The 56,823-nt window shown below is 51.1% G+C and carries 60 protein-coding genes and 1 tRNA gene (2 of these 61 cut by a window edge); 38 read left to right on the forward strand and 23 right to left on the reverse strand.

Annotated features, from left to right (window positions below; translation table 11 throughout):
- The 8 genes from NR177_RS01030 to NR177_RS01065 all read left to right on the forward strand — a co-directional run.
- Positions 1–113, forward strand: the end of a protein-coding gene (locus tag NR177_RS01030; RefSeq protein WP_256852109.1) for a TIGR03752 family integrating conjugative element protein. The gene continues 1,411 nt to the left of window position 1, outside the view; only the last 113 of its 1,524 coding nucleotides appear in the window; the start codon falls outside the window, past its left edge; its stop codon occupies positions 111–113.
- Entirely contained in the window at positions 113–340 is a 228-nt protein-coding gene (locus tag NR177_RS01035) for a hypothetical protein (protein WP_256852110.1), read from the forward strand. The genes NR177_RS01030 and NR177_RS01035 overlap by 1 nt, the downstream gene beginning before the upstream one ends.
- A complete protein-coding gene (locus NR177_RS01040) occupies positions 327–743 on the forward strand; it encodes a TIGR03751 family conjugal transfer lipoprotein (RefSeq protein WP_022622207.1) in 417 nt (138 codons plus the stop codon). Before NR177_RS01035 ends, NR177_RS01040 begins: the two co-directional genes overlap by 14 nt.
- Complete coding sequence (locus NR177_RS01045) at positions 744–3,548, forward strand: conjugative transfer ATPase (protein WP_256852111.1); 2,805 nt, start codon at positions 744–746, stop codon at positions 3,546–3,548.
- A gap of 11 nt (positions 3,549–3,559) precedes the next feature.
- A complete protein-coding gene (locus NR177_RS01050) occupies positions 3,560–3,964 on the forward strand; it encodes a hypothetical protein (RefSeq protein ID WP_256852112.1) in 405 nt (134 codons plus the stop codon).
- A 411-nt stretch (positions 3,965–4,375) separates the two neighbouring features.
- Positions 4,376–5,449, forward strand: coding sequence for a PIN domain-containing protein (locus NR177_RS01055; RefSeq protein ID WP_256852113.1), 1,074 nt, complete (start codon positions 4,376–4,378; stop codon positions 5,447–5,449).
- 38 nt (positions 5,450–5,487) lie between these two features.
- Entirely contained in the window at positions 5,488–6,621 is a 1,134-nt protein-coding gene (locus tag NR177_RS01060) for a DUF3800 domain-containing protein (RefSeq protein ID WP_256852114.1), read from the forward strand.
- 262 nt (positions 6,622–6,883) lie between these two features.
- Entirely contained in the window at positions 6,884–9,319 is a 2,436-nt protein-coding gene (locus NR177_RS01065) for an ATP-binding protein (RefSeq protein ID WP_256852115.1), read from the forward strand.
- A gap of 84 nt (positions 9,320–9,403) precedes the next feature.
- Here the strand turns inward: NR177_RS01065 and NR177_RS01070 are convergent, their stop codons facing one another.
- Together NR177_RS01070 and NR177_RS01075 are read right to left on the reverse strand one after the other, a co-directional pair.
- Positions 9,404–10,963, reverse strand: coding sequence for a P-loop ATPase, Sll1717 family (locus NR177_RS01070; RefSeq protein WP_105080687.1), 1,560 nt, complete (start codon positions 10,961–10,963; stop codon positions 9,404–9,406).
- A gap of 828 nt (positions 10,964–11,791) precedes the next feature.
- On the reverse strand, positions 11,792–12,382 hold the full coding sequence (locus NR177_RS01075; protein WP_256852116.1) for a mobilome CxxCx(11)CxxC protein: 591 nt from the start codon (positions 12,380–12,382) through the stop codon (positions 11,792–11,794).
- A 511-nt stretch (positions 12,383–12,893) separates the two neighbouring features.
- On the opposite strand from NR177_RS01075, the gene NR177_RS01080 reads away from it, so the two are divergent.
- The 5 genes from NR177_RS01080 (at position 12,894) to NR177_RS01100 (ending at position 17,570) form a co-directional block, all read left to right on the forward strand.
- Positions 12,894–13,301 carry a TIGR03757 family integrating conjugative element protein gene (locus tag NR177_RS01080; RefSeq protein WP_105080685.1) on the forward strand — a complete coding sequence of 136 codons (408 nt, stop codon included), beginning with the start codon at positions 12,894–12,896 and terminating at the stop codon, positions 13,299–13,301.
- Between the two features lie 29 nt (positions 13,302–13,330).
- A complete protein-coding gene (locus NR177_RS01085) occupies positions 13,331–14,266 on the forward strand; it encodes a TIGR03756 family integrating conjugative element protein (RefSeq protein WP_306277969.1) in 936 nt (311 codons plus the stop codon).
- 77 nt (positions 14,267–14,343) lie between these two features.
- On the forward strand, positions 14,344–15,696 hold the full coding sequence (locus NR177_RS01090; protein ID WP_372340325.1) for an integrating conjugative element protein: 1,353 nt from the start codon (positions 14,344–14,346) through the stop codon (positions 15,694–15,696).
- Position 15,697: 1 nt separating this feature from the next.
- A complete protein-coding gene (locus tag NR177_RS01095; RefSeq protein WP_145394293.1) occupies positions 15,698–16,045 on the forward strand; it encodes a hypothetical protein in 348 nt (115 codons plus the stop codon).
- Between the two features lies 1 nt (position 16,046).
- The gene (locus NR177_RS01100; RefSeq protein ID WP_256852118.1) at positions 16,047–17,570 is read left to right on the forward strand and encodes a conjugal transfer protein TraG N-terminal domain-containing protein; all 1,524 of its coding nucleotides are present in this window, start codon (positions 16,047–16,049) and stop codon (positions 17,568–17,570) included.
- Between the two features lie 44 nt (positions 17,571–17,614).
- On the opposite strand, the gene NR177_RS01105 is transcribed toward NR177_RS01100, so the two are convergent.
- On the reverse strand, positions 17,615–17,827 hold the full coding sequence (locus NR177_RS01105; RefSeq protein ID WP_105080680.1) for a hypothetical protein: 213 nt from the start codon (positions 17,825–17,827) through the stop codon (positions 17,615–17,617).
- Between the two features lie 236 nt (positions 17,828–18,063).
- Here NR177_RS01105 and NR177_RS01110 point away from each other — a divergent pair, with 236 nt between their 5' ends.
- The 14 genes from NR177_RS01110 (at position 18,064) to NR177_RS01175 (ending at position 30,440) form a co-directional block, all read left to right on the forward strand.
- Positions 18,064–18,930 (forward strand): hypothetical protein, encoded by an 867-nt coding sequence (locus NR177_RS01110; RefSeq protein WP_105080678.1) that lies wholly within the window; start codon positions 18,064–18,066, stop codon positions 18,928–18,930.
- 952 nt (positions 18,931–19,882) lie between these two features.
- Positions 19,883–20,782, forward strand: coding sequence for an integrase domain-containing protein (locus tag NR177_RS01115; RefSeq protein ID WP_015701143.1), 900 nt, complete (start codon positions 19,883–19,885; stop codon positions 20,780–20,782).
- 21 nt (positions 20,783–20,803) lie between these two features.
- The gene (locus NR177_RS01120) at positions 20,804–21,220 is read left to right on the forward strand and encodes a hypothetical protein (protein WP_256852119.1); all 417 of its coding nucleotides are present in this window, start codon (positions 20,804–20,806) and stop codon (positions 21,218–21,220) included.
- 339 nt (positions 21,221–21,559) lie between these two features.
- Positions 21,560–21,976, forward strand: coding sequence for a hypothetical protein (locus tag NR177_RS01125; protein ID WP_256852120.1), 417 nt, complete (start codon positions 21,560–21,562; stop codon positions 21,974–21,976).
- A gap of 88 nt (positions 21,977–22,064) precedes the next feature.
- Positions 22,065–22,439 (forward strand): hypothetical protein, encoded by a 375-nt coding sequence (locus NR177_RS01130; protein ID WP_256852121.1) that lies wholly within the window; start codon positions 22,065–22,067, stop codon positions 22,437–22,439.
- Positions 22,440–22,521: 82 nt separating this feature from the next.
- The gene (locus NR177_RS01135; RefSeq protein WP_256852122.1) at positions 22,522–22,836 is read left to right on the forward strand and encodes a hypothetical protein; all 315 of its coding nucleotides are present in this window, start codon (positions 22,522–22,524) and stop codon (positions 22,834–22,836) included.
- A 110-nt stretch (positions 22,837–22,946) separates the two neighbouring features.
- Positions 22,947–23,255, forward strand: a complete 309-nt coding sequence (locus tag NR177_RS01140; RefSeq protein ID WP_256852123.1) for a hypothetical protein — start codon at positions 22,947–22,949, stop codon at positions 23,253–23,255.
- A 72-nt stretch (positions 23,256–23,327) separates the two neighbouring features.
- A complete protein-coding gene (locus tag NR177_RS01145; RefSeq protein ID WP_256852124.1) occupies positions 23,328–23,939 on the forward strand; it encodes a hypothetical protein in 612 nt (203 codons plus the stop codon).
- A gap of 73 nt (positions 23,940–24,012) precedes the next feature.
- Positions 24,013–24,993, forward strand: a complete 981-nt coding sequence (locus NR177_RS01150; RefSeq protein WP_256852125.1) for an ArdC family protein — start codon at positions 24,013–24,015, stop codon at positions 24,991–24,993.
- A gap of 93 nt (positions 24,994–25,086) precedes the next feature.
- Positions 25,087–26,031, forward strand: a complete 945-nt coding sequence (locus tag NR177_RS01155) for a DUF1281 domain-containing protein (RefSeq protein WP_256852126.1) — start codon at positions 25,087–25,089, stop codon at positions 26,029–26,031.
- A 137-nt stretch (positions 26,032–26,168) separates the two neighbouring features.
- Positions 26,169–26,885, forward strand: coding sequence for an SAM-dependent DNA methyltransferase (locus NR177_RS01160; protein WP_256852127.1), 717 nt, complete (start codon positions 26,169–26,171; stop codon positions 26,883–26,885).
- A 771-nt stretch (positions 26,886–27,656) separates the two neighbouring features.
- Positions 27,657–28,082: a translesion error-prone DNA polymerase V autoproteolytic subunit gene (gene umuD, locus NR177_RS01165; protein ID WP_015701133.1), complete on the forward strand. Its 426-nt coding sequence runs from the start codon at positions 27,657–27,659 to the stop codon at positions 28,080–28,082.
- Complete coding sequence (umuC, locus tag NR177_RS01170) at positions 28,082–29,344, forward strand: translesion error-prone DNA polymerase V subunit UmuC (protein WP_256852128.1); 1,263 nt, start codon at positions 28,082–28,084, stop codon at positions 29,342–29,344. The genes umuD and umuC overlap by 1 nt, the downstream gene beginning before the upstream one ends.
- Before the next feature lie 88 nt (positions 29,345–29,432).
- A complete protein-coding gene (locus NR177_RS01175) occupies positions 29,433–30,440 on the forward strand; it encodes an FRG domain-containing protein (protein ID WP_256852129.1) in 1,008 nt (335 codons plus the stop codon).
- Positions 30,441–30,659: 219 nt separating this feature from the next.
- Here the strand turns inward: NR177_RS01175 and NR177_RS01180 are convergent, their stop codons facing one another.
- The 9 genes from NR177_RS01180 to NR177_RS01220 form a co-directional block, all read right to left on the reverse strand.
- Positions 30,660–30,902, reverse strand: a complete 243-nt coding sequence (locus NR177_RS01180) for a DNA polymerase III subunit theta (RefSeq protein ID WP_022622234.1) — start codon at positions 30,900–30,902, stop codon at positions 30,660–30,662.
- A 55-nt stretch (positions 30,903–30,957) separates the two neighbouring features.
- Complete coding sequence (locus tag NR177_RS01185) at positions 30,958–31,314, reverse strand: hypothetical protein (protein ID WP_256852130.1); 357 nt, start codon at positions 31,312–31,314, stop codon at positions 30,958–30,960.
- 60 nt (positions 31,315–31,374) lie between these two features.
- Positions 31,375–31,716 carry a hypothetical protein gene (locus tag NR177_RS01190; protein WP_256852131.1) on the reverse strand — a complete coding sequence of 114 codons (342 nt, stop codon included), beginning with the start codon at positions 31,714–31,716 and terminating at the stop codon, positions 31,375–31,377.
- Positions 31,716–32,150 (reverse strand): hypothetical protein, encoded by a 435-nt coding sequence (locus NR177_RS01195; RefSeq protein WP_256852132.1) that lies wholly within the window; start codon positions 32,148–32,150, stop codon positions 31,716–31,718. The genes NR177_RS01190 and NR177_RS01195 overlap by 1 nt, the downstream gene beginning before the upstream one ends.
- Positions 32,151–32,263: 113 nt before the next feature.
- Positions 32,264–32,908 (reverse strand): hypothetical protein, encoded by a 645-nt coding sequence (locus tag NR177_RS01200; RefSeq protein ID WP_256852133.1) that lies wholly within the window; start codon positions 32,906–32,908, stop codon positions 32,264–32,266.
- Positions 32,909–33,068: 160 nt separating this feature from the next.
- The gene (locus NR177_RS01205; protein ID WP_256852134.1) at positions 33,069–33,623 is read right to left on the reverse strand and encodes a hypothetical protein; all 555 of its coding nucleotides are present in this window, start codon (positions 33,621–33,623) and stop codon (positions 33,069–33,071) included.
- Between the two features lie 53 nt (positions 33,624–33,676).
- Positions 33,677–34,882, reverse strand: coding sequence for a conjugal transfer protein TraF (locus tag NR177_RS01210; RefSeq protein ID WP_372340326.1), 1,206 nt, complete (start codon positions 34,880–34,882; stop codon positions 33,677–33,679).
- Positions 34,883–34,977: 95 nt separating this feature from the next.
- Positions 34,978–35,967 carry a conjugal transfer protein TraE gene (locus tag NR177_RS01215; protein WP_256852136.1) on the reverse strand — a complete coding sequence of 330 codons (990 nt, stop codon included), beginning with the start codon at positions 35,965–35,967 and terminating at the stop codon, positions 34,978–34,980.
- 173 nt (positions 35,968–36,140) lie between these two features.
- On the reverse strand, positions 36,141–36,689 hold the full coding sequence (locus NR177_RS01220; protein ID WP_256852137.1) for a pili assembly chaperone: 549 nt from the start codon (positions 36,687–36,689) through the stop codon (positions 36,141–36,143).
- Positions 36,690–36,884: 195 nt separating this feature from the next.
- On the opposite strand from NR177_RS01220, the gene NR177_RS01225 reads away from it, so the two are divergent.
- Together NR177_RS01225 and NR177_RS01230 are read left to right on the forward strand one after the other, a co-directional pair.
- Entirely contained in the window at positions 36,885–38,438 is a 1,554-nt protein-coding gene (locus NR177_RS01225; RefSeq protein ID WP_256852224.1) for a conjugal transfer nickase/helicase domain-containing protein, read from the forward strand.
- A gap of 29 nt (positions 38,439–38,467) precedes the next feature.
- Positions 38,468–39,433 (forward strand): site-specific integrase, encoded by a 966-nt coding sequence (locus tag NR177_RS01230; RefSeq protein ID WP_256852138.1) that lies wholly within the window; start codon positions 38,468–38,470, stop codon positions 39,431–39,433.
- Positions 39,434–39,716: 283 nt separating this feature from the next.
- Here the strand turns inward: NR177_RS01230 and NR177_RS01235 are convergent.
- From NR177_RS01235 to aspA, 6 genes are all read right to left on the reverse strand, one after another.
- Positions 39,717–39,792 (reverse strand) — tRNA-Phe (locus tag NR177_RS01235).
- A 106-nt stretch (positions 39,793–39,898) separates the two neighbouring features.
- Entirely contained in the window at positions 39,899–40,477 is a 579-nt protein-coding gene (locus tag NR177_RS01240) for a transcriptional regulator (protein ID WP_063878111.1), read from the reverse strand.
- A gap of 64 nt (positions 40,478–40,541) precedes the next feature.
- Positions 40,542–42,239 carry a protein-disulfide reductase DsbD gene (locus NR177_RS01245; RefSeq protein WP_256852139.1) on the reverse strand — a complete coding sequence of 566 codons (1,698 nt, stop codon included), beginning with the start codon at positions 42,237–42,239 and terminating at the stop codon, positions 40,542–40,544.
- Positions 42,215–42,529: a divalent cation tolerance protein CutA gene (cutA, locus tag NR177_RS01250; RefSeq protein ID WP_172897589.1), complete on the reverse strand. Its 315-nt coding sequence runs from the start codon at positions 42,527–42,529 to the stop codon at positions 42,215–42,217. Before cutA ends, NR177_RS01245 begins: the two co-directional genes overlap by 25 nt.
- A gap of 57 nt (positions 42,530–42,586) precedes the next feature.
- On the reverse strand, positions 42,587–43,888 hold the full coding sequence (locus NR177_RS01255) for an anaerobic C4-dicarboxylate transporter (protein WP_145393446.1): 1,302 nt from the start codon (positions 43,886–43,888) through the stop codon (positions 42,587–42,589).
- Positions 43,889–44,002: 114 nt separating this feature from the next.
- Entirely contained in the window at positions 44,003–45,439 is a 1,437-nt protein-coding gene (gene aspA, locus NR177_RS01260) for an aspartate ammonia-lyase (protein WP_063881083.1), read from the reverse strand.
- Between the two features lie 322 nt (positions 45,440–45,761).
- On the opposite strand from aspA, the gene NR177_RS01265 reads away from it, so the two are divergent.
- The 4 genes from NR177_RS01265 to NR177_RS01280 all read left to right on the forward strand — a co-directional run bounded on the left by NR177_RS01265 (position 45,762) and on the right by NR177_RS01280 (position 48,990).
- Positions 45,762–46,223: an FxsA family protein gene (locus tag NR177_RS01265; RefSeq protein WP_096011453.1), complete on the forward strand. Its 462-nt coding sequence runs from the start codon at positions 45,762–45,764 to the stop codon at positions 46,221–46,223.
- A gap of 233 nt (positions 46,224–46,456) precedes the next feature.
- On the forward strand, positions 46,457–46,750 hold the full coding sequence (locus NR177_RS01270) for a co-chaperone GroES (RefSeq protein ID WP_014606761.1): 294 nt from the start codon (positions 46,457–46,459) through the stop codon (positions 46,748–46,750).
- Between the two features lie 48 nt (positions 46,751–46,798).
- The gene (groL, locus tag NR177_RS01275; protein WP_063878115.1) at positions 46,799–48,448 is read left to right on the forward strand and encodes a chaperonin GroEL; all 1,650 of its coding nucleotides are present in this window, start codon (positions 46,799–46,801) and stop codon (positions 48,446–48,448) included.
- Between the two features lie 191 nt (positions 48,449–48,639).
- Entirely contained in the window at positions 48,640–48,990 is a 351-nt protein-coding gene (locus NR177_RS01280) for a DUF4156 domain-containing protein (RefSeq protein WP_063878116.1), read from the forward strand.
- A 189-nt stretch (positions 48,991–49,179) separates the two neighbouring features.
- On the opposite strand, the gene epmB is transcribed toward NR177_RS01280, so the two are convergent.
- Positions 49,180–50,208: an EF-P beta-lysylation protein EpmB gene (gene epmB, locus NR177_RS01285; RefSeq protein WP_256852140.1), complete on the reverse strand. Its 1,029-nt coding sequence runs from the start codon at positions 50,206–50,208 to the stop codon at positions 49,180–49,182.
- A gap of 40 nt (positions 50,209–50,248) precedes the next feature.
- Between epmB and efp the strand changes: the two genes are divergently transcribed.
- The 3 genes from efp (at position 50,249) to NR177_RS01300 (ending at position 51,234) form a co-directional block, all read left to right on the forward strand.
- A complete protein-coding gene (gene efp / locus NR177_RS01290) occupies positions 50,249–50,815 on the forward strand; it encodes an elongation factor P (RefSeq protein WP_013024304.1) in 567 nt (188 codons plus the stop codon).
- A gap of 50 nt (positions 50,816–50,865) precedes the next feature.
- The gene (locus tag NR177_RS01295) at positions 50,866–50,997 is read left to right on the forward strand and encodes an entericidin A/B family lipoprotein (RefSeq protein ID WP_074180990.1); all 132 of its coding nucleotides are present in this window, start codon (positions 50,866–50,868) and stop codon (positions 50,995–50,997) included.
- 102 nt (positions 50,998–51,099) lie between these two features.
- On the forward strand, positions 51,100–51,234 hold the full coding sequence (locus NR177_RS01300; protein ID WP_014606758.1) for an entericidin A/B family lipoprotein: 135 nt from the start codon (positions 51,100–51,102) through the stop codon (positions 51,232–51,234).
- A gap of 40 nt (positions 51,235–51,274) precedes the next feature.
- Here NR177_RS01300 and NR177_RS01305 read toward each other — a convergent pair whose 3' ends face one another.
- Positions 51,275–51,799 (reverse strand): lipocalin family protein, encoded by a 525-nt coding sequence (locus tag NR177_RS01305; RefSeq protein WP_096011454.1) that lies wholly within the window; start codon positions 51,797–51,799, stop codon positions 51,275–51,277.
- A 134-nt stretch (positions 51,800–51,933) separates the two neighbouring features.
- Here NR177_RS01305 and epmA point away from each other — a divergent pair, with 134 nt between their 5' ends.
- Positions 51,934–52,911, forward strand: coding sequence for an elongation factor P--(R)-beta-lysine ligase (epmA, locus tag NR177_RS01310; protein ID WP_256852141.1), 978 nt, complete (start codon positions 51,934–51,936; stop codon positions 52,909–52,911).
- 119 nt (positions 52,912–53,030) lie between these two features.
- Here the strand turns inward: epmA and degS are convergent, their stop codons facing one another.
- The 3 genes from degS to zapG all read right to left on the reverse strand — a co-directional run bounded on the left by degS (position 53,031) and on the right by zapG (position 56,069).
- Entirely contained in the window at positions 53,031–54,092 is a 1,062-nt protein-coding gene (gene degS, locus NR177_RS01315) for an outer membrane-stress sensor serine endopeptidase DegS (RefSeq protein ID WP_145393450.1), read from the reverse strand.
- A gap of 89 nt (positions 54,093–54,181) precedes the next feature.
- The gene (gene degQ / locus NR177_RS01320) at positions 54,182–55,558 is read right to left on the reverse strand and encodes a serine endoprotease DegQ (RefSeq protein ID WP_109716706.1); all 1,377 of its coding nucleotides are present in this window, start codon (positions 55,556–55,558) and stop codon (positions 54,182–54,184) included.
- A 109-nt stretch (positions 55,559–55,667) separates the two neighbouring features.
- Positions 55,668–56,069 carry a Z-ring associated protein ZapG gene (gene zapG, locus NR177_RS01325; protein ID WP_063878122.1) on the reverse strand — a complete coding sequence of 134 codons (402 nt, stop codon included), beginning with the start codon at positions 56,067–56,069 and terminating at the stop codon, positions 55,668–55,670.
- Positions 56,070–56,246: 177 nt separating this feature from the next.
- Here zapG and zapE point away from each other — a divergent pair, with 177 nt between their 5' ends.
- Positions 56,247–56,823: the 5' portion of a cell division protein ZapE gene (gene zapE / locus NR177_RS01330; RefSeq protein WP_063878123.1), read on the forward strand. 551 nt of this gene lie beyond the right edge of the window; the window shows 577 of its 1,128 coding nt (coding positions 1–577); its start codon is at positions 56,247–56,249; its stop codon lies off the right edge, out of view.

The raw sequence follows: 56,823 nt of genomic DNA on the forward strand, positions 1-56,823 counted from the left end.
GTCAGACCGTGGCGCTGCACATTACCCGCCAGCTGGCGATCGACTATGAAGAAAAAGGCCGCAGGGTGAAGTATGACTTCAGCCTTGCAGGCTCAGGCACGGGGATGGATTGATGAAAAATGAATTAACAACCAGTAATTTAAGTGATTATGTGCGGGCCTGTGAGGTCGGGCATCTGGCTGAAAGTGCTGGTCCCGTGGGCAATCCGGCGGCGGTGATGCAAAGGCTGATGAGGCTTGAGTGTGAAACAGTCGTGCGAACTGCAGACGGTAAATTCCGGCGTCTCGCCTCCCTTTATCATGAACAGTCAGCCCCGGAGGTGCCGGATGCGTCAGTGTAAACATCTGGCGGCGCTGGCACTGGCTGGTTTGACCGCGCTGATGCTCAGCGGCTGCAGCACTTCCAAAGATGAAATGCTGCCCCCCGGTGACAGCACCATGCTGGAGCTCTGGAACAACGGCGCATCCACCACACACGCCACCGCTGAAAGCCGCACCACGCTGCGCCGGCCCGTCTCCGACAGTGAGCGCACGATCGGCCAGCAGACCCGGGACAGCTACAGTCGCACCCAGGAAAATGAAATTCAGCAGACGTTTCCGCGCCTGCCCAATCCCGACATGGTGATGTATGTGTTCCCGCATCTGGCCGACGGCAATACGCCGGTGCCGGGCTACAGCACTGTGTTCCCGTTTTACAGCCAGGTACAGTACGCGCTGCCCGGCGAACGCACGGAGGCGCTGTAAATGGTCTTTCGTCTTTTTCGCCGCAGCGGTGAAGCGCAGACTGAACATCAGCACGGTCACGGGCCGTTCTCGGTTGAGGGCCATGAGCCGATCACCCGTGACGGCCGGCTGACGCATGCCGATGAATCAGGTCTGTATGCCACCGGTCCCTCCATTATCGACCACGTTCCCTGGGGGGAATACCTTCCCGAACACCAGTGCATCCTGCTCGATGATGGCGTTTCCGTCGGAGCAGTTTATGAGATCAATCCGGTCGGCACCGAAGGCCGTCCCGAATCGCGCCTGGAAGAAATCCGTGACGTGGTTGAAAATGCGTTGCAGGACAGCATTCCTGAACTGGACTCACACCAGTGGGTGGTACAGTTCTTCTGTCAGGACGATTCGGATCTGTCGGCGTATATGGATTCCATCCGGGGCTACGTCAGACCCCGGGCACAGGGAACGGCTTTCACCGAGGCCTGGCTGAACGAACAGGAGCGGCATCTGAAGAACGTGGCCGCTGAAAAAGGCCTGTTTGTGGATGAAACCGTGACCGGTGCACCCTGGCGCGGGCAGATCCGTCGCACGCGTATGGTGGTTTACCGCTGGGTGGAAAAGCCTTACCGCGACCCGATGGCGCCGGAAGTTTTACTGAATCAGGTCTGCGACCGTCTGACCTCGGCAATGAGCGGTGCCGGCATTCGTTCCGTGCGCCAGAACGGTGAGCAGATACACAGCTGGCTGCTGCGATGGTTCAATCCGGCCCCCCAGTGGACAGACAAGGCCACGCTTTACCGCTGTGCCCGACACCGCGATGACGCGCCCGGGGACCTTCCTCTGCTCAATGACTTCAGCGAAAGCCTGTGGTTCACCCGCCCCCGCAGCGATGCGGACAAGGGCATATGGTGGTTTGATAACGTCGCGCACAAAGCGGTGCCGGTCGCCCGACTTCGTAACCGCCCGCAGACAGGACACCTCACCGGCGAGGTAAAGCGCGGTGACAACATCAACGCCATTATGGATCTGCTGCCGGAAGGCACCGTGCTGGCCATGACGCTGGTTGTGCAGCCTCAGGACAAACTGGAGGCGAATTTTGCCAGCCTGAGCCGCAACTCGATGGGAGAGAACGTCGATTCGCTGCGTGCGCGTGAAGATGCCGCCACAGCCCGCACGTTCCTGGGTAACAAGCACAAGCTTTACCGGGCGGCCATTACCCTGCTCATAAAGGGTCAGGACGAGGAAGCCCTGAGCAAACGCTACCTTGACCTCAGCAGTAAGCTGCTGAACTGCGGGCTGGAGCCGGTTAATCCGGAACACGATATCGGCCCGCTCAGCACCTACATGCGGGCGCTGCCGATGTGCTTTAACCCGCAGCTTGACCGCCACAACTGGTACACGCGCCTGATGTTTGTTCAGCACTTTGCCTGCCTGTCGCCGGTTTACGGGCGTGACACCGGCACCGGCCATCACGGTCTCACCTTTTTTAACCGGGGCGGCGGTCCGCTGTCTGTCGACCCGCTGAATAAAGAGGATCGCACCCAGAACGCGCACCTGTTGCTGTTTGGCCCGACCGGTGCCGGCAAGTCAGCCACGGCGGTCGACAAGCTGTCTCAGATGGTGGCCATCTATCGATCACGTATTTTCCTGATTGAGGCGGGGAACAGCTTTGGCCTCTACGGTGACTACTGTGCGTCGCTGGGCCTCAGCGTACATCGCGTCAGCATCAAGCCCGGCAAGGTCGTGTCGCTGGCACCCTTTGGTGACTCGCACCTGTTACTGGATGTGAAGCCCGAAGCGTTGATCATCAGTGAGGAAGATCTGCCGGATACTGATGCAGACGATGAGGATGATGAAGACGGTGAGCGTGACGTTCTGGGGGAGATGGAGATTGCTGCCCGCCTGATGATTACCGGCGGTGAAGCCTCGGAAGAGTCCAGAATGACGCGTGCCGACCGTGGCATGATCCGCGAAGCCATCATGAATGCCGCCCGTAAGGCTTATGCTGAGTCCCGCCAGATGCTGCCCGAGGACCTGATGTTCTCGCTGCAGGACATTGCTCATGACATCAGCCTGGGCGAGGACGGCCGCGAGAAACGCACGCCGGCCCGTCGCGCACGCGCCGAGGAAATGTCAGAGGCGCTGCGCATGTTTACGGAAGGCTTTGAGGGCGAACTGTTCAACCGCCCGGGCACCCCCTGGCCGGAGGCCGACGTCACGATCGTGGACCTGGGGCAGCTGGCCCGCGAAGGTTACGAGGCTCAGATGGCCGTGGCGGTTATTTCCTTGCTGAACACCATCAACAATATCGCCGAGCGCGATCAGTATCTTGACCGTGACATCATCGTGCCCATTGATGAGGGGCATATTGTCACCACCAACCCACTGCTGGGACCCTATGCCACCAAAATCGCCAAAATGTGGCGAAAGCTGGGCACCTGGCTGTGGATTTTTACCCAGAACCTCGCCGACTTCCCCGACACGTCGAAAAAGATGCTGAACATGGCCGAATGGTGGATTTGTCTGGTTATGCCGCCTGAAGAGGTTGAGCAGATTGCCCGCTTCAAGACGCTTAATGATGAGCAAAAGGCGATGCTGCTCTCCGCCACTAAACTGCCGCGCAAATACACCGAGGGGGTCATTCTCTCGCGTAAGGTGCAGGCGCTGTTTCGGGCTGTACCGCCGAGCCTCTTCCTGGCGCTGGGCATGACGGAAAAAGAAGAAAAAGCAGAGCGCCGGGCCATTATGAATGAATTTAAATGCTCGGAACTTGAGGCCGTTTACCATGTTGCACGTCGCCTTGACGAGAGCCGTGGTCTTATTCACTGACAGGGGATTGTATGAAAAAACTGACCATGGCGCCGCCACAGGTTGTCCAGGACAAGGCTTTGCTCGCCACTGTCATTTTTACCGTCCCGCCGCAGGGGCAGGCATCGGTCGGTGAGACGGATAACCGTGCCATCGTGCAGCTCCGGGAGGAGATAGGTCAGCGCCTTGAGCATCCCCTGCTGGTATCGGTCTATCCGCATCGCGTCGGGCGCCGCAGCTGCACGGCCGTGCATCTTTCCGGTGCCAATAACAGGGCGCTGGACATTCTCATCACCGTCACGGGTAATACGTTATGGCCAACCGAGGGGGATTACAGAACCGGCATCCGCTGGAATATCTGTGTGCCAGATGCGACCGATATGCTGTGGGTGCTGAAGGAGATAGACCGGGCGACAGAAGCTGAGATGTGTCATTAAACCGGCCCTCCGTTATCGCCCGGCACCGGTGTGTGGTGTCGGGCGGGAACGGAGGCTGCGGGTGCGGGCGGCATAGAGCCCGCGTGTATTACTATTCTGAAAAGTACTCACGGGCTTTGAGTATTTTAATTTGAGCTAAAGCACGTCTGCGTTATGCCAGAAACGGAAATTCAGAACGGACTACTTTAAACTGTCTTCCCGTCCTGTTAACAATGACGCATGGTAAGAATCCTTTAATACAACTACATACGTTTGTTGAATTGAGGTTGTATCCACTTTAGTGGATAAGTCCACCTGCTGAAAATTAATGTATGCGGTCAGTAAGAGGTATCATGGACTTTCCTTACTTTTTATGAGAAAAATACATTTTTCACAACGGCACGTACATTGAAACTACCTGGAGTATGAAAAATGCCATTAGTTACACGGAACGTATTTATCGATACGGAGTTTTTTGTAAAAGCCAACCTGAATTTTCACTCAAGGACTATTAAATCTTTTGAAGACTTGTGCGGCGATAATGAGTTAAAGCATGTGACAAGTACAATTGTTGTCAGAGAGGTTAGAAGAAAGATAGTTGAACATATTAAAGAAGCGTTGAAAGGCGTTAATAATTTTAGGAGAAAAGCTGCTGTCCTTAAAGAATACAACGACGAATCTATCAAGGGGCTCTTCGTAGAAATTAACGAAACTGATTTACAAGCAAAAGCACTAGCTGCTTTTGATGATTTTATTAATGCTTCGAATACCTCGATTATTGATATGGGATCTGTAGATGGCAACGAAATCATCGACATGTTTTTCAATCAGCAAACACCTTTCAGTGCAAAAAAGCCGAATGAATTTCGTGATGCTTTTTCACTTCTTGCTATTCGTTCTACTTTAAGGGCGCAAGAAAAAATTTATGTGGTATCTGCCGACCCAGACCATAAAGCTTTTTGTGAGAAAAATGAGAGTTTTGTTAGTGTTGACACTCTGAGTGCTTTTTTGGATATCTACAACAAACATAACGATCAAAGGTCACAATTTGTAGAAGAGTTCCTGCTCAGCAAGAGAGATGATATAAAAAAAGAAATTAAAGAGCAATTAGAGCAGCTTAGTGCGTACAATTCTTCTACTTGGGAAGATGCAGAGCTTGATTCTTTTAAAGTGATTGAGATCGGTGATTTTGAGCCAGAAATAATCCATCTGGATGACGAAAGTTGCCAGATAAGATTCGACATCAATGTAAAATTTTTAGCAGATGTAATTGGTCCTGATTATGTTAATGGCCATTATGACAAAGAAGACGGTGTCATTTACACATTTGATACTACTGCGCGTCAGGAGGAAGAAGAGCAAATTTTTTCAGTTGAATTGGATCTTTCTTTTGAAGCTGACGCTCAGGGATTTATAAACGACGAATTCGAACTAAACATTCAAGGTGTTGCGGGTGGTATAGAGTTTTCCGTGGAAGAGATGCCTTGGGAAGACCCACGTATGTAACTTTTTATGCAATACTATTTTAATAGGAGTTAAGGTTTATGGCGTTAGACATATCTGTGGCAGATCTAGCAATTTTTGATCCATTAGTACACGGTACTGATAAGAAACTGAAAATGTATTATGATGAAACCAATAACGTCAGAAAACTAATATTGACTGAAAATGGATTTAACGTTTCTCGGTATGATAATTTTGTGTTGGGCGGGGTTGCAGTTGACCTCGATGCAGATGTGACTTGCTTAACCGAACTCCGCAACATACTGAAAATTCAACCATCTGCTACTGAAATAAAGTTCGAACTTATCGCAAAAGGAGATTTTGAGAAAATACTGGGGTCGAGGAAGTTAACTAATTTTCTGAGCTGGCTTTTACTCAATAACATTAAAATTCATTACACAAACATGAATATTCTCAATTGGGTGTTACTTGATATTATTGACTCCATTATTTCAAATAAAGAGTTTGCAATGTATTTTCAGGTTCACCGGGAATTAAAAAACGAACTTTATAGAGTGGTTTCAAATGATGTACCCGGTTTTCTTACACTGCTGAATTCATATGGTTATCCAAATATTGAACGTGTTGCAACCTCTGGGTTTATAAAAGATGTAAGGTATTTTGTGATAAAACACGCCCCAATAAACAATTACCATGCAACTTTAATACTAAAGAATCTTCTCTTAGAGGCTCAGTCTCTCCCTGAACTTGCATTTCTCGTAGATGAAACACCAAATCAGGTAATAAAAGGATTTCAAAGTATATTCTTAAATCGTATCGCAAGATATAAAAACTCCATTCACGTATTTGATGAAGAACCTACGATCCAAAAAGCAATTGAAGGGATTAGAATCATGGATGGTGCTAATCAAGTTGCTTTTAGTTTTGCAGATTCCAAATGCTCTCCGGGTATTCAATTGTCAGATGTTGTCACTGGTTTTCTCGGGAAATATTTCACGTTCATTGAACGAACTCCGCCCAAATTATTGATGCAGATAAAGAATCATTTGACATCAGTTCAAATTGAGAATTTGAAGCTGTTCCGACACCTGACTATTGAGTCGGATAAGTTCAGTAATGGCTTGCTATTTAAGATAACAACCCAGGATAGTGAGTGGAAAGCAGACTACTTTTTATTTGGAAGTGAATTACCTGCCCACATCAAGCCAAACTAATTGATTATAAGTCTCCGCAATATAGGGGTTGTAATCAGTTACTCATGTCCGCTTTGAGCTCAGAGTTCATTGTGTCGATGTCCCGCTATTCTGAATCAAAAATGATTCTGCCATGCTGTCTAAAAGTTTCATTATGCCTGTCAGCCTTTTAAATATTGTTTGACCGCAACAGTTATTTTTTCAGACTCCCATTATGACTTCTTCATTTAACCCTAACTCTGCATCAGGAAAATGGCACTGAAACTACTACAGGAGCAGTCTGATGCGACATCCCTTCGAACTCGACCCCGAAATCATTCACCACATCATCTACAGCCAGGCCGGCTCTGTGGCCAAAGCAATTATCGAACTCATCATGAACAGCGTCGATGCCGGCGCGGGTGCGGTCATTCTGGAGATTACCCCGGAGGGCTTCACCTGCCGTGACGACGGTCATGGTTTTGCTTCACATGATGATGTGAGGCGCTATTTTGGCCGGTTCGGTACGCCACACCGTGAAGGCGATGCCACTTATGGCCGTTTTCGTCTGGGCCGTGGCCAGATTATGGCGCATGCAAGGACCGTCTGGCGCTCGCAGCGCTGGCAGATGGAGGTCGACACGCGGGTAATGGGTTATGAATATGAACTGACAGAGCCCGGAGAAATTCAGGAGGGGTGTGCCATCAGCGGTGACTGGTATGAGCCGATGTCCACTCAGGAGCGTATGTCATGCATGCAGGAAATTCGGGACCTGGTGCGTTACACGCCTGTCACGGTAAGCCTCAACGGCAACGTGATTACTCGCAAACCGGAGCTGGAAAAATGGGATGCTGAGGATGACACAGCCTGGTATCGGTTGCGGGAAGACGGCGCCGTATCCATTTATAACCAGGGCGTACTTGTCAGGCATGACCCGGGGCATAACTGGGGCGTTGGCGGCCTTATCGTGAGTAAAAAAGCCATAGCGCTAAACGTGTCGCGCACTGAGATTCTGCGCAAGAGCTGCATGGTCTGGAAGCAGATAGCAGCAAAATTCAGCGGGCTGGCGCAGGCCTTTTCTGACAACACCGGCAGCCACCGCAAAACAGAGGCCCGGCGTGAAAAAACCGCCCGCGCGCTGCTTGCCGGCGAGGGAGACCTGCAGACGCTGGTTAACGGCGAAGAGGTGATTACGCTGCTCCCGGGCAAACAGCACGTCACCCTGGAGCACTTCCTGCGTAAATGCCGCTACTATCCCTCTGCCGTCGATAAAAACTGTTTTACTGTGGCTGAGTATGCACGGGACGTCCCGCGCGGGGAGCTCATTGCGCGTGCCGGCATCGCGCCGGTCATTCACCCGGTGACGCTGACGCGTTTTAACTGCGACGGCACGGATGATTTTATGGACTGCATGCGTCGCGTGCGCGACAACCTCATTGCGTTCCGCGAACAGCTTTCGTCTTCCGGCCGCTGGGGAATGCCGTTCAGCTCAGAGCTGCAGCTTATTGATTTTGACACGCTCAGCGCGAACTTTGTCGACCGCACGCAGATGGTGAGTGAAAAGACGCTGGATAAGGAAACCCGCAGGGCCTGGACCGCGCTGCGCTACTGCCTGGCCCAGTATGCACGGGTGTGCTCAGGCGGCGAACGCCATAGCACCTCCCGGGCTCACGGCGGTGTGCGATTCCAGATTCTGCTGGGCGAGTCGACGTCGGCCGACGCCTGGACGGACGGTGAGACGTACATCGCCTACAACACTGATATCGTGCGCCAGCTTAAAACCGACGCGCTCAGAACGGCCAGTCGCCTCTTCAGCCTGACGGAGCACGAGGTGGCACATGAAGGTGACAGCATGGACTGCGGCCACGATGAGGGATTTTATCAGCGGTTTCACGATATCAGCACAGGGTGTGCGGCTGATCGTCAGCATTTTATGCACGTCTGGCTGATGAAATACACGACCAGCCTTGAAGGTGCCGGTAAACGCGCGAAAGGCCAGGCGTGGAGTGAGCGTTACCTGGCTGAACGCGCCAGCACCGGTCGGGAAAGGAACGGCCTGCCCGGGATTATCATTGCTGACAGCCTGGCTGATGACGTCGGGGCGGCTGTCGAGCCGGAGGACGGTAACCTTCTGACCTTTCTTAATCAGCAGCTCGGAGTAGCGGGTACGCAGTCACCTGAATCCGGCGACTGGGCTGACGTCGTGGCTGCGGGGATCGAGGAGGCCGGCGTCGCCCGCGAACGCAGAGCTGAGGAGAGAAGAATTCACCAGGAGGAGATGGAAGCTTACAAAGCATCGCCCGAATACCTGCAGCTTATAAAAGACCAGGCCGAGTATTTTGCTGCCTCTGAGCAGGAAGAGCGAGAGTTCATGGCGTCCAGCCGTCTTCGTTTACTTGAGTCCCTTCCCGGCGCAACCCCTGAAAACCTCACGCAGGAAATTTTAGAATACCTTGTCTACTGTACAGATACAGATGAAGAGGAGCTGGATGCCTGGCAGCGAAAAACATGGGAACAGCCCGGTGGATACCGGCCTCTGCCCACAGCAGACGACAGCGCTTCAGCTGTTCAGAAGACTGATCCCCGACCAAAAGACAGCATCCCGGAATCCTGGCTGCCGTACGTTTATGAGGGTGAGACGCGTGCGATGATAGAGCGCAATGCGGACGCTGCGGGATTTTACTGGGAACTTGATTATCTTGAATGGCGGCATTCAAATCAGAATGACGGCTTGAAATAATAAAAAAAGGGGCCAAAAAGGCCCTTGAACGAGTATGTCTAAGTCATCTGATTTTATATTTATGGGTAATGCTTAAGGTTTATGTCATCTGTTAAATAAAGGATGAACGATGAAATTTCTCTTCATATCTGTTATGTCTAAGTCTGGCTTGTCATATGAAGAGTAAATAGTTATGGAAGTACTCCGTTTGATGCCTATTACACCTATAGTAAACCAAATCTTAATCAATTCATCGAAATTCAACACCGCGTTCGAATGGATAGGATCATCTTCAGCTGAACCGGCCCCTCTGTCTAAGACATAGGTTGAGATTTCATTTTTTTTGTTATCTCCGATGGACTCGATAGAAAACTCCTTCTCATCTAATAAAGAAATAGCATCTAAATAGCATGATATATTCTTATAAATGCTGCCCCACTCCGTGACAAGAGCTCTTTTTCTGGATGAGAAATACTTTTCTTCAGCAACAAGAACAATATCTTTGTTAATTTGAACGCTTCCATTGCACTCTTTTAAACAGTAATTAACAAAGCTTATTGCATCACGCGGCCTTAACATCGTTCTGTCTAAAATGTAATCATCGGCTCTAATCCCATCAACGTCAAAATGGAATATATCTTTCATAGTGACACTTTTTGAACCTTGGTATTTATTTTTTACTAAGTGATTTATCCTTGTGTCAATAATCTCTCTTATTTCTTCTTTGTTCCATGATACAGCATATATCAAAGACTGGTCTTTTTCATCTTGCCGAAGAGTTTTATTGTATATTCCCATTAAAATATCAGTTCTAATAGAAATTAGTATTTTGACGGATTTTATATCTAACAACTCTCTAAAAGCTTCCAGTAAAGCGTTGATGAAATCGTAACGAATATCGCTTGAACTCAACCAAGATTTGTCTAAATCATCTATGCTTATTACAATTCTAAACTGGGCAGCTTCGGAAAATTCATCATTTAAAATCTTAATTAACTCTTTTTGTTTTCTTATCAGCTCTCTGCTTACATAGCTGGAAGTTTCTGACTGAATTCTTTGTGCATCTTCCTTGCGGAATTTCCCCCCAAGTTCCAGGCCCTTCAGCGCAAGTTTAGGCGATAATTCGCGCTCCATTTTGTTGCTTATTTCTACTAAAGCCTTATCATTAAAGAAGACATCTTTGAATTGTTCTAAGTATTCATTTGCAAGCTCGGGGTTATAAGATTTCTTTTTGCCACCAACAAGATCTTGCACTCTCTCAAAAAAGCTTTGCAGGCTCGATTTATGAAGTGCAGGAATTACCTTTATCAAAAGAGCGTGAAGCCATAAAGACTTAAAAAAAACCCTCAGATCGATACCTTTATCATTGAGACTGGATATGAAAACATTGTTTTTTATATGTTCAAATATTGTATTTTCAGCCTCAATCTTATCATGCGTCTTTATGGATTCTGCTGCCATAATTTTTCTTAAAAGAGCAGACTTACCACTTCCTGTTCTACCGACAATTATTCTTCGAGTAAAGTCAGGATTGTTTACTGAATGGTCGAAATTCAATAAACCATTAAATATATTACTTTCATAAAAACATGAATCAAGAAAGGAATCTGTTTCCGCTTCCAACTTTCCTATCTCATCATTATTTCTAAAAATATGGACGGTCATGATTTTTATTCCCAGAGTTAAATGTTATTAAAACACTAAAAGCATCTTTTTTGACTTTGATTAATCTATACATAAATTTTACTCATGTAAAGATCATGAGTTGAGGTAATTACATTGAAAATTCAGCAAATTTGATTTGTACGTTAAATTTAGCCTCCCTTGCGAGAGGTAATATGTGACCTGCTCCACGGTAATCATAAAAGAGTGTTTCTAGCTACTTCCGCTAATGGCACAGAGCAGACATGCTCGAGTGGCAAGGTCCGCTATGAGCGAAGAGCAGAAGTTAGCGTTAGAGCAAACAGCGGATCCAGTGACTGCAAACCTGCTATGAACACGTCCGAACTTATAAATTGCAATTTGCAACTATCCTAGGCTAGTGGCATAGTTATGAGCAGTGGGAAATGATTTTTTCTCAGAAGAAAAATTAGATAATTATGCCATAATAACTCATAAATGATAGAGTCAAACTATTAAGTAGGAAATCAATGGAAAAATAAGTAAAGGTGGGAATAGGTTTTGAGAAAATTAATATTGAATGAGTTTATTTGTCGTTATTATTTTTCCTGATAGAAGAAGTATAGGGTGGGACTATCCCACCCTATTGAACTACTTACCACACACTGGGCACCCAGCAACTGATGGAGCAAAGTTGATGGTTTGCGATTTTCTAAAACTTTCAGTTACTGGAAACGATTCCAATCCCTCGTGAAGAGGTAAGTTTTTTGTGTCAAAATAGTATTGTTTGATGAATTTTAACAGAGCTACTCTTTCTTCATATCCTGCATTCAGGAAATTTTTTATCAGTGTATCATTATTCATTTTTTAGCCTTATTTGCTCTTGTATAGTTTGTAGTTACCACAGCCATCACAATTATCAGGCGTCATACTTTTTGGTATTTTTTGACATACATGGCAATGTACTTTGTAATATAAGTTTCTTGCTCTCGTTGCATATCTTTTTTCTGCATCAGAAATACTATAATCAAGGTCTAATCTTTCTCTATTTTCTGATTTTAATTGAAGCTCTTTCAGTTTTAAGGCAGAATCTTTTTTGTTTTGCTCATTTGCATCTTCCTTTGCTTTTCTTGCTTCATTGTAGATTGATGTATTTTCTTTTTGGGACTCGTTATAAAAAATATACTTATCATCCCACTTAGATATGATAGACCACAGTGCAGTTATTATCTGTATCGTTGATACAAAACCTAGTAAAGACAGTAGGTAAGGAAAAACTTTGGAGTCTAAGCCAAAAGACAATGCTGTACTTCCCACTGTCAACGGAACTGCAATGCCAAAAAAAGTCAGAAGCATTCTTGGCAATCCTAAGACATTTTTTCTACGTTCAAAAATTTTTGCAGTACCGAAGGCCTCCGCTTCAATATTCAACAATTTCCTCTGTATCTCAGCAATATCAGACATCGCTAATAACCTTTCTTATTATGTAATGATCAAGATTGCAGTATATTACGCACCTGAGACAAAACAAGACCATACCAGACAAGAAGTTAATACTCAACATGTAACTTTCACATGCCACAAAGTTTTATCAAATAAATCAAATAATTAGGATGGGTGAAAAATGCTTATCCTAACCAGCTAATGCCAAGTCCGGTAGCCTTCTTCTAGGCTATTCGGCCGCTTTACCTTTTCTCAGTAACTTGCACTAATCGGACAGGCTGAAGGGTCATCAGCTCTTTAGTGAGTGAATAGCGCAAGTTCAGAATTCATTCTTATTTCTAGATGTATTAATCGACGGCGCTGGTCAGGCCAACTTCTGCTCCTGGCACAGAGCGGACATTTGTGAATTGCGGAGTTTATTGTGAGTGGTGAGTTGGTAAAGAATTATGATTTCCGGTTTAAGAGTTAACTGCTGAACCTTACGCGCTAAAACCGCACCCTGAGGGCATCATTCACTCAGGGAGTGCCCCTCATGAAAATCCCCCTCTGCTGCCTTACCACTCTGTTTCTTACAACCGGAGCCCACGCCGGCACCGTGATTTATACCGACCATGCGCACCCCGTTACCGGCGAACTGAGTCCCGACGTCACCCTCACTGAGCTGGACGCGCCCGACCGTTTCCAGGCACAGTTATTCGGTCCGCTCTCCGCTAACCCGGCGCAGGCTGAGCAGCAGGCCCGTGCAGTCATCGCCTCCCCGGCGTTCCGTCAGGATCAGCAGGCCTTAGCGGCGAGCTATGCCGGCGTTGCACACGCCTGGTCACTGGGGCTGGAAAAGTACCCTGCCGTGGTGTTCGACGATAAATGGGTGGTGTACGGCACCACCGACGTCACTGCCGCCCGGGCGAAGCTCGATGCCTGGCGGGAGAAACAGCCGTGAACATACGCCTTTCCCGTCCCCGCCGGCTGATGCTGGCCACGCTGTTTACCTGCACCGGCACGCTTGCCAGCGTGAACACCGCGAGCCTGGTCTCCAGCGCCATGAGCCCGGACTGTATCAGCTGGCGCATCAGCGGTATCTGTTACTGGCTGCTCTGCACCCCCTTTGGCTGCACGGTGAAAACCTCGGTCAAAGTCACCCACTACATTCCGGAAGCCGTGGTCTCTGCCTACCTTAACCCTGGCGACAACCCGTGGACCGAAATGTCAGCCGTGAGCGCCACGGCCGGCGGCGCTGAAAGCCTGGTGTCGGGCGGTCTCGCCGGCGTGCCTGCAGGCGGTGGCCGTCAGGAGATGAAGGCTCCGGGCATGCGTAAACAGAACCTGCATTTCTACTACGGCGATGCGTATGGCCACCCGGCGGCGTCGCTCATCGGCGGGATGGTGCCGGGCTACTCCTGCCGCTCAGCCGCCACGCCGTTCGTACCGTATTTTGTCAGCGCCATGGATGCACTGGCCTGGCGAACGGGCATTCCCGAATCGTTCTATCCGGAAGCGCTCATCCCCGGAAAGCGTGAAATCGGGAATACGTTTGCCGGCGAGATGTGGGGCAACGTTTATCCCCGCAGCGGCTTTGTGACGCAGACCGACAGCTACAAATCGGCGGCCGTCGTGGTCCAGCGCGTCGCCGACATCATCACCCGCGAGGGACAGCTGCACGTCTACACCCCACTTGTTGGCCAGCGGTCTCCGGGCTACTGGCCACCTGACCCCGTTACCGAAAACACTGGTACAAAAAATCACAAGTGGCAGCGGCTTTCGCCGCAGCTGTCGCAGAGCTGCGCAGTCTTTCCGGATACGGGGGGCCAGACGGCGGAAAGCGGCGACTACGCCTGGGCACTCTGGCAGCCTTACAGCTGCTGTAAGCGACGTGGCCAGACCTTCCTGTACAGCACCGACTTTTAATAAGGACACACAGCATGATGAATTTCAGCGTTAAAAAACTGCGCGTGGCCACGGGCACGCTACTCCTTTTCCTGGTGATGCCGGCACTGGCCATCGATACCACGCTTTCCTCCCAGGGCGCCGGCGTCAGCGGCGCCATCAACGACGGTCTGTTCTATTCCATCGGCGGCGGCTCGGTCATTTCGCCGCCCTCAACGCGCAGCAACATGTCGCGCCTCGGACTGGACGGCGGCTGGAGCAGTGACTTGATGTGCGGCAACTTTGACCTGAAAACCACGGTCGGTAACCAGCTCAACGGCATCACCAGCGGATTTAAGGACCTCATGGGCAACGTCATTCAGGGGGCGACCGGCGCGGTGATGAGCATGCCGGCGATGGCCATTCAGCGTGCCAATCCGGGCCTGTATGAAATGCTGACCAACGGCGTGCTGCAGGCGGGCCTGAACTTCGACAAGGCACAGATGAACTGTCAGAACATGTCGAAAAAGCTGGCCGACTTCACCCTGGGCAGTAAGTGGCAGCAGGCGGCCGTGTCTGAAGAGTATAAAGACATCGTGGCATCAAGCGGCGGTGATGCGGTATCGAGCGACCAGAAACTGCAGAAGGCCACCGGCGAAGAAGGTGTGACCTGGGTCGGTGGCCAGAAACGCGGCGGCAAGGGACAGCCGGCGATTCAGCCCACGCGTGACCTGGCAAAAGCCGGCTACAACATGATGAACAGCCTGCCGGTGACCAGCAACAGCAGCGTAGGCTCATCCAGTTGCAACGGTACGGTCTGCCAGCGCTACAAATCCTCCGATGAAGCCGCTGCGGCCGTTGTTAAAGTCCTCGGCGACCGCTCTATACGGACCTGCCGTGAAACCAGCGAATGCACCAGCGGCGGCGCGGATAACCAGCCGGGCAGCACCGTTGCCGGCACCGGCTTCTCGCCGGTACTGGAGGACGCCACCAAAACCAACCTGGAGCAGCTCAGCAAGCTGGTTAACGGTCAGCTGCAGCCCACGGCCGATAATCTGGCCGCGCTCAAAACCGGCAGCCTCGTTGTCACGCGCGGCGTGATTCAGGCGCTGCGTGATGACCCGGACAGGGCCGCACTGGTGCAGCGACTGGCGGGTGAGCTGGCCATGGCTGACACGGTTGAGGCGGCACTCACCATGCGACGCATGCTGACGACCGGTGAGTCTGAGCCGAATGCGGCCGAACAGCCTGAGGCTATCGCCGAGGGTGACCGTCGCGTGGATGCGCTCGACCGCGAGCTGAACGCGCTGCGTAACGAAATGGAGCTGCGCAAATCCATCAGCAGCAACAGCCTGCTCACTACGCTTGAGCGTCAGGGCGAACGTAATCAGGACAACCAGCTGCAGCAGAAAGCCGGCAATCAGGACCAGGGCTTCAGCCAGATGGGCCAGCCTCAGCCGGGAGGCAACTGACATGAAGCGCAGAATCCTGATTGGCCTCACCGGCCGCATTTTGCTGATATTCCTAAGCACCGTTGTGGCCATGGCCGCGATGTTTGGGCTGGCATCGGTGTTCATGGCGTATGACCCTGATGGCCATCTTATTCAGAAGTGGCTCTACGACAGCCGGTGGATCATGTTTGCCTGGCGACTGTGCATGTACGTGTTCATCGGGTGCATCTGGATCATGAAGCTGCGGCCGCGCCTGCTTAAGCGCTGGCCGGACGCAGCCGGAGGCCTGCCGCGCCTGGAGCGCCTTGCCATCATTTATCTTCTGGTCACGGAGTATGTGGCCTGGTCTAACGCAGTTCAGGGAGGCTGAGATGACGGCGAACAGTTACCTGGAGTACTTCCTCATCCTGTTTGGCTGGGTGCTCAACAACTCGATGTGGGGCATCCTCAGCAGCACCGGTCTGTTCGCGCTGCCGCTGATTTTTAAAGTACTCGGCGTGTGGCTGAAGGTGCGTGAGGAAGGGGCCGATGAGGGAAACAAAGGCGTTCTGGCGCTCCCGCGCATCGAGCACGCTATCTATGTCTCGTTTGTGGTCATGCTGTTCTGCTGTGTTCCGCTGCTGCCGGTGGATATCAGCACGATCAAGTTTGATGACTCGCGGGCGAAACAGTGCGGCTTCAGCGTACCCACGCCGCAGAACTCCGGCTATAAAGGGCTGGTTAACGACTTCGACGGCCGCACGGCTGAAGTGCCTGTGTGGTGGTATCTGCTGCATGCGATGTCGAAAGGCACCACGCAGGCGATGATAGCCTCCATTCCCTGCGGCACGCAGCTGCGGCAGCTGCGCTTTGACGTGCAGAACACAAAACTGCGCGACCCGGTGGTGCTGCAGGAGGTCCAGGACTTCGCAAACCAGTGCTACTCCCGTGCCTATTTTAAGCTGAAGAACAGCAACAGCCAGCTGAGCGACGCCACCATCAACTCGGTCGGCTGGATTGGCAGCGACTATTTTCTCAATACCTCGGGCTATTACGACTATTACACGGCCATGACGCCACGAAGCCAGTGGCCCTACAGCAGCAGTCGTGACAGTGGCTATCCGGATACAGGCCAGGGGGGATATCCGACGTGCAAAACATGGTGGTCAGACGGGAGCAACGGACTGCGCAAGCGTGTACTGGCCAGCTTCAGCGAATCAACCCGAAAAGAGCTCCAGCGACAGTTCCCGGGCACACAGTGGGAAGAGCCGGCGCTGCGCTGGCTGGTCAGCCCCAGCAACGCAGAAATTTCAGGGAGCGGCGTCACCTACATGTCCGGCAGAGCGGACACAACGAGTGGTATCGGAGGGAGCCTGTCACGGTTTACGTCTACGGTCGGGCTGGGCATGAAGCAGGTTGAGGCGTTGCCGGGCTTTGATGCGCTCAAGCAGGCGCTGCCGATGATACAGGCGCTGCTTCAGATGATGATCATCATTGTCATCCCCGTGCTGATGATGTTCAGTGCTTATGAGCCAAAGACAGTAGTAACGATTTCGTTTGCGCTGTTTGCGCTGCAGTTCATCACGTTCTGGTGGGCACTGGCGGGCTGGCTGGATGACAGACTTATCACCATCCTCTACTCAAACCTTGCGGCAGGCGGACTGGCTTCGGGACAGCCTATTGCGGACTTCCTCAGCTCACCGCGTGACGGATGGATCATGAACCTGGTACTGGGGATGATGTATGTGGTGTTTCCGGCGTTCTGGGTAGGGATGCTTGGATGGGCAGGAGCAAAAATTGGTTCTATGGCAAGTCATTTATCAGACGGAGCTAAAATGTCTATGGATGCAGGTGCCGAAGCAGGGAAAAAGGCTCAAGGGATAGCCACACAAGGTGTCAAAGGAGTGATAAAGTAACAAAATCGTGAAAATAAAAGCGGCGATATCATTTCGCCGCTTTGTTAAAAACCGTCTTTCTCTTTAAAAAAGCCCTCTTTTTCCCAACTGTATTTCAAAGATGACTTATATTCATCACATGGTTTAGATGCAGCTTTGGTTATGGAAGAAACCAAAGTAGTTGCAGAAAAAGCTGCTCTAACAGAATCTCTCAAATCCTCACCAAAGCTCCGACCATTCTCGTACTTATCAAGCTCATCATTCCAGTCGCTGGCCATGAAATTTGCCTCCGATACTATGGTAAACGTCCAACCTCAGAGTACTTTAAAGGCAGCTGAATTGGCAAGTTTTTGTACAACTCTCGGCACTCCGGTTTTCAAGGCTAAGCCGGTGAAAATCATCATTCTTAGAACCATGACAATTTCTCATTTGATTACAAAGTTTATCTTTCAGCAAGCAAGCTGGATAACGTATAAAAAAACTGATTCTTCATGTAAGCCAGGCTGGAGTAGAAATGAGCTCATTTAAAACCTTTAAACTGGACAGAAGCCTGATTAACTCAAAGATTCGTATAAAAAACGAAATTCTTGCTGCTTGTATTGGCTATGGAAGTAAGGTTGATCAATATAAATTCATTACTGGTTTTTGTGAAAAGAAAAGAAATGGGTATGCAATTTTACTGGGGTTCATTTCAATTTTATTTGAAAATTCTAAACTACCTATTCAAAATGACAGGATATACTCATGGTACAGGAATGATCGCAATGTTAGAGGTTTAATAGACTCGCTCAGTGAGTTACAATCAATAGAAATCATTTCTGAGCTAAATGAAGTTTACGTTAATAAACAGAGGATTTTAAATTCCGCAGGAGTTACTCATGTTAACTTAAGGCGCGAGATTGCCCCAAAAGGAATACCAAACCATATAAGTAAAAGAGTCAGGATATCGCAATTCGGAATTGACGGGATGAGCTATGGTAGCTTACTGATGCTTTATAAAGCATCAGCAAATATTCTTGGTTACGAAAAGATACCCGTACACATGGATGTGGCAAACTCCTTTACTGATACTAACGATAAAGGCGGTTACGGTTCCATATCTTTGAATTTTAATATACCAATAGAAGATATATTGTATTCTTACCTCACCCTCCCCAGCGATCAGATGGAAGGTGAAGAATGGATTGCAATTAACCGTTCCTCTACTGGTATTATTGAATTTCCCGTTTCAAATATTACCATTAATGACAAAAGAGTCGAATCATTCTATGAAGAAGCCTACAGTCATTTAAACGCTGCTTCTGCAAAGCAATTATTCGATTTAGAGTACTCAAAAACATGGGGGAACTTGCCTCATTTCCGCTCACGCTTTCTGTCTTAAAATCCCAAACCCTGAAGTCATTAGTGTAAAGGTTCGTTTTACGGTTTGTCTTCAGGGCTGTTCCCATATTTTTACCCTCATGCATCTATAATATTTATCTTGTAAATGGATCTCATAACGATCTAACATTCCCGTTGTAGTACCGTTGCTTTAGCAACACGCCAATGTCCCGGCAATCTGAGAGGGACGCCTTCGGGTGATTGCACTGCCAAAACCGTCATGACCTGAGAGACGGAGCCTTCGGGCGGTAACTTCGTTTAACCTTTGAGAACGAAGATCGCGATGCGATAAAGGTCCTTTCTTTTACAAAGCCATTTCCGGCATTTTCTGATTACGGTTTCGGCCGTATCGCTTTCACTTTTCTTTATGCACTGACGCTGAAGGGCTGCTGCGAACTTTGCAACGCGGGTATGACCATTTGGAACATTTGGGCATCTTCCACGTTTGCATTGAAAGCAGAGGAGCGCGGCGTCACTTGTGAACGAGTGAAACGAGTACCAAGTGACGCGCGCGAAAACACGTCCTGAACGCGCATTCTACGTACTTTTTCTTCCTTCACTACAACGTGAAACGAAGTGAGAAGACGAACACAATTTTATCAACCCAGTGAAAAACGCAAAATACATACGTTTTATCACATTGTTATTTAAGGAATAGTTATGTAATGAGATACCGAATCGGCGACATCATCGGAGGATGATGTCGGGGGCGACCTGGAAACAGGTACAGCGAAAGCTGCGGTCAGTGTAGAACACTGATTTGACACCTCTCAAAACCTCAACACTTTGCACTTCCCTGGTGCTCAGGTACTCATTACGACGCAGGATGCGCGAACTCAAACCGTGTCGCCAGGGTAATGCGGGTGTCGTTTTCTGCCGTTTTCACGGAACGGCAGAAAACGACATCTGCCTGTAATGCTGTTTTACGTGGCAAAACTGTTAAGGAGATACAGATGTCCAGACGTGAAAAACTGTTAAAGCAGGAACTTGTCGCTGAAATCCGTAAAAGCGGCGGGAGCTTTAAAAAGCAGGATGACTATTCCAGAATTATGCACCGGTTTGCTGAGCGTCTCGCCGCGCTCAATATTCAGATAAACTCGGTATCACAACTCAAAGTCCGGCACATTGAGTTGTATATGAACAGCCGGGCATCTGATGATGTTTCCCGGCGAACCCGTCAGAATGAAATGTCGGCAATACGCGTAATGCTCCGTAATGCCGGTAAACACAAACTGGCTGACCCTTCACATGAACGACTGAATAATAAAAGTCTGGGTATTTCAGACACGAGTCGCATGGGCACAAAAAAATCCGTTTCTGACGAGCGCTACATTGAGATTCTTCATAATATTGAGAAAAAAAATGAAGGCGTTGCCGTGGCGGTATGTCTGTCACGTTATATCGGACTGAGAAATGAAGAAGCTATTCAGTCAGCAAAATCGTTAAATACCTGGCTGAAAGCATTACAACGGGGCGATAAGACCCTGAAAGTTATTTTCGGAACCAAAGGGGGACGTGCAAGGCAGACCACCATCGTCGACAGGGATAAAGTTCTGGAGGCTGTTAACCGTGCCATTAAACACGCAGAAAAAAATAACGGTAAGATTATTGATAAGCCCGATTTAAAAACCGCGATGGACTATTACAGAAATACGCTCCGGACCGAAATGAACGGGGGGCATGAGACACCACACAGCTTACGTTACAGTTACGCGGAAGATGCTTTCAGATATCACCTTGCCAGAGGTTTTTCGAAAGACGAATCACTTGCACTTACCTCGATGGACCTCGGACATGGTGACGGACGTGGAACCTATATCAGAAATGTTTACTGCCAGTCCCTGATGGACTGATGATTAATCATGAGGTGTACTGTGAATAATTTACCCGTTATAACTTTCACCATCTTATCTGTTGAGTATATTAACGAAATAAGCTTATCTGAAATACCACCCTCAGAAATCAGTATTACGTTTAGTTGTCTTTCACCGGTTAATGAAACGGATACGTTTGCGACAGTTAACCGTTATTTTGATGACGGTATCGACTTCAGTTGCGCGACTGCCATTTCAGAAATAGGTTTTATATTTACGGGTTCATTAAAGATGTGTAGCCGCGACAGCATTGAAAACATTACGGCGGGTGAGTTTACCATTCCTCTTTCAGCTGTTTTAGCCACGTTGCTTAAAAACGGAACCTACCTGCAGCAGTGTGATCCCGATGCCATTATGGCAGACGCCTGGTTTGGGAATCGGTGCGAGACGGTGAAAGCGTCCTGGTTATCTTCATAAAATTCACTCCGGCGTTGTTGATTTGGACCGTGCGCTGGAGTACATTTTCTCTGCTAACCGTTGTCATCTCGACAACTGCCAATGTTCCGGTGATTTGAGAGGAACGCCTTCGGGTAATCACATGCCAATGTCATCATTACCTGAGAGATGACGCTTTCGGGCGGTAACAAATCTGTTTAACCTTTGAAAACAGAGACCCCTGCGGTTAAGGTCCTTTTCTACTTCGCATTACACTCCCATACACCTGTTTTACTCATCCGGCATTCTGTGCCTGATACTCACTCCTGAGGGATACTTTCCCTCCGGGACGGTTCCCTTTTTTATTAAGGGATCGTACCCATGCATTACACCAGAATGATCAACCCTATTACGTTACTGAATTGTGATTCGCCAGCTTCAGCAAAAATCCTGGTGGATTACGTCAAAACTCAGCTTAACGTTCGCCTAGATTACAGACTTATGGTCGACGCAGACTCACAGGTTCCTGCTGACGGCCTTCCTGACTACCTGACGTTTCTGAGACATGTCGCGCTCACAGTTGGTTTTGCGACTGAGCATGGCTACATCAGACATGCCTTTACCGAAGAGGCAGTGAACGAGCTTACTCTCCTTGGTACAAGTGTTCACAGTCTTCACTGGAATGCGGCTTTTCATGAAGGCGCTACCCGGTCTCGTGAGGATAAAGCGCTGGATAACGCTACAGAGGAATTGCGTGCAATGTTTTATCAGAGCGCTGATGCTTCTGACATCGTCTGACCGCCTTATTAACCAAATAGCGTCTCACCCTAACGGGACTTCTGTCCCCGTCAGGGGCAGGGTTCCTCAATTCTTTAAGGAATCCTTTATGAACGAGTTAACTCTTACCGACGATTATCAAATCAGTGCCAGCGAGCGTAACGCTTACAAAGTCGCACTGGCCAGAGCTGAAGGTGACCTGCTGATTATTGCAGCCCATCGCCGCCTTGGCCTTAACACCAGTACCGATGAAGACGGTTTTCCATACTATGTCTGGGAAATGGCTGACGTTGCCCGGGACCTGGCCGAACTTTCTGTACGCGAACTCGTGCCGGCATCCTGGCAGTCTTTCTTTGAAAGCCTCTGCCACATGGCCAGAGACATTGATGAAGCCGCCTGGACGTTTTTTTTCGGCGGTGCCGTTAAGGACGAAGAGGGGCTGATGCACGAAGAACGCGAATATCAGCGTTATGGCGAATGCTGAACATACTGATATCTGTTTTTCCCTTGCGGGGATTTTCTCCCTGCGGAGACAAATCCTCCTTTCTTCTCAAGAGGATTTGTCGATGAGCACTCAGGCTTCTGAAATATCACTGCTGGTTAAGCACAACAGCGAAGAGTGGCACCGTATGTGGAACAGGCTTGCGGAGCACCCTTTTAACCGTTCTCTCAACGCCCCCGGACAGACTTACTACGGCGGCGAAGACTGGGAGTACGTTGAAACACTGGAACCACCACCCAGCGGAGCTGAAAGATGTTATCTCCATCACTTCAGACACCGCTGTCACCCTGTGGCAGGGAATGTGAGTGTTAACATTCCTGCCAGCCGGCGTTTTACCCCGCAGGATTCGGGTAACGCTTACTACCACGATTTTGGTTAGTGATTAACCACCGGCCTGCGTCAGTTTCTGACTATGGCTTTAACCCGCGCGGGGACAACCTCCCCGCAACAGCGGCGGTGGTTTTCTCCGCGCTTAATCAGGAGAAAACCATGAGCAGTATAATGCTTTCACTTATCACCCGCCTTTCAGGCGCACTTAACCGGCTTGCCGGCCACCTGCAGCAACAGCAGGCAGAGTGGTTTACCAACCGCAGCGGCCGCTGCAGCTTTAAAGCAGACGTCGTGCCGACAGAGAACGGGTTTACGCCCGTCATCTCCCGTCGCACCGGCTTCACTCAGCGTGACTGGCATATAGACCAGTTGCCTGGGACCGGTACGTACGCAACAGCCCGCAAGGCCCTCAGGGCCGGTCGGCTGATGGCGCAGCAGATGGCGGAACTTCGCTACCGCTTTGACTGATGTTAACTGAATGACACTTCCCGGAGGGACCTTCCCTCCCGGGGAGGTCACCTCCTTTTTTAAGGAGCCACTATGATACGTTTCACCTCCACTCAGCTACGTCCGGTTCTGTCTCTCAACCGGGGCTTCAGAGGCCCGGTGATACTCGAAAAAAACAACGGTATCTGTCTCCACCGCCCAGACTTCAGAAAGCTTGTCACGCTACCGCTGGCCTGGGCTGAAGGATGTAATCCCTTGTCAGATGACGGATGGCGTAAGCTTTCCGACAGCCTGATAGCCGATGAAACCTTTTCTCATCAGTTTGACCTGAGTCAGAACGCCTGTGACGCAGTTTTGAATGAGCATCAGGACCTGGTTATCACCTTCATTTGCCAGACTCCGGGTGCCGTCAGGGTTTTTGCCGAAACAGGTGAGCCTGAGAAGATTTATCTTCCTGTCGGCATATACCGTGAGAGGATCTCATGGCTTTACGACCAGTCCTTACGTCATTTCCACTCCTGCGTCGGTAATGCGGAACGCCTCAGCTGGCGCTCACAGGCACTGAACGTGCTCGACAGGGTAATCCGGCTCGATTCAAGGCGGGCTAAACCCTCTGACCGTCAGATGCTGGCCTGCGCTGTGCAGGATGTTCGCAAGCGTATCAGCCAGATTTCATCAGACGGTTCGTTACGTTTTAACTCATAACGTTTTTCCCACTCAACGGTGGCGCACTGTCCGCCACCGGGACAGATGCGCCGTTTTTTTAGAGGCGCATCCCATGAAGAAAAAAACTACCGGCCGTAAGGCCACAACGGAACAACAGACTGACCTTTATCAGCAGGTCACCGACAAAATCATCATCGCACTGGAAAACGGCGTGCCACCCTGGCGCCGGCCATGGCGCTCTGCGCAGAAGGTCTACGGCAGCGGATTGCCGGTCAACGCCGTCACGGGCAGACACTACAGCGGCGTCAACGTGCCGCTGCTGTGGATGGCTGCAGAGGAGGCGGGTTACGGCGCCGATCGCTGGCTCACGTTTCAGCAGGCAAAGGCTGCCGGCGGACAGGTCAGAAAAGGCGAGCGCAGCTCAATGGCCATCATCTTCAAACCGTTTGAAAAGCAGCTCCGCGACGGCAATGACAGTCCTGTGTTCAGGGACGGCGTGCCGGTGATGGAAAAGCTGGCCATGATGAAACCCCTGCAGCTGTTCAACGTTGCGCAGTGTGAAGGGCTCCCCGATAAGGTGTATGCCCCCACGATGAAGCAACCGGATACTGACCCTGAGGGGTTCTCAACCGGACAGCAGCAACAGGTTCTGGAGATACTCAACGCAACCGGCGTGAAGTGCTCTTCTCACCGGCAGAACCGGGCGTATTACAGCCCGGGGGCAGATCGGATTGTGTTGCCTACAACTTCACAGTTTCGTTCACCTGAAGACTACTGGTCCACGTTGCTGCACGAGCTGGTGCACGCGACCGGCCACCGCAGCCGCCTCGATCGTGAGGGGATAACCTCCTCATCAAGAGAGTTCGGTGACCCCGTTTACGCTTTTGAGGAACTGATAGCGGAAACCGGCAGTGCGTTTCTCTGTGCGCATCTCGGCATTTTTGGTGAGGTACAGCACGAGAGCTACCTGAACGGCTGGCTCAGCGTTTTACGTAATGACAAAAAGGCGTTTTTCCGTGCCTGCCGGTTGGCCCGGGAAGCATCGGAATATCTGCTGAAGCCGCTGGGTGAAACCCGGAGTGAAGCAGCGTAATTAACCCCGGCGACGTCAGTCGCCATCATCCCCCTGAGGGCACTCTCCTCAGGGAGATGCCCTCTTTTTTAAACGTAAAAGAGGAGTACAACAATGTTTTCATGGTGCAAAAACCGTCTGGAAATCACCGGTAAGTCTGACTGCATCAATGTCATGCAGTCGTGGATAACCGGGACAGAAATACCGCTTTACCGCCACGCCATACGGCAGGCCATAAAGCTGTTTCTCGCCGGCTGTGCCGGTATGCTCAAACCCGTTAAGGCAACGGAATACCGTGCTTACCCGGAGCTGGTTTCATCAGGCACCGGCGTCAGCACATCACCCAACCAGGCGTTTCAGCATTTCCTGGAGCTGCTTGAGAAGGATGCCTGGCTTGACGGCAAAACGCTCTCGCGAATGGACAAAATCTGGGTTCAGTCCGGCATAGGCGACATTAAGTGGGAAGGTATCCCTCATGCAGCCCGCCAGACCATCACCCGGCTTATGGCCGTTCACTACGCCGACTGGTTCGGCGTCGCCTCTGCGGGCGGCCAGTTTGACCCGCAGGAGCGCTGGGAGTGGCTCAGTATTAAACCGGACACAACCTGTCCGTGCGACATGCTGATGGTGATGCCGTCACGTCTGGCCACCGAGCTCAACGGGGACAGCGGTCTGTTCAGTGGCCTCAGTACCACGTCAGAGCTCTATATCCAGCTCTACGGGACGGAGTTTCCGGCGGGGCACCGGCTGGAGTGGAGTCGTGACGATATCGGGTCGCTGAAGCTGACATTTTCTTCTCCGTGGTATCCGCCGTCGGCGGAAGTCATGGGGCAGATGTCGCAGAAGTTTGACTGTGAAATCCGCCATTACTGGCTTTCTCCGGATGCCGGCACGTCGGGTTACAACTGTTTTGACCGTGGTGACCACGTCGACAGCGGCCCTTATCCGGAGGATGAGGTGCAGTATCCGGTGAGTGAAGGGGCCCGTCTGTATCAGTTCAGTGAAGCAGGCGCATCTTCCACTCCGGCCGTTGCGCACTACGCCGGCGTTCGTGCATGACGTTACCAACCGACAGACCGGCATCTCAGGTCTGTCAGACAATGGCCACAGCATCTGCTGTGGCCGCTTTTTCACCCGAAGGGGGAGCACCGTTTCCCTTACGGGGTGTGTTCTCCCTTTTTTCTGAGGAAACATGCATGAGTGTCCGCATCGACAATGAGAAAGAATTCATCTCCCTGTTCAACTCCATCGCCCGGGACACCCGGCGTCTTCAGGTATTTACCGACTTCATCAGCTGCAGCGTCATTGCGATTCAGAATGGCCTGCAGTTCTGTGAGAAACGTGAACAGAAGTACATGGCCATCGTGGCCAGATACAAAAAAGAGGACGTTTCATCAATGGCCAGACTGCTGGCATACGTGGTGAACGGCCTGGAAGAAAAGATTTGTGACTTTCTCGGGCGCATTTACATGCTGCTGGAGCTCGGTGACAAAGACAAAGAGCAGTATTTTACTCCGTGGAGCGTGGCGCTGATGATGGCGCAGCTGCAGTTCGGCGCGCAACTCAGCAAGCCTGAAGAGGTGTTCAGAGACAAGCCGTTTATCACTTTTGCTGAACCGGCTTGCGGCGCAGGTGCCATGACGCTGGCATTTGCCAGCATGCTGAAGCAGGCAGGTTACTCGCCTCACCGGTATCTGTGGGTGTCGGTAACCGACATTGACCCTCTGGCGGCGGGCATGGCCTATATCCAGCTGTCGCTCTGCGGTATACCCGGCGAGGTTGTTATCGGAAATGCCTTATGTGACGAACGGCGGCGGGTTCTGCTTACCCCGGTACATTACTGGGAGGGATGGTCAGGACGACTACAGAAGCATGTCAAAAAGCCCGAAAAGCAGAGTGAAGCGGCTGCATGACCGGAAACAAACGCCAGTCTGGTAATCAACTGACAGGCTTTTCTTAACAGACAAAAGGGGGCATTTGCCCCCTTTTTTACTACTTGATAAAACGCTCCAGAAGCCACTTAAACAGCGAGCTTAAGGCAATTCTGCTGATCCAAACCAATGGAACAACGAACGGTTTTGCATTCCCGTTACGGTCAAAAAACAGATTCTTGATCATTATTTTGTTCCCATATGATCACTTTACATGGAGCCGAATCTGCCTCTACAATGACGTCGTCAACATTTAGTAGTGCAGTTCAGCCATGAATTCACTTCTGACAAAAAACACCTTGTGGTGTGCGAAAGGCTAAAGGCATTGCAGTGCTTTTGGCCTTTTTTATTTCCATTTTGAATCCCCTCATCCTCATCCTCAGTCTACATGTTGCGGCCCTAAGGGCAGGCAACCGCATCATATGGGCTTATTCTAGTATTTTGCTGGCGGCGGGCAACAGGAAAAAATGATGTCTGCGGGGGTTGTATTTTCTGCAGGTTTTCTTATGCCTTGCCTTGCAAGGCCGTACGTCTTGTCAACCGCTCAGAGAAAATATTGCAATTTATGATCGACCGCTGATTTTTTAAACACCCCTCATCTGTTTAAAAGTTGTTCTGTCACTTTTGTCACCGTATCGCTATTTTTTTTCATATATCAGGAGCATATAAAAATCCTACCTGAGCTTCGTTGACTGTCGACTTGTTCCTCGATAATACTGTATATATAAACAGTAAAACAGGAGGTGCCATGACATGCTCACTTTATATAAATACCCGCTATCCCCGATCTCGATAGCTGCACCACTTTTCCTCGAAACCTGTCAGGCAGGTTTCCCCAGCCCTGCTCAGGATTACATTGAGCGCGAGTTAGACCTCAACGAATATTGTGTCATGCGTCCTGCTGCCACGTTTTTTGTCCGCGCCTCCGGACAGTCTATGACAGACATTGGTCTCAACAGCGGTGATTTGATGGTGGTCGATAAGGCCGAATCTCCCCGGCACGGCGACATAGTCATTGCTGAGATTGAGGGCGAGTTTACCGTAAAACGCCTACTGCTCCGCCCCAGGCTGACGCTTCAGCCCATGAATCCTTCTTTTCCTCCCATATACCCCGATCCGGAAACGCTCCAGATTTTCGGCGTGGTCACCTCGTTTATTCATAAAACCCGGGGTGAGTGATGTTCGCCATTGTGGACGTCAACAGCTTTTATGCGAGCTGTGAAAAAGTCTTCAGGCCTGATTTGCGTAACCAGGCTGTCGTCGTTCTGAGTAACAACGACGGTTGCGTCATCGCCCGTAGTGCTGAAAGTAAAAAATATGTACGAATGGGCGAACCCTGGTTTAAGATTAAAAACGAGAGCTTCCCTTTTAAAATTCATGCATTTAGCTCTAACTATGCGTTATACGCCTCGATGTCGAACAGGGTAATGAGCGTTTTAGAGGCTCTGTCACCTCGCGTGGAACAGTATTCGATTGATGAGATGTTTCTGGACGTTCGTGGAATCGATTTTTGCACGGACTTCGAGACGTTTGGCCGCGAAGTCCGGCGCAGTGTGCGTGAACATACCGGCCTTACGGTTGGTGTGGGTATAGGCAAAACCAAAACGCTTGCAAAATCAGCCCAGTGGAGCAGCAAGGAGTGGCCCCAGTTTGGTGGTGTGCTGGCCATCACGTCTCACGTCCGGGCTGAGAAGATGCTGGCCCGCCAGCCCGTTGAGGAGGTCTGGGGAGTCGGCAGGCGCATTGCCAAAAAACTGAACAGCATGGGAATTACAACCGCACTGGAGCTTTCCCGCGCCAATCCTGCAATGATCCGTAAACACTTCAGCGTCGTTCTGGAGCGAACGGTGCGTGAGCTGAACGGCGAGAGCTGCATCAGTCTTGAAGAAGCGCCACCGGCAAAGCAACAGATCGTGTGCTCCCGTTCTTTTGGCGAAAGGGTTACCGAGTATGAACACATGAGGCAGGCAATCTGTCAGCATGCCGAACGGGCGGCCGTTAAATTGAGAGGGGAAAAGCAATACTGCAGACAGGTATGTGCATTCATCAAAACCTCACCTTTTTCGCCCGGTGAGACTTACTACGGTAATGTGGCTTCAGAGACACTGATGTCGCCCAGTCAGGATTCCAGAGACATTATTGAAGCTGCGATGAGAGCACTTGAACGGGTATGGATAAGCGGCCATCGCTATGCGAAAGCAGGCGTTATGCTGAACGACTTCACTCCTTCAGGTGTTGCCCAGCTCAACCTCTTTGACGAAGTTCAACCCAGAGCTAACAGTAAGCCTCTGATGCAGGTGATTGACCATATTAATCAGACTGGTCTGGGGAATATCTGGTTTGCCGGAAGGGGCATAGCACCGGCATGGCAGATGAAGCGCGAAATGTTGTCCCCAGCCTATACCACACGCTGGAGTGAAATACCTATAGCCAGGCTTTGAAGGAATCAAATGGAACTACATTTCTCAGATATACTCTTAATCAACTCTCCCAAATGTGGGAGTGGATAAGAGATTTTAGAGGCTTTTTATGAGTGAAATGATTTTTAGCAAGCATTTTGATAAAGCTGAAGAGTTGATGAGTGCATTGTCGCCATGGTCAACTTTTTATCGGGAAAATGAGCTAAAAAAATTTATTTTCAGGGGGCAGGAAGATTCTAATTATAAATTAACACCCTCCGCATTGAGAGACACATCTCAGAAAAACATGATACCAAAAATGAATATGTTTTTGTATGTGCATCCTAAGAATGCTGATTCTCAGTGTATCTCTCCTCAAATTGAGTATCAGCTGATAAGGGACTTTTATCGTCAGGCAGATATGCAGGGCTTACAGTTACCAGCATCCAGAACCTTACGGAATCTTTTATACGAAAAGACTGATATATTTACAATGGCTAATTGGGATGAAGATGCAATCTGGTTGCCTGATGACATGTTGGAAGCTGCTGCCCTGGCACAGCACTATGGTGTGCCAACTCGTCTGCTTGACTGGAGTTATAGTCCTTTTATAGCTGCCTTTTTTGCTACTACTCCTGCTCTTGAAGGTCTTGGAACAGGATTTAGACGGGATGGTAATTTATGTATCTGGGGGTTTAATAGAGACGTGGTAAGTAATATGCACCAGATTTACAGGAAATCAAAATCTGGTTCAACTTCTGATTTATTCCCCGAGTTTCCGTTAAAAATAATAACCCCGCCCTATAATGGGAACCCCAATTTAGCGGCACAGCAAGGTCTCTTTACTCACTGGTCAACCAAACCAGGGAGTATTAATTCGTTAATTTACAACAAGGTCGCTAAGAATTTATATGGAAATGATTTAGTAGAGCAAATTGAAAAATACAATTATTCCTTGAGGTTTACAGGGATTAGTAAAACATTCCTTAAATTGACATTGCCAAATGCAGAGGCTGAAAAAATAGCCAGTTACCTCAGACAATTAGGTTATGGTCCTTCGAAGCTTTTCCCGGGTTATCAGGGGGTTTCTTTTGAACTTAATGAACGAATTCACTTCGAGAGAAAACCCAGGGAATGACATGCTTAAACTTGTTGCTGACTGAAAACCATATCAACCCGTCACCTACAGCTCAGCAACTGGTATTTGTAAGAATGATAAAACCCCGCCTCTACGGGGTTTAGCGTTTGTCCTGTTCAGGAGCCCATTCAAGTCCGCATTTATCGCAGGACCATTTTCCGTTTGGATTTTTCCTGATGCCATAGAAATTGCAAAAGGGACATGTTTTTGGCTTATACACTATTTTCCATCCTCTTTCTGGTAAACAGGATCAGTGCCACGCGGAAACTTCAAAGCTTCGTTTCTGTAGTGCTGAAGCCTTTGTCTGAAGTATTCCTGAAGCTCTTCCGGTTGCTGTCTCTCGACTTCCGAAGGAATAACCGGCAGATTCATGCGTTCTTTATAAGCAACCCCTGATGCGGCCAGATCCACGTTGACCTTATCCCGCTCTTCTTTACTTTTTGCTGCAATGTTGTGTGACATATGAAGTCCTCCCTGACAAAAGTATATCAGGAAAGGGGCGCTATTTAGCTTAAACCTATGGCGTCACATGGGGCATGGTGGCTGAGAGTTCAATCCGGTCAAGAATACCTTCATCATAGCCTTTTTGAATAAGGCATCGCTTGACACTCACAACAGAGGTATCAAACCCCATAAGCCATATATCGCCATCTCTGGCTCTGACAAAATTACCAGTGAGCTCGAATTTGTCATCAGCGGATTCATATGGAACGCCTGAAAGTGTAATCACATTGAAATCACATGTACCTGCCTTATCTTTGCCATGTTTGAACAAAACGGTAGCGGCAAACATAACAATAAAAATTAAAAAGCTCAAAGCTATAAATACTTTAAAAAACAATCGCTCGTAATTGATAAACTTTTTAACGTCCATTTTCAACTCCTGTTCAAAGTCGTTATGAATCCTCTGAATCATTCAATGGATGAATGTATTTCATTTTGACTGAGCAATTCTGCTCAGTGTTTTTTCGCTGTACCCTTTAGCGATAAGACAGTCTTTGACATTAACAACCGAATTGTCATTTCTCCTGATTTCGATATTGCTCTCGCTTCTGAAAAAACGGCCAGTAACATTTGAGTTTTTATCTGCGGATTCGGAAGGAATGCCAGAGACAGTAATGACGTTGAAATCACACTGCTCTGTCTGTAATAATTTCTCCCTTTTAATATAGGGATACCGTAAGAAACAGATTAACAGTATTAAAGCAAAAGCAATCAATTGCATTGACCCGATCACCTTTGAAACTTCTTCAAATTCGCTTAACTCTCTTTTCATTATTTAACCTCACTGATGCTGCGTTTTAATGCACTGTACAAAAAGTCGCACTCAGCCTGTTTATTGGCTTTAAAGGGTTTTTCGGAAAGCCACTGGGCATTGCCCGGCCAGCCGAAGACTTTAAGGACCTGACGACCACGTAGATAAAGCAGTCCCCAGCCCGGGGGCAAATCTGCAACAGTAATAATGCCAGGTTCAGACAGGTAAAAGCGCCAGTCACCCAGCCCCGTTTCGGGGGCAATACGAAACGGCTTTTTCCGGTCAGCCAGAAAGTCAGCTCTGGAACACTTACACTCAATCAGGCATGAGGCACCGTTGCGAAATCCAATAGCGTCCGGCAACTCCCCAGAATTACTCCATGCTCGAAATCCGTCGCCGAGCGTAACGGGGAAACCGTTGCTGCGCAGAAACCGTTCTGCACGCCGGCACATCATTTCATGAGCATTCACTCCCGGTGAGGGCAGAGCTTTTATCTCAGTATTTACGAGTGTTTTTTTTCTTATAAAGACCATCAGGGGCCTCTTCGTATTGATTTTCTTTTTCAGTATTAATCGTGATATGGAAGCGCGTCAGGCTCATTCACAATATCCGTGTTCGATATGCTCTGGAGATACGCCAGAGCGGTCTCAAGCTGGTCGAATTCTTTTAAACTAACTCTTCTCATATAACTTTCAGTTAATATTCCGTAAAAATTTTTATGAGTGTTATATATGAATGAATAAGAACACTCCTTAGTGGGGAGATTATGAATGCTCATTAATTTTTCATTGCTCTCACCGGCTCTGATGTATTGCATGACAAATTCAACCATAGCGATATTTTTTGCCAGCTCAGCTGATGTTGTCGTTTCAAATCCTACACTGAAAACAACCTGGTTAGTTTCACAGTTACGCATCCCGGATTTAATTAGTCCTTTTTGGCCTATCCAGTATTCCTGATACTCATACATTGCAGGCGTGGGGTTAGAGATATCAAAAATGGCCTGCCAGTTAGGTTCATCTCCCCAGGACTTAATTACCAGTATGTCTCTCTGATTATAAAGCTCAGAAAGCTGGCACTCAGCCTGTTCCAGATTTCGCTTAGCACGCTTTACAGAACGCTCCCGACGTTTAACGGTGTTCTCGGCCGCTTCTATATCTGCATCCAGTCTTTCTGAATTCAGTAAGTCGATTTTATTTTGCACATACTTCATAGACCATCCTAAGGCTCCCCGGAGCCAGTAGTAAATTACGTCGCGTCTTGTAAAGGGATCACCGTAATGACTGTGTGCCTGATCTGCGCAGTACACCTCATAATCAGCATGCTCTTTCATGGTTCTGAGGCATCGGATAATCCGGTGCCAGCTGACAGCCTTACTCTGCTTCACCGCGTGCCGCCGCATGAATCTGACTGAAAAGACGTTTCGTCCAGGCATCGGTGACGTGCTTCGGATCGGATGAGATATACGTTGATACAACAAAACTCCCCGCTTTGTTGCCGGTGGCCCCGGTGCCTTTGAACGTGCGGCGAACCTCAATCGTCAGCCTGTCATTTCCCGCCCAGTTCCTGGACATGCGGTAATAGTTGCCGGGCTCTGCCGACCAGCTGGTTCCTTCTGAAACGGCCGAGGCTGACCAGCCCGCATTCCCCTGGCCGCTGTTGCGTGCGGCAGCCACATCCCCGTCTGATACGAAGCCAAACTTTTCTTTCAGACGCATCGCCACGGTATCGGCCGGTATGGCAATGGGGCCGTAGGCATCACTCACCTGACTGCGTTTTTCCGCTGTTGTCTGGTCTTTTACATCTGAAGGCATTGGATGGCCGTCATTAAGCCAGCCAGACTGGCCGATACCGCTCATGAAGCTGCTGCAACCTGTAAGCGTGGTCGCCAGCACAATGGCAGACAGATTTAGGGCTTTTTTTGACATGCTATTCTCCGGTTAACAGGCGGGCTGCACCCGGCAGCCCGCGTTGTTCATCATCAGAAAGTGAAAGAAAGCTGCGCGGCAGCGCCATAGCTGCGGTCTGTGCCGGCCATGCCGGTCAGGTCGAGATGCACGACGTTGAAGGGTGAAATCCCCACACCGGCGGTAAACATGCTGCGATCGCTGTTGCGCATGTCTGCGCGGTAACCGGTACGCAGCTGCGCCCAGTTCCAGGCATTCAGCTCGGCGCCAATACCGGCATACTGTGCTTTTTCATCCGAGGCAAAACCGCTGGCCGGTGTCAGGTCAACGTCTGTGGCCAGCGTGACAAAACCGTTGCTCCACGCCGTGCCGGCAGTCGCCTGCGGGCGGATCTGGAACGTGTCCGTGATGCCGTTGATTTCACGCGTACTGATGTTACGCGCCACAAGGTTTTGTCCGGTCAGTCCGACTGTCCACTCTGGCGTCAGCTGAGCCGCAAAGCCGACGTCGACGTTTGCGCCGCTTTCGGAACGCTTCCAGTCGCCGCTGCGAAAATCTGACGCGCTGTAGTTACCGACGGAAACGTTGTAGTTCCAGGTATCCACGCGCTGGACCTTTGGCGTGATACCGACAGAAACCGGAATGTCAGCCAGGGTAAACTGATGCGCTGCGGCGATACCGTATTCCGTGACCAGTGCGGCGACGCCCTGCGCACGGGAGGTCATCTGGTCAATATCCGTCTGAGTCGGCGAGAAAATGCCGCTTTGTGCCGCATCGAGATACGCCAGGTCACGCTGTGTGATATCGGTGCGGACCTTCGCCTGTCCCCAGCCTTTGGCCACAAAGGCGAAAGGGAGGGTGTCATTGGGAATGGCAATCACCGCAGAAAGCCCGGCACTGGCATGCCCGCTGTCGCCGTCGACGTCCTGCAGGGCCTGTTTCAGCGCGGCCGCCTGTCGTGAGCTGTTGCCGGTGCCCGCAGAATCGCGGAAGTCGTCAAAGGTGCTTTTTACCCTGTCCAGTCCGTCACGCAGGTTATCCGGATCGCTGATTTGTGCCCCCACGCCCGGCAGGATGAGCCCGACGTCGTCACCGGCATCGTGGCGGGTCATCAGCGCGGGGTTGGCCAGCGCAGCGGCAAGATAACCGGAAGAGGCCACGCCGGTTCCCCCCATGGCGTCGTTACGCGCTTCGGTCCAGGTTGTTGCAGCATTCACTGACGGCACGGCTGAAGCCAGTAATGCCAGAATGATGCTGCGGGTTAACAGTTTTGCTTTCATCATTTATTTCCTTTTCTTGTTTTTGACAAAGGGGTTTCCCTGGTGCTGATGCACCAATTAAATAAACAGGCCTGGTTTTTATTATTTAAATACGGTTAACCGAAACTCATGACTTCTTTCAGATAATCTTCCCATTCAGGCGTAATATGAAACGCCGGATTTATGAAGGGTATTAATTCCTCCTCGTTCCACATGAAATTTTGTCCTGGCCTGAGCTTACCCATAATACTTTCATCAGTGACGGATGAGACCGAAAACGGCAACTCAGATCCGTCTCTCAGACTATCAAATAACCTGCCCGGTACTTTGCGAAAAGAAATTTGAGCAACCCTTCCTTTTAACCGCAGTAATTCACAGAAAGAGAGAAAAGCGTTTGTCTCTGATTCAGGAGTGACCCGAAGAGGAACCACGCCGGTTAAATAATTACTTTCAAAGGACACGCCATTGATATATTTATCCCGGGTCGCTGTGATTACCATCTCGTGTCTGAAATTTAGCGCTGGCTCACCTTCATTATGCTGACGTCTGTAAAAACGTAAGGAGTTAATCACTGTATCTTTGTGCGGCAGAAGGCATTCAGCGGCCTGCCAGAAGTCACGCATTAACACGGTCTTAACCGGAAGGATATCTTCTCCGGCGAGCCAGCCGGACTGGACACCGAACCATGACGCAAGCTGTTCAAGCACAGGCAGGGTAAGGTGATCAAGCGTGCGCTCCCGGTTCTCAAGCACACTCATGCCGATGTTCAGCTCAGAGAGCAGTGTGGCCACCTGCACCACATCAAGGCTGTGGCGGTTCATCAGGTGCCAGAAGCGCTCATAAACACGGTTTACCGTGGCTTTGCGGGGTGCTGTGGTTTCTGTCATGACGCCCTCGACAATCACATTGACCAGCTCTGAAACGGAGATGCCGAGCTTGTGTGATACCTGATTCACAAATTCCCGTGATGCCGGCCGGAAACGAATGGTCACTGGCGGACTTACGGTTTTCTTCCCTTCCACAAGCTGTTCAAGCAGCTGCCTCTGCTCATCGGTCTGCTCTAAGGCGACGCGGGACATGATTTCTGTCAGGTTCATGCGTTTCATAAAGGCCCTGGTGTTGGCTGACTGAGAAAATAATTTGTTAATCTTTTCTGTATTCGGTTTGAATACAGTACCTGGCAAAACCGTGCCTTGTATAACGCGATATTTCGATCGTTCAGATCGAATACATGTGTGTAATCAGTGTGAACATTGCCTTCGTGACTTAACACCCGAAATTATTTTTCCGGTTCAGAAGTTTTTTTCAGCAGCATCACCGGCCACCGGGTCCTGGACGGACAGCGCCAGCGCCACTGCCGGAAGAGGATTTCCAGCTGCATCAGCGCGCGGGCTGAATCCCGGAAAGGGACGCTGGTCAGCCTGCTGCGGTAAGACCAGCCCCGCACCTTAAGGTATGTCCTGAGCCTGGCCGCACGGGCAGGCGTCAGAAGGTGCGAAGCAACAACAACGGTTTTTCCCCCGGCTAAGGCGGCTTCAGTTGACTCAGACACCCCCGACCAGAACCAGCTCACGCGCTCAGGCGTGAGTCCGACGGTTGGCTGACAGGGTGACAGATGAACGGTGATACGTTTTCTGCGGCTCAGTATGCAGGGCTTTCTGAGCAGCTGACGGGTCAGCCAGTCGAGGGGTCTGAGCAGAAACGGAGAGAGTGCCGTAAGCAGCCACATAAAAAAGAATGCGTCACAGCCGGATGAAATAAAAAGGCTGATGCTGCCGGACAGCGTCAGCCACAGCAGAAGGTACAGCGCTACCAGACGTTGCTGCATGAGTGTGTTCAGTTTAATTAAAGGAAGGTTGCGCAAGAAAAGCACGGGACGTTAAAACCGTCCGCCGTTAATCCTGAATCCGTTCCTGAAAATTAACGCAAGCAGAATATCTCTCTGCACTAAATCCAGGTTTAACGTTGCAAATGTCGCCCCGTCTCTTAGCGTTACGTCATTTCAGATAAAGAGCGGGTGTCGATGGAACGGGTGATGAAGTGGCTGACGGGGCGGGGAAACAACAGGCCTGCCGGGCTGCCGGCAGATACGGTCGTCAGAGAGGTGGCGTTTCGCCCGGTTCTGGAGGGCAGTACGCTTTTGCAGACGGAGGAACGCCGCAGGCTTGTCAGGATGCTGGCAGATAACAGCCCGCTTTCACAGTCCGTTACCGGGGCATGGTGGCTGATGCCTGCGCAGACGATGCTTGAGCGTGTGCAGGACTGCCCGGCCGCATGGAACGGTGCCTATTCGTCACCGGGGGGATTTGGTGACCTGAGCCTCGGCGTAGCAGTGCGGGCGGTCAGGCTCGTCAGGGGAATGATGCTGCCGCCAGGCGCAACACCTGAAGAGCAGTCGACACAGGCACCGGGCTGGGTCTGCGCGGTATTCTGGGCAGGCCTGTTTCATCATCTGCCCTGGCTGACGCAGGTGGAAGGCGCGACACAGTCCGGAAAAATCTGGTATCCGGGGCTGCACAAGCCGGACAGTCCGTGGCGGGTCCGGCCCGCAAAGACTGCCCGGGCGCCGGCCCTGACAGGTCAGTACATGGCGGCAAAGCTGCTGCCTGAGACCGGCATGCTTTGGCTTCACCAGTGGCCGGAAGCATCGCGCTGCCTTCTCCAGTTCCTGTCGGGTGAACGCACCGGGGCCGGTGTGCTTTACAGCATCATCATGCAGGCGCGGGAGGGGGCGGGTGTTGCTATAGATGGTCTTTCAGATACTACTGGAGCTTCTTCTGTAAACCCTATACTGGAAACGCAACATGCTGATAATGCCCCAAATTTAGCACATAACGCACCTGTCCTTTTGTCCAGTCACATCATTTCAGCAAATGTTTCAGAGCCAATTGAAAGTAATGAAGCGACTTATACTCCCCCTCAGGCAGCCGGAGAGGAGACGGCTCTAGGAACAGAAATACCAGAGTTACCGTTACTGAGCTCCGCGCTGCAGTCTGCTCTCGGCGGGAGCGAAGCGACTGAGTATGGTTCAGAGAGTGAAAATGAAAAGGAAGATTCAGAAATTAAACAGGGAGTGGATTTACTTTCGGTACTGGACCTGATGGCTAAAGGGGAAGCACCCGTTTTATCAGCCGAGCAAGCTGCTGTGGTAATGAAGCAGGAGCAAACGGAAGACGGGAAGCCGGTGGTCGACAGTGAACCCTGTGGGGGCAACGTTTTTCTGGACTGGCTGCGGGAGAACGTGGAGGCCGGTAAAATTACCGTTAATGAGTCTGACAGTCTTCTGCATGTGCTGTCCGGCTTTATTTTTATGATATCGCCCGATGTGTTTTTCCGGTTTATTTCCTCGCAGCCAGATAATAAATACGAAAAAAACAAGCTGCAGAAAAACTTTGAATCACTGGGCCTTCATCACTCACGAAATGGTAAGGGTCTTTACTCTTACCATAAATATGACTCGCCGGATAAACGCGGTCAGTTCACCAAACTGTCGGGCTACATGATTAAGTCTGACATTATTTTAAAGAAAGGAAGCTGTCTTTCAGACAGCAAATGGCTCTTTCCCAAAAAAGAGTAATTACAGGGTTAATAAAATACGAGGTTACCATGTCTGAAAAAACGACCTTCGATGACATTCTGAACGACTATTTTTTCAGTAAGGTTCTCCGTCCAGCCAGTGAATGGAGCTACAGAAAGGTTGTAAAAACTTTCACAGAATTCAGTGAAGGTAAAATATTACCTGAAAGTATATGTCGCCTTGATGTTCTCAAATGGCGACGTCACGTTTTGAACGAACAAAACTGCAGTAAACGGACATGGAATAATAAAGTTGCACATATGAGAGCGCTGTTTAACCACGCTATAACGCACTCTCTCGTTACTGCCCGGGACAATCCGTTCAATGGCGTGGTCGTTAAGCCAGACCGTAAACGAAAGAAGACGCTTACCCGGGAACAAATGAAGAAAATTGATCTCGTAATGCATCGAAAAATTGAACAGGAGCAGATCGGTATTCATGATCCCCGGCCGAACGCGCTTGAACCCGCATGGTTCTGGATGACAGTGATTGAAACGCTAAAGTTTACAGGCATGCGTCAGAACCAGCTGCTGCATATAAGGCTGTGCGATGTGGATCTTAAACAGGGTGTTATTGAGCTGAGACCTGAAGGCTCAAAAAATCATCGTGAACACCGGGTACCTGTCACTGACAAGCTGAGGCCTCGCCTTGAAGATCTGTACCGTCAGGCTAAACAAATGGGCGCAAGGCCGAAGGATCAACTGTTTAATATCAACCGTTTCAGTCGTTTAAAAAAGAAAAACGTCATGGGCGGTAACATGGATCACCCTCCAATGCGGGCGTTTTTCAGGCGGCTTTCACGCGAGTGTCAGTGTGATATCAGCCCGCACCGTTTCAGACATACTATCGCTACAGACCTGATGAAAACACCGGAACGAAGCCTGAATGACGTGAAAATGTTGCTGGGGCATTCAAGTGTTGCGGTTACTCTGGAGTACGTTGAAGCGAATATGGATCATCTCCGAAGAAATCTTGAAAGCGCATTTATGCTCTAGGACTATTCCTAAGTCAAATTTCTAACGGATTGATATCAGTGGAGGAAAAATTAGCGCGGTTTCATTTACAGATCGTTGACACAAACCTTGTGAAAAGGTAAAAACCTGTAATTGAAATACTAGGGATGTGAGAAATCCGGATGATGTTACGAGCATCATCCGGATTCTTAATCCCATAATCTTCAGGTGCAGAACGAATGTGACTCATCCTGCACGATGACGAAAAGGGATCTCTGTCTTGCCCGTTAAGGATCTCATCTCTTAACGAACAGGCTCTGAAGAGTGGTGCCCGAACCCGGAATCGAACCAGGGACACGGGGATTTTCAATCCCCTGCTCTACCGACTGAGCTATTCGGGCAACGGGGCGCATTAAACCGTAAAGGCCGCAGGCCGTCAACGGCTTTGATAAAAAAACCACGTAAAACGTGACTGATTGCCTGAATTTCAGTCAAAGACGCAAAAACTCAGGCCAGCGCGCCGTTTTTGCGGCAGAGAGCGATGCTCAATACGTCTTCCGCCAGGCGTTTAGCCACATCAACGTCCTGCACATTACGTTTAACCAGCAGTTTGCTCAGGCAGCCTTCGAGGATCAGCTCCATTTGATCGGCAACCATACTGGGGTTATCCAGGCCAAGCGAGGTTAAGATGCTATGCGTAAATTGCCATGAGGCGCGCTTCTGCTTTTCTGCCAGCTGATGGATGGGCTGGTCAGGCTGAGGATAAAAACTGCAGGCGGCGATAAACAGGCAGCCTGGAAAGCGGCCCTTGCTGACCTGCTCGTTTAATCCTTCATAGCGAGCCATCAGCTTCTGGTCCGGGCGCAGGGCGTCATTCTGCAAAATGTCATGACGCCACTGTGCAATCTGCTGGGCGTGAAACTGCAATGCATCGTAGAGCAGCGCGTCACGATCGGGCCAGAATTGCTCAAGCTGCGTCAGGCTGAGCTGCATATCATCGGCCAGGATTTTCAGCGATGACGTGGCCGCCAGACCATTTTGCTCAAGTACGTTTAATGCATGGTCGAGTATCTGTTCACGTTGCAAATCGTTTTCCTCTGGTATTCAGGCCTGTTTTGATCAACAGACTGGGTCCTGGTGCCAGTTTTGTTTACTCACGCAATTTCTGCAAATGCGCACGAAAATCATCTGCCTTCAGGAAGCCGGTGATACGCGATCCCGGGATCTCTTTTCCTTGCGCATCAAAGAACAGAATCGTGGGTAACCCTAGCACGTTCAGGTGCTGCAACAGCGCATTATCGGTGGTTGTGTTCGCCGTAACGTTAGCCTGCAACAGCTGCACATTGTTCAGACTGTCACGAACCGCGCTGTCGCTAAAGGTGTATTTCTCAAACTCTTTACAGGCCACGCACCAGTCCGCATAGAGATCCACCATGGTGATGCGCCCCTGGGCTTGCTGCAGGGCCTGGTCTACCTGTTCAACGGTTTGAACAGACTGAAAGGGAAGGTGTGCGATGTTTTGCTGCGGCGCGCCGCTGCCGAAAGCCCAGTCCTGCAACGGCCGGGCGCTGATCAGCGCGGCGGCCAGCATAATAATTTGTACCACGCGCCATTTACCGCCGCTGGCGCGTAAGCTGGCACTAAATGCCCACGCAAAGAACGCCACGCCCAGCAGGCTCCACAAACGCACGCCCCACAGATCGCCGAGTATCCGCTCCAACAGGAAGATCGGCAGCGCAAGAATGACAAAGCCAAACCCTTCTTTGATGGTCTGCATCCAGGGGCCGCTTTTGGGGAGGAAGCGATTACCAAACAGCGTCACGGCGATCAGCGGTAATCCCATACCGACAGCATACAGCCACAGGGTGCCAGCACCGGCCAGTAGATTACCGCTCTGGGCGATATACAGCAGAATGGCGCTGAGTGGCGCGGTGGTGCAGGGTGAACAGATTAAGCCTGCCAGCGCGCCCATCAGGAAAACGCCCGGCAGTGAGCCGCCCTGCTGACGGTTGCTCCACAGTGTCAGGCGGGTTTGTACGCTGGCGGGGAGCTGTAGCGAGAAAAGGCCAAACATCGACAGGGCTAACAGAATAAACAGTACCGATAAGCTGATAAGCACATAAGGATGCTGTAAGGCCGCCTGAAAACGCAGGCCAGCCGCCGCCACGATCACACCCAGCACGGTATAAGTGAGCGCCATCCCCTGCACATAGACCATGGCCAGTGCAAACAGCCTGCCCAGCGAATAGTGACGCTTACCGCCAAGGATGATGCCAGAGATCAGTGGATACATCGGCAATACGCACGGCGTAAAGGCAACGCCGATACCAATCAGCAGCGCCCACAGGGGTGAAAAGGGCAAAGGACTACTGGCGCTTACAGACTTAGCGACTGGCGCACTGGCGGTGGCAGCTACCGGCGAAAGGGGAATGCTGCGGGTTTCGGGTGGATAACAGAAGCCTGCGGCGGCACAGCCTTGATAAGTCACGCTGAGGGTCGCCCCTTGCGCCGCCTGCTGCAGCATGACGGGCACGCTCAGATCCTGGGGATAAATCTCGCTTTTGCCAAAAAATTCGTCTTCATGCGGCTGGCCCGCGGGCAGGGCTAAGGGCGCAATGCGGGCATCATGGGGGACGACCTTGATTTGCTGGCGATAAAGGTAATAGCCGTCTTTGACTTTCCAGTGCAGATTAAGCTGCGAGTCGTGCTGATCGAAATCAAAGGCAAAAGCCTGATCAACGGGCAGAAAGCGGCTGGTGGTTTTTGGGGCAAACAGGTCAGCCTGCGCCTGCAGGCAGATAAACAGCGCCAGGACCAGGGTGATTAAGCGAGAGATGCGTGCAGCCATGACAAGTATTCACTGTCTCCATGTTGAACCGGCAGTACCAGCAGCTCTGGTACATCGTAAGGATGCGCGTGCTTGAGCAGGTCGATCAGGGCCTGCTGATGCGCAGTGTCGCATTTGAGTAACATCTGAACTTCGCTGGTCTGCTCCAGTTGGCCCTGCCAGATGTAACAGGAGGTCGCTCCGGGTAAGAGGGTGACGCAGGCGGCTAACCTGGCCTGAAGCGCCTGGGTTGCCAACTGTTGCGCACAGGCCTGATCCGGGGCAGTACAGAGGATGACTACGGCGTTCATCACGAGGAATCTCCTGGAAATAACGCCGATAGTAGCACGTTCACCGCGCCGCTGTGATTACAGCAATAGTCCACCAAAGATAAAGCCACACATGACGGACAAGGTGATAGCCAGCACGCCCGGAATAATAAAGGCATGATTGAACACAAACTTACCGATTCGGGTCGAACCGGTATCATCCATCTCGACAGCGGCTAACAGCGTGGGATAGGTGGGTAAGACAAACAGCGCAGAAACGGCGGCAAAAGAGGCGATAGCCGTCAGTGGTGTCACGCCAAGCGCTAACGCGGCGGGCAGCAGGGCTTTTGCGGTGGCCGCCTGCGAATAGAGCAGCATGGAAGAGAAGAACAGCACCAGCGCCAGCATCCATGGGTAGGTTTTTAGCGTGTCGCCCGCCAGCATTTGAATGTCTGTCAGATGGGCTTTCACAAAGGTATCGCCCAGCCAGGCCACGCCCATCACACAGATACAGGCACTCATGCCGGACTTGAAGGTGCTGGCGCTGAGGATAGCACCGGTATCAATTTTGCAGGTCAGACTGATCAGCGTAGCAATGGTGAGCATAAACACGACGATCGCCTCATTGCGCGGCAGCGGCGGATTAGCGATCAGGTGGACGCTTTCGCTGGTGGCGGTGGCGTAAATCACCACGGCGGCAATACCGACCAGAAAGAGCAGGACCGATTTTTTGGCCCCGGGCTTCGCCTGGTAAACCGTGGCACCGCGCAGCGTCACTTCGCCTTTAGCCAGTCGCGCCTGATAGACCTCATCATCTTTCAGCTCTTTACCCAGGAAGTTGGTCACCAGGGCGGCAAGAAACAGCCCAACCATGGTGGCCGGAATGGCAATCGCCAGCAGCATGATATAGCTCACCCCGCGCGGTTCCAGCAGCGTGGCAAAGAACACCACTGCAGCGGAAATGGGGGAGGCGGTAATCGCGACCTGAGAGGCGACAACCGCAATTGATAAAGGCCGGGAAGGGCGGACGCCTTGTTCCTTCGCCACTTCGGCAATGACGGGTAAGGTGGAGAATGCAGTGTGACCGGTGCCAGCCAGCAGCGTCATCATATAGGTCACCAGTGGCGCAAGAAAAGTGACATAACGGGGATGACGGCGCAGTAACCGCTCGGCAAGGCTGACCAGATAATCCATCCCGCCCGCCACCTGCATGGCTGCAATCGCGGCGATGACGGCCATGATAATTTCGATCACATCAAAGGGGATAACCCCCGGCTTCATACCAAAACCCAGCGTCAGGATCAGCACGCCCATGCCGCCGGCAAACCCAATGCCGATACCGCCAAGGCGCGCGCCCAGCCAAATCGCCAGCAAGACGATAAACAGCTCAACCAAGAACATGTGCCACTCCCGAAATTGTGATGAGTCGACGAGCAAACTCATCCTTTTAACAAACAAAAAGGCACATCGTTTTGATTACGATGTGCCTTTTACATCAGTAAGTGCAATTAAGCCTTATTGTTCGTTTTCATCGGTATAACGTTTGGCTTTGTAAACCGGATACATCAGGTTCTGCACGGAGAAAATATCGTCCAGCTCGCTTTCGGTAAGCAAGCCGCGCTCCAGAACCACCTCGCGCACGCTTTTACCGGTTTCGGCGCAAATTTTGCCGACGATGTCGCCATTATGGTGACCAATGTACGGGTTCAGGTAGGTGACAATACCAATGGAGTTAAACACGTAAGCTTCACAGACCGCTTTGTTGGCCGTGATGCCGTTGATGCATTTTTCCAGCAGGTTGTAACAGGCGTTGGTCAGGATGCTGACCGATTCAAACAGCGCCTGGCCAATCACCGGCTCCATCACGTTAAGCTGCAGCTGGCCGGCTTCGGAGGCCATCGTGACCGTGGTATCGTTGCCGATCACTTTAAAGCACACCTGGTTCACCACCTCAGGCACGACCGGATTCACTTTGGCAGGCATGATAGAGGAACCGGCCTGCAGTTCCGGGAGGTTGATTTCATTAAGTCCGGCGCGCGGGCCAGAAGAGAGCAGGCGCAGGTCATTACAGATTTTAGAGAGTTTCACCGCCAGGCGCTTCAGGGACGAGTGCACCATAACGTAGGCACCGCAGTCGGAGGTGGCCTCTATCAGATCTTCCGCTGGCACCACCGCCAGGTTACTGACCTCGGCCAGTTTCTGCACGGCTAACTGTTGGTAGCCATCTGGCGTATTCAGGCGTGTACCGATGGCGGTCGCCCCCAGGTTAACCTCCAGAAGCAGTTCGCCGGTACGCAAAATGCTCTTGGTCTCTTCATTGAGCAGCACGCTAAAGGCGTGGAATTCCTGGCCGAGCGTCATAGGAACGGCATCCTGTAACTGCGTTCGGCCCATTTTTAAGATGGTCTGGAATTCGTCAGCTTTACGCTGGAAGCCCTCGGCTAACTGACTGATGCCGTCGAGCAGTTTCAACAGGGAGCTGTAAACCGCGATGCGAAAGCCGGTCGGGTAAGCATCATTGGTAGACTGACATTTATTAACGTGATCGTTTGGATTCAGGTACTGGTATTCGCCTTTCTGATGCCCCATCAGCTCCAGGCCAATATTCGCCAGCACCTCATTGGTATTCATATTCACCGAGGTGCCCGCACCGCCCTGATACACATCGACCGGAAACTGGTCCATGCAGCGACCTTTGTCCAGCACTTCATCGCAGGCCTGAATAATGATGTTGGCGATATCCCGCGGCAGGGTTTGTAGCTCTTTGTTAGCCATTGCCGCCGCTTTTTTCACCATCACCATGCCGCGAACAAACTCAGGAATATCGCTGATTTTGCTGTTGCTGATGTAAAAGTTCTCAATCGCACGCAAAGTATGAACGCCATAATAAGCATCCGCCGGAACTTCGCGCATGCCTAACAGGTCTTCTTCGATACGAATGTTGTTCGCCATGATAACCTTCTTGTTGTCACTGCTAACCATCGCAGATGATGTGTTTGTTTTGTGGGGAAGCGCCAGAACCGCTATTTTATCCGTATTCAGGCGGGTGAGCACGATCCTATTCTGACCCAGCCCAAAAGCGCGAACAGAGATCACCTTACTGGCATCGTTACGTTAACAATATGTGAAATCGCTCACAAATTTAACCCTGAAGCAAAAATTTGCCTGATGTGGTTGAAATGGGCGGCCTTAATGACCATCTCTGTATCTTGTCATCATGAATTTACACGCTGCCGGGCGATCAACCGGGCAGCCTGACTCACAGGAGAATCCGGTGCGCTGGTTACCGTTAGTGATCTTTTTCGTACTGGCCTGGATTGAGATCTCGCTTTTCATTCAGGTTGCACACGTCCTCGGCGTGCTGCTCACTATGCTGCTGGTGGTTTTCACCTCATGCATTGGCGTGTCTTTGGTTAAAAACCAGGGCATGAAAAACTTTATGCTGATGCAGGAGAAGCTGGCGCGTAACGAAAGCCCGGCGCAGGAAATGGTGAAAAGCGTTTCGCTGATCATTGCCGGTTTCCTGCTGCTGTTGCCAGGTTTCTTTACCGACCTGCTGGGCTTGCTGCTGTTACTGCCGCCGGTGCAGAAACACCTGACGTTAAAATTGATGCCGCATCTGCGCGTCTGGCGTGGACCCGGCGCAGGCCCGGACAGTGGTTACACGATGGACGGCGAGTTCGAACGCAAAGACAGCGATCGTCTTGAACATCATGACGATCCTAAAGATCGTTAATCTCTGCCTCTCAGGCGCGACCTCAGGTCGCGCTTTTTGTTTGTCTTTTAGCCAGTTCGCCTGGTTTGTCTAAAAAGTCGCCAGTTGTGCCATCAGACTAAAAAAATTTGTGGGTTGCCCCCTTGAAAGTGTCAGGTCGCGGCCCTATCTCTCTGGTCACGAGGCCGGAAGCCACACAGCCCGGTATTCAACCCAAAAATGAATGATTGGACTTCTCAAAGGAGAGCTATCAAATGAAAATTCGTCCATTACACGATCGTGTCATCGTGAAGCGTAAAGAAGTTGAAGCTAAGTCAGCGGGTGGCATTGTGCTGACCGGTTCTGCAGCAGGCAAATCCACTCGTGGTGAAGTTCTGGCTGTGGGCAAAGGCCGTATCCTTGAAAGTGGTGAAGTGAAGCCGCTGGACGTACAAGTTGGTGACGTAGTGATCTTCAGCGAAGGCTACGGTGCCAAAACTGAAAAAATCGACAACGAAGAAGTCCTGATCATCTCTGAAAGCGACATTCTGGCGATTGTTGAAGCGTAAGTTTTACGCGTAATTCACTGAACGAAACGAATTTAAGGGAAATTTGAAATGGCAGCTAAAGACGTAAAATTCGGTAATGACGCACGCGTAAAAATGTTGCGTGGCGTGAACGTACTGGCAGATGCAGTAAAAGTTACCCTGGGCCCGAAAGGCCGTAACGTGGTTCTGGATAAATCTTTTGGTGCACCGACCATCACTAAAGATGGTGTCTCTGTTGCGCGTGAAATCGAGCTGGAAGACAAGTTCGAAAACATGGGCGCACAGATGGTGAAAGAAGTGGCCTCTAAAGCGAACGACGCTGCGGGCGACGGTACCACCACTGCAACCGTTCTGGCGCAGTCCATCATCACCGAAGGCCTGAAAGCCGTTGCGGCGGGCATGAACCCGATGGATCTGAAGCGCGGTATCGACCAGGCGGTTATCGCTGCGGTTGAAGAACTGAAAAAACTGTCTGTGCCTTGCTCAGACTCTAAAGCCATTGCTCAGGTTGGTACCATCTCTGCGAACTCCGATGAAACCGTGGGTACACTGATTGCTCAGGCAATGGAAAAAGTGGGCAAAGAAGGCGTTATCACCGTTGAAGAAGGCACCGGTCTGCAGGACGAGCTGGACGTGGTTGAAGGTATGCAGTTCGATCGCGGCTACCTGTCTCCTTACTTCATCAACAAGCCAGAGACGGGCGCAATTGAGCTGGAATCACCGTTCATCCTGCTGGCTGACAAGAAAATTTCTAACATCCGTGAAATGCTGCCAGTGCTGGAAGCCGTTGCGAAAGCCGGCAAACCTCTGCTGATCATCGCGGAAGACGTCGAAGGCGAAGCGCTGGCGACCCTGGTGGTTAACACCATGCGCGGTATCGTGAAAGTGGCTGCGGTTAAAGCGCCTGGCTTCGGCGACCGTCGTAAAGCCATGCTGCAGGATATCGCTATCCTGACCGGTGGTACCGTTATCTCTGAAGAGATCGGTATGGAACTGGAGAAAGCAGCCCTGGAAGATCTGGGTCAGGCGAAGCGTGTGGTGATCAACAAAGACACCACCACCATCATTGATGGCGTAGGTGAAGAGGCTACTATTCAGGGCCGCGTAACCCAGATTCGTCAGCAGATCGAAGAAGCCACGTCTGACTACGACAAAGAAAAACTGCAGGAGCGCGTCGCGAAACTGGCAGGCGGTGTTGCCGTACTGAAAGTGGGCGCAGCAACTGAAGTTGAAATGAAAGAGAAAAAAGCCCGCGTTGAAGATGCCCTGCACGCAACCCGTGCTGCGGTAGAAGAAGGTGTGGTTGCGGGTGGTGGTGTGGCGCTGGTTCGCGTTGCAGCACTGCTGACCGAGCTGCGTGGTCAGAACGAAGACCAGAACGTGGGTATCAAAGTTGCGCTGCGCGCAATGGAGTCACCACTGCGTCAAATCGTCTCTAACGCCGGCGAAGAGCCTTCTGTTGTAGCAAACAACGTGAAAGCAGGCGACGGTAACTACGGTTACAACGCGCAGACTGAAGAATACGGCAACATGATCGACTTCGGTATTCTGGACCCAACCAAAGTGACTCGCTCTGCTCTGCAGTACGCGGCGTCGGTTGCTGGCCTGATGATCACCACCGAATGTATGGTCACTGACCTGCCGAAAGGCGATGCACCAGACTTAGGTGCAGGCGCTGGCGGTATGGGTGGCATGGGCGGTATGGGCGGCATGATGTAATTGCCCTGACGCTTGCGTCATAAGAACCCCCGATCGGAAACGGTCGGGGGTTTTTCTTTTGCTGAGGAAAAGGTATAAGTAGTGGCGCAACGGTGACGTTGGCACGGATTAGGGCAATGAATGTTCAGAAAAAATGCGTGTTTTTCTGCTACGCTGCCATCCGACACTGATGATAATAAATGGGGATTATAATGCGTATTAACCTCTTGCTCGGTCTTACGGCTGGTGCGTTATTGCTTACAGGCTGCAGCAGCTCTACCGACCTGACTTCTGCTGGTCAGCGCGTCACCTTTACCGACCAGCAACCTGGCAAACAATGTCAGCTTCTGGGTAGCCTGACCGGCTCGCAAAGTAACTGGTTAAGCGGAGCCGGTGGTGAAACCAGCGCACTGCGTGGTGCAGCTAACGACCTGCGTAACCGTGCAGCAGAGATGGGCGGCAATGTCATTTATGGTGCGACCAGCCCGACACAAAATCTGCTGTCAGCCTTTGCACCACTCGACAGCAAAATGACTGGCCAGGTTTATAAGTGCCCTAACTGATTGTCCGCTGAATAAGCAGAGTTTTTGAGACGACCGGCCTGCGAGCCGGTCGTTTTTTTATGGCTGATGTGTTGTCGCCGTATTCACGGCCTGTGAGCTGCCAGCGGATGCCGGACGCGACCTTCCGCGTGCGTGGTCTGTCCGGGCGGCCATGAGCGTGTGTGATTGACCGCCCAGGTGACCGCGTTTTTATTCCTGACGAAGCTGTAGATCCAGCGGCGTTTTGCTCGGCTCGCCGCCGATTTCTCGTGCCAGCTTAGGCACCAGATAACCGGAGACTAAGGGCAACAGGCCGCGCATCAGCGCGCGGGCTTCCTCATCGGAAACATAGAAATGGGCCGCGCCCTGCACCTTGTCCAGCACATGCAGGTAGTAGGGCAGAATGCCGGCATTGAACAGCGCATTGCTCAGCGCCGCGAGGGTTTGCGCCTCATCATTCACGCCGCGCAGCAGCACGCTCTGATTAAGCAGCGTAACGCCAGCACCTTTCAGGCGCAGCATGGCATCGCAGAGTGCCTCATCAATCTCACGGGCGTGGTTGATATGGGTTACCATCAATACCTGAAGCCGCGTCTCAGCCAGCATCTGACATAGCGTTGCCGTGATGCGGTCCGGAATCACCACCGGCAGTCGGCTGTGAATACGTAGCCGTTTCAGATGCGGGATAGCGGCCAGCGCGTCAATGAGCCAGGCCAGCTCATGATCTTTTGCCATTAAGGGATCGCCGCCTGAAAAGATAATCTCATCCAGTTCCGGATGAGCGGCAATATAATTCAGCGCGGCCTGCCAGTTACGCTTGTTGCCCTGATTATCCTGGTAAGGAAAATGACGGCGAAAGCAGTAACGGCAGTTCACGGCGCAGCCGCCTTTGACCAACAGCAAGGCACGATTGTTATATTTGTGCAGTAATCCCGGCACCACGCTATTTTGTTCATCGAGTGGATCGGTGCTATAACCTGGCGCGTCGATAAACTCCTGACGGCTGGTCAGTACCTGTAGCAGGAGCGGGTCCCGTGCATCGCCTTTTTTCATCCGTTGGATAAAGGCGCGCGGCACGCGCAGCGCAAAAAGTCGGCGTGCGTCACTGCCAGCAGCCAGATCCGGATGATGGTCGAGCGCTAAAAGTTGCAGTAATTCATGAGGATCAGTGACAACATCAGCAAGTTGCTGCAACCAATCTTCTCTGGAAGGGGAATTTAGGGTTACAATGTGTGCCATTTTTTTGGCTATTACCAGTTAATATCTACAGAGGGCCTTTATGGCGACTTATCTTAGCAACGATTTCCGTCCCGGTCTTAAAATCATGTTCGAAGGCGAACCTTATGCCATCGAATCAAGCGAGTTCGTTAAGCCGGGTAAAGGTCAGGCGTTTGCACGTGTAAAAATGCGTCGTCTGCTGACCGGTTCACGCGTTGAAAAAACCTTCAAATCAACGGATTCTGCCGAAGGCGCAGACGTGAAGGATATGACGCTGCAGTATTCTTACAACGACGGTGATTTCTACTACTTCATGCACCCTGAAAGCTTTGAGCAGTATCAGGTTGAAGCAAAAGTGCTGGACGAAGTACAGAAGTGGTTGCAGGACAACGCGGAGTGTATCGTAACCTTATGGAACGATAAACCGATTGCGGTTCAGCCACCAAACTTTGTTGAGGCAGAAGTCATTGAAACCGACCCAGGCCTGAAAGGTGATACCGCAGGTACAGGCGGCAAGCCAGCGACACTGTCAACGGGTGCGGTCATTAAAGTGCCATTGTTCGTGCAGATTGGTGAGGTGGTGAAAGTTGACACCCGCTCTGGCGAATACGTGTCACGCGTAAAATAAACATGAAAGGCGCATTTCTCTGATGCGCCTTTTTCTTGAGTGAGTTCACCATGAAAAAACGGGCAAAACTTATCGCGTTGGCGTTGCTTGTCACTTCTGGACTAAGCGCCTGTAACACCTTCCACGGTTTTGGCGAAGATGTTTCTCACTTGGGCGGCGCTATCTCTCGCGCGGCTAAATAACTTATCCACGTTTCCTTTTTCCGCAGCTCAGGCTCGCGGCGTTGCGTAATCAGTCTATGCTTTAAAAGCTGTACTTATAATGCAATCAAAAAGGATATGGATATGTTAAAGAAAAGTATTGTTGCGATTTTCTCTGTGATGATGTTCTCTGCACTGCTTTCTGGCTGCAACACCACGCGCGGCGTTGGCGAAGACGTTGAAGCGGGCGGCCACGCGATTCAGCGCAGTGCGCAGTAAATAAAAAAACCGGTACGAACCTTTTCGTACCGGCTTTCTTTTATCCCTGCTTAACCCAAATCAACTCATCAACCGGGAAACCGGCCTGGCGTGCCTGCTGCACAAGCTTTTGTTTCACGCCGTCATCCAACTGCGGCGTCCGTGAAAGAATCCACAGATAGTGGCGGTTAGGGCCGCATACCAGCGCATATCGGTAGTCGGAATCCAGCGCTATCACGTTGTAGCCACCGTAAAATGGACCAAAGAACGAGACCTTCAGCGCCGCACGCTGCTTGTCGCCAGTAAAGTAAGCTTTGCCTACGCTTTCCTGCCAACGCTGTTTTTTGACGTTATAGCCGCGATTAACAACTTTCAGACCGCCATCCTCACGCGGGCTGTAATTTGCTGTGACCTGTTCCAGGCCGCGTTCAAAGCCATGATCCAGCCGGGCGATCTCGTACCACTGACCGAGGTAACGCTGGCTGTCGAAGTTTTCAATGACGGTAACGTTTTTCGGCGGGGTAGTTGAGCAGGCAACAGACAGAAATGCACTTACGCTGGCGACCAATGTTTTCCATGGAGACATAAAAAGATTCCTTTGTGATTTAGCCTGTTAATTATAGAACCCCTGCCGTTTCCTGGACAGGTTTGCGCCACGATTGTTTGCCACCCACATTGCGAGTAGACTTCCCTCCCTTATTTGTATCTGGAGTCATCACCATGAGTGAAACGGCAAGCTGGCAACCTGGCGCTTCCATTGCCAATTTAATTAAACGCGCAGCCATCATTGCTGAAGTACGTCGTTTCTTCGCCGATCGTGGCGTACTGGAAGTCGACACGCCAGCGATGAGTCAGGCCACAATCACTGACATCCATCTGGTGCCCTTCCAGACGCGCTTTGTCGGGCCTGGCATGTCCGAAGGCCGCGACCTCTGGCTGATGACCAGCCCGGAATACCACATGAAACGCCTGCTGGCTGCCGGGAGTGGCCCCATTTATCAAATGGGCCGCAGCTTCCGCAACGAAGAGGCCGGACGGTATCACAACCCTGAGTTCACCATGCTGGAGTGGTATCGCCCCCACTATGATATGTACCGGTTGATGAATGAAGTTGATGATCTGCTGCAGCAGGTGCTGGAGTGTGACAGCGCAGAGTCGCTCTCTTATCAGCAGGCCTTTATTCGCCACCTTGAGCTGGACCCGCTTTCCGCTGACAAAGCGCAGCTGCGCGACGCAGCGGAAAAAATGGGTGAGGGCGAGCTGGCAAGCCGGGAAGACGATCGCGATACCTTGCTGATGCTGCTGTTTATGCTGGGCGTGGAGCCCAAAATTGGCCAGGACAAGCCGTGCTTTATCTATCACTTTCCGGCCAGCCAGGCGGCATTAGCGGAGATCAGCACCGAAGATCATCGGGTGGCTGAACGCTTTGAGGTTTACTACAAAGGTATTGAGCTGGCGAATGGTTTCCGTGAACTCACCGACAGCCGTGAACAGCGTCAGCGCTTTGAACAGGATAACCGTCGGCGCGCGGCGCGCGGTCTGCCGCAACATCCCATTGATACCTACCTGCTGGCCGCGCTGGAACACGGTATGCCGGCCAGTTCTGGCGTCGCTCTGGGTGTGGATCGTTTGATCATGCTGGCACTGAACGCAGAATCGCTGTCTGAGGTGATCGCGTTTCCGGTGGACCGCTGCTAAGTCTTGCCGCCCCAGCCCTGAAAAACCGGCGCAGCTGAAAAGCCGCGCCGCGCAGGCAGAGCACCAGGAGGGCCAGGATTGCCCTTCACCGCATTGCGCCGGGCACCGGCTTACCTGACCTACTGACTGTTATCGGGAAACTCCAGAATCGTTACCGGTAGCGTCAGCTTCTTGTCATTGCGCAGCACCTGGACATCAACTACCGATCCGGGGCGAATTTCAGCAACCTGGTCCATGGTTTCCTGTGCCGATATAGCCGGTTTACCGTCTACGCTCAGCAGCACATCATTTGCCTGAATACCGGCTTTCTCAGCAGGCCCGCCGGGGGTAACCACGCTGACGATAATGCCCTGAACCCGATCAAGACTGTTGCCCTGACCGTGTAACGGCGGCACCTCTCGGGCGGTGATCCCGATATAGCCGCGTATCACCCGACCATCACGGATCAGCTTATCCATGATTTTGGACGCCAGCGGCGTGGGAATAGCAAAACCGATCCCCTCTGGCGTTTCGCCATCGCTGCTTTTATCGAACGTCAGGGTGTTAATGCCCATAAGTTCGCCCAGGGAGTTGATCAGCGCACCGCCTGAATTCCCCTGATTGATGGAGGCATCGGTTTGCAGGAAGTTCTGGCGGCCTGAAGAGCTAAGCCCAACACGGCCTGTCGCACTGATAATGCCTTGGGTAACCGTTTGTCCCAGGTTGTAGGGGTTGCCGATAGCCATCACCACATCGCCAATATGCGCGACGCGTTTGGGATTAATGGGGATAACCGGCAGATTAGAGGCGGTAATTTTCAACACGGCCAAATCGGTCATGGCATCTGAACCGACCAGGGTGGCTTCAAAAAAACGGCCATCCTGTAGGGCGACGATAATCTGATCGGCATTGTTGATGACGTGCTTGTTGGTCAGGATGTAGCCCTTGGCATTCATAATCACGCCCGAACCCAGCGTGGTGATACCGCGGTTGTTGTTCCCATGTGCGCTGCGGTTGTAAACGTTCACAACGGCAGGCACGGCACGCCTCACCCCTTGATTGAAGCCAAAGGGCGTTTCGTCGTTACTGTCATTTTGACTATACAGGGCAGCACTGCCCAAACGCAGTGCGGGCAGCGCCACGAGCAAGATGCCCGCAACAATCAGTCCCAACACCACTGAACGCAAGAGTTTAAGAAACATGGTGTTAAATCACGTCAGGGGAGAACGCTGGGGAGAATAACATGAGAGCGGCGGACACACACGCGCTTGTGTCCGCCGTAATGCGTGGTTTATCTCAATAACAGATAGATACTTTCTTCACCGCGTACCACATTCAGTGCCATCACCGGTGGTTTGGCTTCCAGCACCTTGCGCATTTCGGCAATGTTCTGAACCCGCGTGCGGTTGACACCAATGATAACGTCATCTTTTTGCAGACCAACCTGCTCGGCAGGCGTCCCTTTTTCGATGGCATCAATTTTCACGCCTTTATCGCCGGTCTTGGTCTGACCGTCGCTCAGCGTTGCGCCTTGCAGTGCCGGAGAAAGCAGCTGTGCGCTGGCTGTCGTCTGGGCACTTTGCTCAAGGGTGACATCGACGCTCACCGGTTTCCCTTCACGCAACAGGCCAAGCTTAACTTTCTCGCCCGGTGCCGTTGTGCCGATTTTCACCCGCAGTTCTGCGAAGCTGGTGATCGGTTTGTCGTTGACCGAAACGATGATATCGCCTGACTTGATACCGGCTTTTTGAGCAGCAGACTGCGGCAGCACTTCAGAGACGAATGCGCCACGCTGAGCGTCCACGTTAAACGCCTTGGCGATATCTGCGGTCATCTCAGTGCCTTTAATCCCCAACTGACCCCGTTTCACTTCGCCGTACTTAATCAGCTGCTGTGCCAGGTTCATTGCCATATCGCTGGGAATAGCAAAGCCAATGCCGATATTGCCGCCGCTGGAGGCCAGAATGGCGGTATTAATGCCGATCAGCTCGCCGTTCAGGTTAACCAGTGCGCCACCCGAGTTGCCCCGGTTAATGGCGGCGTCGGTCTGAATAAAGTTTTCCAGCCCTTCGAGATTCAGGCCACTGCGGCCCAGCGCTGAGATAATCCCTGAGGTTGCCGTCTGACCCAGGCCAAAGGGATTACCAATGGCAACGGCAAAGTCGCCGACTTTGAGTTGATCAGAATCGGCCACTTTTATCTGTGTCAGGTTTTTCGCGCCCTGAATCTGAATCAGGGCAATATCGGTCTGCTCATCGTGACCAATGAGTTTGGCATCATATTCACTGCCGTCGCCGAGCTGAACGTTGATTTTGTCAGCACCATTGACCACGTGATTGTTGGTCAGAACGTAGCCCTTGGCGGCATCGATGATGACACCGGAACCCAGTCCCTCAAAGGGTTGAGGCTGGGCTGGTCCGCCGCCAGGCAACTGGCCGAAGAAGCGTTTCAGCGGCTCGGGGATATCCTGAGCCTGGGAATCAGATTGCGTGCCTTCAACATGCACACTGACCACCGCAGGTAACACTTTTTCCAGCATTGGGGCCAGGCTCGGCAGGGGCTGGCTCTGAATCTGTGCGGGCAGCGTCGCCATCGCGCCGGGCGCAGCGGCAAGACTCATTCCAATACTCAAGGCTAATGCGCTTAACAGTCGTGCTTGTTTTTTCATTGCTACAACGCTCTCGCTGCAAAAAGTGGGGGGAATAAATCAATGAGACAGCCGTTTGTGGCCGGGGTTCGCAAAAACAGCGGGCACAGCGTGGCTGTGCCCGATAAGCTTAGTCGCGGACGGCGCGTTCACCACGCAGTAAACCGGAGGCGCCTTCAGAATAATCACGCGGCATCTGCACCGGTGCCTGATCGTTATCGGCTTCTGCCTCGGTCAGTTGCCATGCAAAGGGATTTTTATCCCCAGGCATATTGGGCAGCAGATCGTTGGAACCTTTCGCCATATGCTGATAGAGCTGACGATAATCGCGCGCCATGTTATCCAGCAGCTCTGCGCTTTGCGCAAAGTGATTGGTCAGCTCCTGGCGATAATCTGCCAGCTCGGCCTTGGTCTTATCCAGTTCATACTGCATGCTGCGCTGCTCACGCAGCTTCCGGTTGCCAAAACGCATTGCCACTGCGCCGACAATAATACCTACCACTAAACCAATTAGCCCGTATTCCCAGGTCATAATGACTCCCGTGTTATTTCCGTTGTTCCGTAGGGCGTTGCACCACTTAATAGTAGTCACTATACCCGTTAATCTTATGGATGTGGAACTCTGGAGCGCCATGCCTTAGTGTAGAGCGGCCTTTTTTTCGACAAACGACGTTTGAATAAGACAAAATTCAGGGACACTGAGATAACCATGCAAACCTCATCTCCGCTTGCCCGCTACGAGCAGGCGCTATCACAGGGCGATTTCAAGCCCGACGATGTACAACGTGAAGCGATTACCCGCTTAGATGCTATCCAGCAAGGGCTGATCGCGCGTCAGCATAATACCGAACCCGCCTCATCAGGGTTGTTAGGTCGTCTGTCGAAGCTGGTACGAAAAGAGACGTCACACGCCAAAGCGCCCGTTCGTGGCTTGTATATGTGGGGCGGCGTTGGCCGCGGGAAAACCTGGGTAATGGATCTGTTTTTTCAGTCTATTCCTGGCGACCGCAAACTGCGTTTGCACTTCCACCGCTTTATGCTGCGTGTGCATGAAGAACTCACAGAACTGCAGGGGCACAGCGATCCGCTACTCATCATTGCCGACCGCTTCAAGGCTGAAACCGATATTCTCTGTTTTGACGAGTTTTTTGTTTCTGACATCACTGACGCCATGCTGCTGGGTACGCTGATGGAAGCGCTGTTTGCGCGCGGCATCAGTCTGGTCGCAACCTCGAACATCCCGCCTGATAACCTGTATAAAAACGGCTTGCAGCGTGCACGCTTCC

Origin of the sequence: Pantoea sp. Fr+CA_20, from assembly GCF_024520835.1 — a bacterium.
GTDB classification, from domain to species: Bacteria; Pseudomonadota; Gammaproteobacteria; order Enterobacterales; family Enterobacteriaceae; genus Pantoea; species Pantoea allii.

Coding starts and splice junctions, on each gene's coding strand:
- NR177_RS01035 (WP_256852110.1), top strand. CDS start 113: ATGAAAAATGAATTAACAACCAGTAATTTAAGTGATTATGTGCGGGCC.
- NR177_RS01040 (WP_022622207.1), top strand. CDS start 327: ATGCGTCAGTGTAAACATCTGGCGGCGCTGGCACTGGCTGGTTTGACC.
- NR177_RS01045 (WP_256852111.1), top strand. CDS start 744: ATGGTCTTTCGTCTTTTTCGCCGCAGCGGTGAAGCGCAGACTGAACAT.
- NR177_RS01050 (WP_256852112.1), top strand. CDS start 3,560: ATGAAAAAACTGACCATGGCGCCGCCACAGGTTGTCCAGGACAAGGCT.
- NR177_RS01055 (WP_256852113.1), top strand. CDS start 4,376: ATGCCATTAGTTACACGGAACGTATTTATCGATACGGAGTTTTTTGTA.
- NR177_RS01060 (WP_256852114.1), top strand. CDS start 5,488: ATGGCGTTAGACATATCTGTGGCAGATCTAGCAATTTTTGATCCATTA.
- NR177_RS01065 (WP_256852115.1), top strand. CDS start 6,884: ATGCGACATCCCTTCGAACTCGACCCCGAAATCATTCACCACATCATC.
- NR177_RS01070 (WP_105080687.1), bottom strand. CDS start 10,963: ATGACCGTCCATATTTTTAGAAATAATGATGAGATAGGAAAGTTGGAA.
- NR177_RS01075 (WP_256852116.1), bottom strand. CDS start 12,382: ATGTCTGATATTGCTGAGATACAGAGGAAATTGTTGAATATTGAAGCG.
- NR177_RS01080 (WP_105080685.1), top strand. CDS start 12,894: ATGAAAATCCCCCTCTGCTGCCTTACCACTCTGTTTCTTACAACCGGA.
- NR177_RS01085 (WP_306277969.1), top strand. CDS start 13,331: ATGCTGGCCACGCTGTTTACCTGCACCGGCACGCTTGCCAGCGTGAAC.
- NR177_RS01090 (WP_372340325.1), top strand. CDS start 14,344: ATGCCGGCACTGGCCATCGATACCACGCTTTCCTCCCAGGGCGCCGGC.
- NR177_RS01095 (WP_145394293.1), top strand. CDS start 15,698: ATGAAGCGCAGAATCCTGATTGGCCTCACCGGCCGCATTTTGCTGATA.
- NR177_RS01100 (WP_256852118.1), top strand. CDS start 16,047: ATGACGGCGAACAGTTACCTGGAGTACTTCCTCATCCTGTTTGGCTGG.
- NR177_RS01105 (WP_105080680.1), bottom strand. CDS start 17,827: ATGGCCAGCGACTGGAATGATGAGCTTGATAAGTACGAGAATGGTCGG.
- NR177_RS01110 (WP_105080678.1), top strand. CDS start 18,064: ATGAGCTCATTTAAAACCTTTAAACTGGACAGAAGCCTGATTAACTCA.
- NR177_RS01115 (WP_015701143.1), top strand. CDS start 19,883: ATGTCCAGACGTGAAAAACTGTTAAAGCAGGAACTTGTCGCTGAAATC.
- NR177_RS01125 (WP_256852120.1), top strand. CDS start 21,560: ATGCATTACACCAGAATGATCAACCCTATTACGTTACTGAATTGTGAT.
- NR177_RS01130 (WP_256852121.1), top strand. CDS start 22,065: ATGAACGAGTTAACTCTTACCGACGATTATCAAATCAGTGCCAGCGAG.
- NR177_RS01135 (WP_256852122.1), top strand. CDS start 22,522: ATGAGCACTCAGGCTTCTGAAATATCACTGCTGGTTAAGCACAACAGC.
- NR177_RS01140 (WP_256852123.1), top strand. CDS start 22,947: ATGAGCAGTATAATGCTTTCACTTATCACCCGCCTTTCAGGCGCACTT.
- NR177_RS01145 (WP_256852124.1), top strand. CDS start 23,328: ATGATACGTTTCACCTCCACTCAGCTACGTCCGGTTCTGTCTCTCAAC.
- NR177_RS01150 (WP_256852125.1), top strand. CDS start 24,013: ATGAAGAAAAAAACTACCGGCCGTAAGGCCACAACGGAACAACAGACT.
- NR177_RS01155 (WP_256852126.1), top strand. CDS start 25,087: ATGTTTTCATGGTGCAAAAACCGTCTGGAAATCACCGGTAAGTCTGAC.
- NR177_RS01160 (WP_256852127.1), top strand. CDS start 26,169: ATGAGTGTCCGCATCGACAATGAGAAAGAATTCATCTCCCTGTTCAAC.
- umuD (WP_015701133.1), top strand. CDS start 27,657: ATGCTCACTTTATATAAATACCCGCTATCCCCGATCTCGATAGCTGCA.
- umuC (WP_256852128.1), top strand. CDS start 28,082: ATGTTCGCCATTGTGGACGTCAACAGCTTTTATGCGAGCTGTGAAAAA.
- NR177_RS01175 (WP_256852129.1), top strand. CDS start 29,433: ATGAGTGAAATGATTTTTAGCAAGCATTTTGATAAAGCTGAAGAGTTG.
- NR177_RS01180 (WP_022622234.1), bottom strand. CDS start 30,902: ATGTCACACAACATTGCAGCAAAAAGTAAAGAAGAGCGGGATAAGGTC.
- NR177_RS01185 (WP_256852130.1), bottom strand. CDS start 31,314: ATGGACGTTAAAAAGTTTATCAATTACGAGCGATTGTTTTTTAAAGTA.
- NR177_RS01190 (WP_256852131.1), bottom strand. CDS start 31,716: ATGAAAAGAGAGTTAAGCGAATTTGAAGAAGTTTCAAAGGTGATCGGG.
- NR177_RS01195 (WP_256852132.1), bottom strand. CDS start 32,150: ATGATGTGCCGGCGTGCAGAACGGTTTCTGCGCAGCAACGGTTTCCCC.
- NR177_RS01200 (WP_256852133.1), bottom strand. CDS start 32,908: ATGAAGTATGTGCAAAATAAAATCGACTTACTGAATTCAGAAAGACTG.
- NR177_RS01205 (WP_256852134.1), bottom strand. CDS start 33,623: ATGTCAAAAAAAGCCCTAAATCTGTCTGCCATTGTGCTGGCGACCACG.
- NR177_RS01210 (WP_372340326.1), bottom strand. CDS start 34,882: ATGAAAGCAAAACTGTTAACCCGCAGCATCATTCTGGCATTACTGGCT.
- NR177_RS01215 (WP_256852136.1), bottom strand. CDS start 35,967: ATGAAACGCATGAACCTGACAGAAATCATGTCCCGCGTCGCCTTAGAG.
- NR177_RS01220 (WP_256852137.1), bottom strand. CDS start 36,689: ATGCAGCAACGTCTGGTAGCGCTGTACCTTCTGCTGTGGCTGACGCTG.
- NR177_RS01225 (WP_256852224.1), top strand. CDS start 36,885: ATGGAACGGGTGATGAAGTGGCTGACGGGGCGGGGAAACAACAGGCCT.
- NR177_RS01230 (WP_256852138.1), top strand. CDS start 38,468: ATGTCTGAAAAAACGACCTTCGATGACATTCTGAACGACTATTTTTTC.
- NR177_RS01245 (WP_256852139.1), bottom strand. CDS start 42,239: ATGGCTGCACGCATCTCTCGCTTAATCACCCTGGTCCTGGCGCTGTTT.
- cutA (WP_172897589.1), bottom strand. CDS start 42,529: ATGAACGCCGTAGTCATCCTCTGTACTGCCCCGGATCAGGCCTGTGCG.
- NR177_RS01255 (WP_145393446.1), bottom strand. CDS start 43,888: ATGTTCTTGGTTGAGCTGTTTATCGTCTTGCTGGCGATTTGGCTGGGC.
- aspA (WP_063881083.1), bottom strand. CDS start 45,439: ATGGCGAACAACATTCGTATCGAAGAAGACCTGTTAGGCATGCGCGAA.
- NR177_RS01270 (WP_014606761.1), top strand. CDS start 46,457: ATGAAAATTCGTCCATTACACGATCGTGTCATCGTGAAGCGTAAAGAA.
- groL (WP_063878115.1), top strand. CDS start 46,799: ATGGCAGCTAAAGACGTAAAATTCGGTAATGACGCACGCGTAAAAATG.
- NR177_RS01280 (WP_063878116.1), top strand. CDS start 48,640: ATGCGTATTAACCTCTTGCTCGGTCTTACGGCTGGTGCGTTATTGCTT.
- epmB (WP_256852140.1), bottom strand. CDS start 50,208: ATGGCACACATTGTAACCCTAAATTCCCCTTCCAGAGAAGATTGGTTG.
- efp (WP_013024304.1), top strand. CDS start 50,249: ATGGCGACTTATCTTAGCAACGATTTCCGTCCCGGTCTTAAAATCATG.
- NR177_RS01295 (WP_074180990.1), top strand. CDS start 50,866: ATGAAAAAACGGGCAAAACTTATCGCGTTGGCGTTGCTTGTCACTTCT.
- NR177_RS01300 (WP_014606758.1), top strand. CDS start 51,100: ATGTTAAAGAAAAGTATTGTTGCGATTTTCTCTGTGATGATGTTCTCT.
- NR177_RS01305 (WP_096011454.1), bottom strand. CDS start 51,799: ATGTCTCCATGGAAAACATTGGTCGCCAGCGTAAGTGCATTTCTGTCT.
- epmA (WP_256852141.1), top strand. CDS start 51,934: ATGAGTGAAACGGCAAGCTGGCAACCTGGCGCTTCCATTGCCAATTTA.
- degS (WP_145393450.1), bottom strand. CDS start 54,092: ATGTTTCTTAAACTCTTGCGTTCAGTGGTGTTGGGACTGATTGTTGCG.
- degQ (WP_109716706.1), bottom strand. CDS start 55,558: ATGAAAAAACAAGCACGACTGTTAAGCGCATTAGCCTTGAGTATTGGA.
- zapG (WP_063878122.1), bottom strand. CDS start 56,069: ATGACCTGGGAATACGGGCTAATTGGTTTAGTGGTAGGTATTATTGTC.